This window comes from Micromonospora aridisoli (genome assembly GCF_056150025.1).
On sequence record NZ_JAXCFK010000003.1, the window covers coordinates 228,624 to 286,294 of the forward strand.

50 protein-coding genes and 1 pseudogene (1 of these 51 only partly in view) are annotated in these 57,671 nt (G+C 71.7%); 33 read left to right on the forward strand and 18 right to left on the reverse strand.

The window, feature by feature from the left end; genetic code table 11:
- Positions 1-121 precede the first annotated feature (121 nt).
- Positions 122-1,402, forward strand: a complete 1,281-nt coding sequence (locus SM447_RS08050) for a cation:proton antiporter (RefSeq protein WP_474572103.1) — start codon at positions 122-124, stop codon at positions 1,400-1,402.
- A gap of 27 nt (positions 1,403-1,429) precedes the next feature.
- On the opposite strand, the gene SM447_RS08055 is transcribed toward SM447_RS08050, so the two are convergent.
- Positions 1,430-2,368, reverse strand: a complete 939-nt coding sequence (locus tag SM447_RS08055) for an NAD(P)/FAD-dependent oxidoreductase (protein ID WP_474572370.1) — start codon at positions 2,366-2,368, stop codon at positions 1,430-1,432.
- A 184-nt stretch (positions 2,369-2,552) separates the two neighbouring features.
- On the opposite strand from SM447_RS08055, the gene SM447_RS08060 reads away from it, so the two are divergent.
- Together SM447_RS08060 and SM447_RS08065 are read left to right on the forward strand one after the other, a co-directional pair.
- Complete coding sequence (locus SM447_RS08060) at positions 2,553-3,935, forward strand: glycoside hydrolase family 6 protein (RefSeq protein ID WP_474572104.1); 1,383 nt, start codon at positions 2,553-2,555, stop codon at positions 3,933-3,935.
- A 211-nt stretch (positions 3,936-4,146) separates the two neighbouring features.
- Complete coding sequence (locus tag SM447_RS08065) at positions 4,147-4,734, forward strand: YflT domain-containing protein (protein ID WP_474572105.1); 588 nt, start codon at positions 4,147-4,149, stop codon at positions 4,732-4,734.
- Positions 4,735-4,746: 12 nt separating this feature from the next.
- Here SM447_RS08065 and SM447_RS08070 read toward each other — a convergent pair whose 3' ends face one another.
- Entirely contained in the window at positions 4,747-5,286 is a 540-nt protein-coding gene (locus tag SM447_RS08070; protein ID WP_474572106.1) for a GNAT family N-acetyltransferase, read from the reverse strand.
- Positions 5,287-5,441: 155 nt separating this feature from the next.
- Between SM447_RS08070 and SM447_RS08075 the strand changes: the two genes are divergently transcribed.
- Complete coding sequence (locus tag SM447_RS08075; RefSeq protein WP_474572107.1) at positions 5,442-5,936, forward strand: MarR family winged helix-turn-helix transcriptional regulator; 495 nt, start codon at positions 5,442-5,444, stop codon at positions 5,934-5,936.
- A gap of 10 nt (positions 5,937-5,946) precedes the next feature.
- Complete coding sequence (locus SM447_RS08080) at positions 5,947-6,933, forward strand: pirin family protein (RefSeq protein WP_474572108.1); 987 nt, start codon at positions 5,947-5,949, stop codon at positions 6,931-6,933.
- Positions 6,934-6,983: 50 nt separating this feature from the next.
- On the opposite strand, the gene SM447_RS08085 is transcribed toward SM447_RS08080, so the two are convergent.
- Positions 6,984-7,112 carry a hypothetical protein gene (locus tag SM447_RS08085; RefSeq protein ID WP_474572109.1) on the reverse strand — a complete coding sequence of 43 codons (129 nt, stop codon included), beginning with the start codon at positions 7,110-7,112 and terminating at the stop codon, positions 6,984-6,986.
- Between the two features lie 119 nt (positions 7,113-7,231).
- Between SM447_RS08085 and SM447_RS08090 the strand changes: the two genes are divergently transcribed.
- Positions 7,232-8,821, forward strand: coding sequence for a phospholipase D family protein (locus tag SM447_RS08090; RefSeq protein WP_474572371.1), 1,590 nt, complete (start codon positions 7,232-7,234; stop codon positions 8,819-8,821).
- Here SM447_RS08090 and SM447_RS08095 read toward each other — a convergent pair.
- Positions 8,770-9,504, reverse strand: a complete 735-nt coding sequence (locus tag SM447_RS08095) for an acetoacetate decarboxylase family protein (RefSeq protein ID WP_474572110.1) — start codon at positions 9,502-9,504, stop codon at positions 8,770-8,772. The genes SM447_RS08090 and SM447_RS08095 overlap by 52 nt on opposite strands.
- 394 nt (positions 9,505-9,898) lie before the next feature.
- Here SM447_RS08095 and SM447_RS08100 point away from each other — a divergent pair, with 394 nt between their 5' ends.
- Positions 9,899-10,723 carry a SigB/SigF/SigG family RNA polymerase sigma factor gene (locus tag SM447_RS08100; protein ID WP_474572111.1) on the forward strand — a complete coding sequence of 275 codons (825 nt, stop codon included), beginning with the start codon at positions 9,899-9,901 and terminating at the stop codon, positions 10,721-10,723.
- Between the two features lie 61 nt (positions 10,724-10,784).
- Here SM447_RS08100 and SM447_RS08105 read toward each other — a convergent pair whose 3' ends face one another.
- Genes SM447_RS08105 through SM447_RS08115 form a run of 3 tightly spaced genes read right to left on the reverse strand, consistent with a single transcriptional unit; the run spans position 10,785 to position 13,570 of the window.
- Positions 10,785-11,378: a GNAT family N-acetyltransferase gene (locus tag SM447_RS08105; protein WP_474572112.1), complete on the reverse strand. Its 594-nt coding sequence runs from the start codon at positions 11,376-11,378 to the stop codon at positions 10,785-10,787.
- Positions 11,375-12,901 carry an APC family permease gene (locus SM447_RS08110; protein ID WP_474572113.1) on the reverse strand — a complete coding sequence of 509 codons (1,527 nt, stop codon included), beginning with the start codon at positions 12,899-12,901 and terminating at the stop codon, positions 11,375-11,377. The genes SM447_RS08105 and SM447_RS08110 overlap by 4 nt, the downstream gene beginning before the upstream one ends.
- Before the next feature lie 42 nt (positions 12,902-12,943).
- Positions 12,944-13,570 (reverse strand): GOLPH3/VPS74 family protein, encoded by a 627-nt coding sequence (locus tag SM447_RS08115; RefSeq protein WP_474572114.1) that lies wholly within the window; start codon positions 13,568-13,570, stop codon positions 12,944-12,946.
- A gap of 141 nt (positions 13,571-13,711) precedes the next feature.
- Here SM447_RS08115 and SM447_RS08120 point away from each other — a divergent pair, with 141 nt between their 5' ends.
- The 3 genes from SM447_RS08120 (at position 13,712) to hrpB (ending at position 17,718) form a co-directional block, all read left to right on the forward strand.
- Positions 13,712-14,554, forward strand: a complete 843-nt coding sequence (locus SM447_RS08120; RefSeq protein WP_474572115.1) for a helix-turn-helix domain-containing protein — start codon at positions 13,712-13,714, stop codon at positions 14,552-14,554.
- A 43-nt stretch (positions 14,555-14,597) separates the two neighbouring features.
- Positions 14,598-14,792 (forward strand): DUF397 domain-containing protein, encoded by a 195-nt coding sequence (locus tag SM447_RS08125; RefSeq protein ID WP_474572116.1) that lies wholly within the window; start codon positions 14,598-14,600, stop codon positions 14,790-14,792.
- A 403-nt stretch (positions 14,793-15,195) separates the two neighbouring features.
- Entirely contained in the window at positions 15,196-17,718 is a 2,523-nt protein-coding gene (gene hrpB, locus SM447_RS08130) for an ATP-dependent helicase HrpB (protein ID WP_474572372.1), read from the forward strand.
- Between the two features lie 4 nt (positions 17,719-17,722).
- Here the strand turns inward: hrpB and SM447_RS08135 are convergent, their stop codons facing one another.
- Positions 17,723-18,451: a PP2C family protein-serine/threonine phosphatase gene (locus SM447_RS08135; RefSeq protein ID WP_474572117.1), complete on the reverse strand. Its 729-nt coding sequence runs from the start codon at positions 18,449-18,451 to the stop codon at positions 17,723-17,725.
- A gap of 223 nt (positions 18,452-18,674) precedes the next feature.
- Between SM447_RS08135 and SM447_RS08140 the strand changes: the two genes are divergently transcribed.
- Positions 18,675-21,284, forward strand: a complete 2,610-nt coding sequence (locus SM447_RS08140) for a glycoside hydrolase family 9 protein (RefSeq protein WP_474572118.1) — start codon at positions 18,675-18,677, stop codon at positions 21,282-21,284.
- A 122-nt stretch (positions 21,285-21,406) separates the two neighbouring features.
- Positions 21,407-22,282: an alpha/beta fold hydrolase gene (locus SM447_RS08145; RefSeq protein WP_474572119.1), complete on the forward strand. Its 876-nt coding sequence runs from the start codon at positions 21,407-21,409 to the stop codon at positions 22,280-22,282.
- Between the two features lie 206 nt (positions 22,283-22,488).
- On the opposite strand, the gene SM447_RS08150 is transcribed toward SM447_RS08145, so the two are convergent.
- The 3 genes from SM447_RS08150 to SM447_RS08160 all read right to left on the reverse strand — a co-directional run bounded on the left by SM447_RS08150 (position 22,489) and on the right by SM447_RS08160 (position 25,244).
- Entirely contained in the window at positions 22,489-23,448 is a 960-nt protein-coding gene (locus tag SM447_RS08150; RefSeq protein WP_474572120.1) for a TIGR03885 family FMN-dependent LLM class oxidoreductase, read from the reverse strand.
- 105 nt (positions 23,449-23,553) lie between these two features.
- Positions 23,554-24,966 (reverse strand): NADP-dependent succinic semialdehyde dehydrogenase, encoded by a 1,413-nt coding sequence (locus SM447_RS08155; protein WP_474572121.1) that lies wholly within the window; start codon positions 24,964-24,966, stop codon positions 23,554-23,556.
- 14 nt (positions 24,967-24,980) lie between these two features.
- Positions 24,981-25,244, reverse strand: coding sequence for a DUF6343 family protein (locus SM447_RS08160; protein WP_210935265.1), 264 nt, complete (start codon positions 25,242-25,244; stop codon positions 24,981-24,983).
- A gap of 175 nt (positions 25,245-25,419) precedes the next feature.
- On the opposite strand from SM447_RS08160, the gene SM447_RS08165 reads away from it, so the two are divergent.
- Both SM447_RS08165 and SM447_RS08170 read left to right on the forward strand, forming a co-directional pair.
- Positions 25,420-26,016 carry an antibiotic biosynthesis monooxygenase gene (locus SM447_RS08165; RefSeq protein WP_474572122.1) on the forward strand — a complete coding sequence of 199 codons (597 nt, stop codon included), beginning with the start codon at positions 25,420-25,422 and terminating at the stop codon, positions 26,014-26,016.
- A gap of 56 nt (positions 26,017-26,072) precedes the next feature.
- Entirely contained in the window at positions 26,073-26,924 is an 852-nt protein-coding gene (locus SM447_RS08170) for a GDSL-type esterase/lipase family protein (RefSeq protein WP_474572123.1), read from the forward strand.
- Here the strand turns inward: SM447_RS08170 and SM447_RS08175 are convergent.
- Positions 26,912-27,676 (reverse strand): EcsC family protein, encoded by a 765-nt coding sequence (locus tag SM447_RS08175; RefSeq protein ID WP_474572124.1) that lies wholly within the window; start codon positions 27,674-27,676, stop codon positions 26,912-26,914. The two genes, SM447_RS08170 and SM447_RS08175, sit on opposite strands and share 13 nt — an antisense overlap.
- Positions 27,677-27,868: 192 nt before the next feature.
- Here SM447_RS08175 and SM447_RS08180 point away from each other — a divergent pair, with 192 nt between their 5' ends.
- The 3 genes from SM447_RS08180 (at position 27,869) to SM447_RS08190 (ending at position 30,182) form a co-directional block, all read left to right on the forward strand.
- The gene (locus SM447_RS08180; RefSeq protein ID WP_474572125.1) at positions 27,869-28,786 is read left to right on the forward strand and encodes a proteasome assembly chaperone family protein; all 918 of its coding nucleotides are present in this window, start codon (positions 27,869-27,871) and stop codon (positions 28,784-28,786) included.
- 131 nt (positions 28,787-28,917) lie between these two features.
- On the forward strand, positions 28,918-29,715 hold the full coding sequence (locus SM447_RS08185) for an exodeoxyribonuclease III (RefSeq protein ID WP_474572126.1): 798 nt from the start codon (positions 28,918-28,920) through the stop codon (positions 29,713-29,715).
- A gap of 155 nt (positions 29,716-29,870) precedes the next feature.
- On the forward strand, positions 29,871-30,182 hold the full coding sequence (locus SM447_RS08190) for an antibiotic biosynthesis monooxygenase family protein (protein ID WP_474572127.1): 312 nt from the start codon (positions 29,871-29,873) through the stop codon (positions 30,180-30,182).
- A 12-nt stretch (positions 30,183-30,194) separates the two neighbouring features.
- On the opposite strand, the gene SM447_RS08195 is transcribed toward SM447_RS08190, so the two are convergent.
- Complete coding sequence (locus tag SM447_RS08195) at positions 30,195-30,428, reverse strand: hypothetical protein (protein ID WP_474572128.1); 234 nt, start codon at positions 30,426-30,428, stop codon at positions 30,195-30,197.
- A gap of 198 nt (positions 30,429-30,626) precedes the next feature.
- On the opposite strand from SM447_RS08195, the gene SM447_RS08200 reads away from it, so the two are divergent.
- Positions 30,627-30,869 (forward strand): GntR family transcriptional regulator, encoded by a 243-nt coding sequence (locus tag SM447_RS08200; RefSeq protein ID WP_474572129.1) that lies wholly within the window; start codon positions 30,627-30,629, stop codon positions 30,867-30,869.
- Between the two features lie 35 nt (positions 30,870-30,904).
- Here SM447_RS08200 and SM447_RS08205 read toward each other — a convergent pair whose 3' ends face one another.
- Together SM447_RS08205 and SM447_RS08210 are read right to left on the reverse strand one after the other, a co-directional pair.
- Positions 30,905-31,588 (reverse strand): class F sortase, encoded by a 684-nt coding sequence (locus tag SM447_RS08205; protein WP_474572373.1) that lies wholly within the window; start codon positions 31,586-31,588, stop codon positions 30,905-30,907.
- A gap of 408 nt (positions 31,589-31,996) precedes the next feature.
- On the reverse strand, positions 31,997-32,605 hold the full coding sequence (locus SM447_RS08210; protein WP_474572374.1) for a hypothetical protein: 609 nt from the start codon (positions 32,603-32,605) through the stop codon (positions 31,997-31,999).
- 189 nt (positions 32,606-32,794) lie between these two features.
- On the opposite strand from SM447_RS08210, the gene trmB reads away from it, so the two are divergent.
- The 4 genes from trmB to SM447_RS08230 all read left to right on the forward strand — a co-directional run bounded on the left by trmB (position 32,795) and on the right by SM447_RS08230 (position 38,035).
- Positions 32,795-33,502, forward strand: a complete 708-nt coding sequence (gene trmB, locus SM447_RS08215; RefSeq protein WP_474572130.1) for a tRNA (guanosine(46)-N7)-methyltransferase TrmB — start codon at positions 32,795-32,797, stop codon at positions 33,500-33,502.
- Positions 33,503-33,623: 121 nt separating this feature from the next.
- Complete coding sequence (locus tag SM447_RS08220) at positions 33,624-36,128, forward strand: DEAD/DEAH box helicase (protein ID WP_474572131.1); 2,505 nt, start codon at positions 33,624-33,626, stop codon at positions 36,126-36,128.
- Positions 36,129-36,247: 119 nt separating this feature from the next.
- Entirely contained in the window at positions 36,248-36,892 is a 645-nt protein-coding gene (locus SM447_RS08225; protein WP_474572132.1) for a hypothetical protein, read from the forward strand.
- 312 nt (positions 36,893-37,204) lie between these two features.
- Positions 37,205-38,035 carry an endonuclease domain-containing protein gene (locus tag SM447_RS08230; RefSeq protein ID WP_474572133.1) on the forward strand — a complete coding sequence of 277 codons (831 nt, stop codon included), beginning with the start codon at positions 37,205-37,207 and terminating at the stop codon, positions 38,033-38,035.
- 111 nt (positions 38,036-38,146) lie between these two features.
- On the opposite strand, the gene SM447_RS08235 is transcribed toward SM447_RS08230, so the two are convergent.
- Positions 38,147-38,521 carry a cytidine/deoxycytidylate deaminase family protein gene (locus tag SM447_RS08235; protein ID WP_474572134.1) on the reverse strand — a complete coding sequence of 125 codons (375 nt, stop codon included), beginning with the start codon at positions 38,519-38,521 and terminating at the stop codon, positions 38,147-38,149.
- Between the two features lie 528 nt (positions 38,522-39,049).
- Here SM447_RS08235 and hrpA point away from each other — a divergent pair.
- A complete protein-coding gene (gene hrpA / locus SM447_RS08240) occupies positions 39,050-43,114 on the forward strand; it encodes an ATP-dependent RNA helicase HrpA (RefSeq protein WP_474572135.1) in 4,065 nt (1,354 codons plus the stop codon).
- Positions 43,115-43,139: 25 nt separating this feature from the next.
- Here hrpA and SM447_RS08245 read toward each other — a convergent pair whose 3' ends face one another.
- Positions 43,140-44,072: a LysR family transcriptional regulator gene (locus tag SM447_RS08245; RefSeq protein ID WP_474572136.1), complete on the reverse strand. Its 933-nt coding sequence runs from the start codon at positions 44,070-44,072 to the stop codon at positions 43,140-43,142.
- Between the two features lie 77 nt (positions 44,073-44,149).
- Here SM447_RS08245 and SM447_RS08250 point away from each other — a divergent pair, with 77 nt between their 5' ends.
- From SM447_RS08250 to SM447_RS08275, 6 genes are all read left to right on the forward strand, one after another.
- Complete coding sequence (locus SM447_RS08250; RefSeq protein ID WP_474572137.1) at positions 44,150-44,842, forward strand: succinate dehydrogenase cytochrome b subunit; 693 nt, start codon at positions 44,150-44,152, stop codon at positions 44,840-44,842.
- Between the two features lie 2 nt (positions 44,843-44,844).
- Positions 44,845-46,782: a fumarate reductase/succinate dehydrogenase flavoprotein subunit gene (locus tag SM447_RS08255; RefSeq protein ID WP_474572138.1), complete on the forward strand. Its 1,938-nt coding sequence runs from the start codon at positions 44,845-44,847 to the stop codon at positions 46,780-46,782.
- On the forward strand, positions 46,779-47,540 hold the full coding sequence (locus tag SM447_RS08260) for a succinate dehydrogenase/fumarate reductase iron-sulfur subunit (protein WP_474572139.1): 762 nt from the start codon (positions 46,779-46,781) through the stop codon (positions 47,538-47,540). Before SM447_RS08255 ends, SM447_RS08260 begins: the two co-directional genes overlap by 4 nt.
- Before the next feature lie 205 nt (positions 47,541-47,745).
- Complete coding sequence (locus tag SM447_RS08265) at positions 47,746-48,927, forward strand: zinc-dependent alcohol dehydrogenase (protein WP_474572140.1); 1,182 nt, start codon at positions 47,746-47,748, stop codon at positions 48,925-48,927.
- A complete protein-coding gene (locus SM447_RS08270; RefSeq protein WP_474572141.1) occupies positions 48,924-49,820 on the forward strand; it encodes a serine hydrolase in 897 nt (298 codons plus the stop codon). The genes SM447_RS08265 and SM447_RS08270 overlap by 4 nt, the downstream gene beginning before the upstream one ends.
- A 51-nt stretch (positions 49,821-49,871) precedes the next feature.
- On the forward strand, positions 49,872-51,023 hold the full coding sequence (locus SM447_RS08275) for an MBL fold metallo-hydrolase (RefSeq protein WP_474572142.1): 1,152 nt from the start codon (positions 49,872-49,874) through the stop codon (positions 51,021-51,023).
- Positions 51,024-51,087: 64 nt separating this feature from the next.
- Here the strand turns inward: SM447_RS08275 and SM447_RS08280 are convergent, their stop codons facing one another.
- Positions 51,088-52,599 carry a deoxyguanosinetriphosphate triphosphohydrolase family protein gene (locus SM447_RS08280; protein ID WP_474572143.1) on the reverse strand — a complete coding sequence of 504 codons (1,512 nt, stop codon included), beginning with the start codon at positions 52,597-52,599 and terminating at the stop codon, positions 51,088-51,090.
- On the opposite strand from SM447_RS08280, the pseudogene SM447_RS08285 reads away from it, so the two are divergent.
- The 4 genes and pseudogenes from SM447_RS08285 to SM447_RS08300 all read left to right on the forward strand — a co-directional run.
- Positions 52,598-55,058: pseudogene (locus SM447_RS08285) on the forward strand (Tex family protein). The gene SM447_RS08280 and the pseudogene SM447_RS08285 sit on opposite strands and share 2 nt — an antisense overlap.
- Before the next feature lie 340 nt (positions 55,059-55,398).
- Positions 55,399-55,833, forward strand: a complete 435-nt coding sequence (locus tag SM447_RS08290; RefSeq protein ID WP_474572144.1) for a hypothetical protein — start codon at positions 55,399-55,401, stop codon at positions 55,831-55,833.
- A gap of 183 nt (positions 55,834-56,016) precedes the next feature.
- Entirely contained in the window at positions 56,017-56,670 is a 654-nt protein-coding gene (locus SM447_RS08295) for a sugar transferase (RefSeq protein WP_474572145.1), read from the forward strand.
- A protein-coding gene (locus SM447_RS08300; RefSeq protein WP_474572146.1) for a DegT/DnrJ/EryC1/StrS family aminotransferase crosses the window boundary here: on the forward strand, positions 56,667-57,671 show its 5' portion. 144 nt of this gene lie beyond the right edge of the window; the window shows 1,005 of its 1,149 coding nt (coding positions 1-1,005); its start codon is at positions 56,667-56,669; its stop codon lies off the right edge, out of view. The genes SM447_RS08295 and SM447_RS08300 overlap by 4 nt, the downstream gene beginning before the upstream one ends.

The window sequence follows — 57,671 nt, forward strand, 5'->3', positions numbered from 1 at the left end:
GGGAAGACCCGGCGGCACCGGTCACGGCCGCTGCGAGCTCCGCCGGGATTACCGGAACGTCGGCCGGGGCAAGAAGTGCGCCACCTGTCCGCATGGCGCGGACGTGGCGAGGGGCGGTCCGGTGGAGACGATCGACGTTGCGTTCGCGGTGCTGGGTCTGGCGGCACTGCTCGCCGGCATCCTGCCCCGGTTGCTGGAGCGGCGACCGCTGTCGATGCCGCTGGCCTTCCTGGGTCTCGGGATGCTGGTCTACGCGCTCCCCACCGACCTGCCCGTGCCCGATCCACTGACCCATCGGGCTCTCGCCACCCACCTCACCGAGATCTGCGTGATCGTGGCGTTGATGGGCGCCGGCCTGAAGATCGATCGGCCGTTGAGCTGGGCGCGCTGGTCGTCGACGTGGCGGCTGCTGGCGGTGGCCATGCCGCTGTGCATCGCCGCCGTGGCACTGCTCGGGTGGTGGTGGGCGGGTCTGGTGCCGGCCAGCGCGTTGCTGCTCGCCGCGGCGCTCGCGCCGACCGATCCGGTGCTGGCCTCCGATGTCCAGGTCGGCGAGCCCACCGGCGAGTCGGACTCCGAGGACGAGGTTCGCTTCGCGTTGACCTCGGAGGCGGGCCTGAACGACGGTCTGGCGTTTCCGTTCGTCTACGCGGCGATCGCGATCGCGGGTGCCGGCCTCGCACCCGGTGACTGGTTGGCCCGCTGGATCACCCTCGACCTGCTCTACAAGGTCGCGGTGGGGGTGATCGGTGGGCTCCTGGTCGGTTGGCTCCTCGGCAAGCTCTTCTTCCGGGCGCCCAGCGAGCTGCGGTTGGCACGACACGCGGAGGGTTTCCTGGCGCTGGCCGCCACCTTCCTGGCGTACGGGCTGGTGGAGGTGGCCGGCGGCTACGGTTTCCTGGCCGTCTTCGTGGCCGCCCGGGCGATCCGGGCGGCCGAGCGCAGTCACGAGTACCACCAGGTACTGCATGATTTCGCCGAGCAGGTCGAGCGGCTGCTCACCGTGTTGATGTTGCTGCTGTTGGGCGGCGCGGTGATCGGGGGCCTGCTCGCACCGCTGACCTGGCCCGCCGCGCTGGTCGGCCTGGCGCTGGTGTTCGTGGTCCGGCCGCTGCTCGGCTGGCTGGCACTGCGCGGTGCGCCGGGACGGCCTGCGGAGCACTGGGTGATCGCGGCCTTCGGCATCCGGGGCATCGGGTCGTTCTACTACCTGGCCTACGCGACCACGAAGGCGGATTTCCCTCAGGCGGAACTCGTCTGGGCCACCACCGCGCTGGTGGTGATCGTCTCCGTGGTGGTGCACGGCATCGCGGCGACCCCGGTCATGCGGGTGCTGGACGCCACCGGCCAGCGCACCCCGTCGGCGGTTCCGGCCGCCCGTTCGGCGCCCGTCACCGCCTGAGCGACCGGACGGTGCGGCGCCGTCCGGTCAGGTCAGCCGGCGGGCCAGGACCCGGCCGAGGTCACGGCCGGAGCGCCAGGCGGTCTGGACCCGGGGCTCGCCGAACACGTCCCCGGCCAGCCCGATGCCGTCGGCGTCGAGGTGGAAACCGGCGGCCGGAGCACCGCCGGAAGGCTTGGCGTACGTCCACCGGTGGACGTGCACCTGCGCTGCCCGCTCGGGCAGGGCGAGCAGGTCGCGTACGGCCGCCTCGATGGCCGGCGCGGCGGCGGTGGGTTGGGCCAGGTGACCGGCAGCGAACTCGGCGGTGGTGTGGGCGACCAGGACCGCGGCGCCGTCGCCACGCCGGTCCCCGTCGTCGCAGACCAGACTGAGCAGCGGGTGGTCGTTGACGAAGGCACCCCGGAAGTCGTTCCACCGCCGGCTCGGGAACCGCAGCATCGCCGCCAGGGTGGGCGACCACCGCTGTCGGCCCACCACCTCGGTGGCCACGGCCAGACCCGGGTCGAGCAGCAGCGCGGCCTGTGGCCCGGGCATCGCCAGCACGGCCGCGGCGCACTCCTCGCCGTCCACCGTCGGTCCCGGCTCCACCCCGAGCACCAGCCGGTCCACCGTCACGGGCAGGTCCCGGGCGAGGTCTTCGACCAGCGAGCGCAGTCCGCGCGGCGCGGCCCACCGCATCGGTCCCCGGACCTCGCGGCGACCCCGTCCGTCGTACACCACGAAGGTGTCGGTCCACTCGCGGGCCAGCCCGGCGGCCTGCCAGCCGCGTACCACCTCTGCGAAGTCCGGATCGCTCACGGTGAGGTAGGCCGCGCCCAGGTCGGCGGGGCGACCGTCGAAGCGGCGGCTGGCCATCCGGCCGCCGGCCACCCGCCCCCGTTCCCGGATCTGGACCGGTACGCCGGCCTGCAGCAGTTCCCGGGCGCACGCCACACCGGCGATGCCGGCACCCACCACCACCACACCCGACCAGCCACGACGCATCCGATGATCGTAGGGCCGCTCGGCATCTCGCCGACCGGGATCGACGCCCGCCGTTCGCCGGATAGTTCCGGAAGGTCTTCACAAGCCGGCAATCGGCCCGTACCTTGTCGGACATGTGGGAGCGCTTCCACGCACTTTCTTCGATGGGTACGAGGAGCAGACCATGAGAACCCGAGGCACCTTCGCTCTGGTCGGCGCCGTGGCGACGGCCCTGACCGTGGTCGCCGGCGTCGGCGTGGGCGCGCTGCGCCCCGCGCCCGCCGCGGCCGCCGACTCCGCCTTCTACGTCGACCCGCAGACCAGCGCCGCCCGCTGGGTGGCGGCCAACCCGAACGATTCCCGGGCCGCGGTGATCCGCGACCGGATCGCCAGCGTTCCGCAGGCCCGCTGGTACACCACCACCAACACCTCGACGGTACGCGCCGAGGTGGACTCCTTCGTCGGCGCCGCAGCCGCCGCCGGCAAGATCCCGATCCTGGTGGTCTACAACATCCCCAACCGTGACTGCAGCAACCACAGCGCGGGCGGCGCGCCGAACCACTCGGCCTACCGGCAGTGGGTGGACCAGGTCGCCGCGGGTCTCGGGGGACGTCCGGCCAGCATCATCCTGGAGCCCGACGTGCTCCCCATCATGACCAGTTGCATGAACGACAGCCAGCAGGCCGAGGTGCGGGCCTCGATGGCGTACGCCGGCAAGGCGCTCAAGCGGGGTTCGTCGGCGGCGAAGGTCTACTTCGACATCGGTCACGGTGGCTGGCTCTCCGCCGGGGAGGCTGCCGCGCGGCTGAACGCCGCCGACATCGCCAACAGCGCCGACGGCATCTCGGTGAACGTGTCGAACTACCGGCGTACCGCCGACGAGGTCTCGTACGCCAAGCAGATCATCGCGGCCACCGGCAACTCCCGGCTGAAGGCGATCATCGACACCAGCCGCAACGGCAACGGCCCCGCCGGTTCCGAGTGGTGCGACCCGCCGGGACGGGCGATCGGCACCCCGAGCACCACCGCCACCGGTGACTCCGCGATCGACGCCTTCCTGTGGGTGAAGCTGCCGGGTGAGGCGGACGGTTGCATCGCGGCAGCGGGTCAGTTCGTGCCGCAGCGGGCGTACGACCTGGCCGTCGCGGCCGGCCCGGTGCCGACCACCGCGCCGCCGACGACCACGCCGCCCACCACCACCCCGCCGACGACCACGCCGCCCACCACCGCGCCGCCGACCACCAACCCGCCCGGCGGGGGCTGCTCGGTGACGTTCACCCCGAACACCTGGACCGGCGGCTTCACCGCCGAGATCCGGGTGACCAACCGCGGCGCGGCGTTGAACGGTTGGACGCTCACGTTCACGGTGGGCTCCGGGGTGCGGCTGAGCAACGGCTGGAACGGCGACTGGAGCCAGTCCGGCGACCGGATCACGGTCCGCAACGCCTCCTACAACGGCAACCTGCCCTCCGGCGGCTCGGTGAGCGTCGGCTTCCAGGGCACCTACTCGGGCTCCAGCCTGCCGGCGCCGAGCGGGTTCGCCCTCAACGGCTCGGCCTGCGCCTGACCCGTTGGTCCGAGGCCCCCGTCGTCGCGTACGGCGGGGGCCTCGTCGTGTCCCGGGCCCCGGACGGTCCGGCCGAGGCCTTCTCGGCGGTCGCCGCCGTGCCCCGGGCGTGCCCCGCCGGAGACACCGTCGACCCGGACGCCGCCCGGAGCGCGTTACGGCCACCGCATCGCGGGAAGGCGGGCAACTGCGGTGACGAAGGAGGAGACCAATGACCCCACAGTCGAACCCCTCGGCCTGGCAGCCGGGTGTGACCGGCGGCGGCACCCTCCCGTCGGGGCCTGGTGGCCGTCCCGCCGCGCCCAGTGGCGACGGCCACGGCCCGCAGACCGGGCCGCCGACCGTGACGATCGGGGACTTTCCAGACTATCCGTCCGCCCAGCGCGTGGTGGACCATCTGGCGGACAACCGGTTCCCGGTGGAACGCGCCGCCATCGTCGGTACCGACCTGACCCTGGTGGAGACCGTGCTGGGCCGGATGACCACGGCCCGCGCGGCACTGATCGGGGCGGGCACCGGCGCCTGGTTCGGTCTCTTCATCGGCCTGCTGTTCGGCATCTTCACCGTCGGGAACTGGGTGGCGGTGATCCTCGCCGGTCTGGTCATCGGCGCCGTCTGGGGGGCCGTCTTCGGTGCCGTCGCGCACGCGATGACGGGCGGGCAGCGTGACTTCACCTCGGCCAGTTCCCTGCGGGCCAGCCGGTACGCGGTCACGGTGGAGGCCGACGTGGCCGATCAGGCCCGTCAGTTGCTGGCCCGGCTGAACGTGGGTGGACGCGCGCCGCAGACGGCGGGCTGACACCGCGCCCGGTCAGTCGGTGGCGAGGCGAGCGTGCAGATGCTCGTCGTAGCGGCGGCCGTCGCCGTAGCGGTGTGACTGCCGCAGGGTGCCCTCGGCCAGGTAGCCGGCCCGCTCGGCGACCCGGCAGGACGCCGGGTTGGCCACCGCGTGGCACAACTCGATCCGCTCCAGTCCGAGAGCGGCGAAGGCCCACTCGCTGAGCCGTACGACCGCCGCCGTGGCCACCCCTCGGCCACGGGCGGCGGCCACGGTCCAGTAACCGATCGAGGCGTCGCCGGCATGGATCCGGTGCAGCGACACCGAGCCGAGCAGGATGTCCGGATCTACCGGGTCGACCGCCGCCAGCGCCACACGATCGCCGTTGGACCAGTCGGCCCGCCACCGTAGCCAGCGCAGCGCAGCATCGAGGTCGAACGCGTCACCCTGTGGGTTCCACTGCGCGATGGCCGGATCGCGCCAGGCGTCGAGGACGGCGGGGGCGTCCGCGTCGCGCCAGGGACGCAGCAGCAGGCCGGGGGCGGTCAGTTCCACGGCGGCTGAGTCTGGCACACCCCGCACCACCGCGCACCGGATATGACCCGGGCCAGACACCGGTTCAGTTGTTTCAAAGCTTCAGCATCGTCCCTGACAGTTGCCAGCAGGGCCGAGACCGCCCGAGGCCGGAGCTGATTGTTGAAATTTTGAGTAAGTGCTAACGTGATGACATGACCGAGAGCCTGGACCGCGACCGGCTCACCGCCTGGCGGGCCTACATCGAGGCAAGTCAGCGGTTGCTCACCCGGCTGGAGGACGACCTGCGCGTCACCAGCGGGCTCAGCCTCGCCGACTACCACGTGCTGGTGCTGCTCTCCGAGGTTCCGGGGCAACGACTGCGGATGGGCGAGCTGGCCGACCGCCTCGTCTTCTCACCGAGCCGGCTGACCTATCAGGTCTCCTCCATGCAGCGCCGGGGCCTGGTGGCCCGGCAGCCCTGTCCCCAGGACGGGCGGGGCAGCGAGGCGGTGCTGACCGCCGCGGGACTGCTGGCCCTGCGGGAGGCCGCGCCCCACCACCTGCGCTCCGTACGCACCCATCTCATGGACGACCTCGACGACGCCGAGGTCGCCGTCCTGACCCGGATCTTCACCCGCCTCGACCGACGGCTGCGAGGGGCCGCCGACAGCGACGCCACCCTCGCCACCGCAACCGGCGACAACTAGAGGAGCCCCGATGCCCGCCATCACCGTCGACAACGTCCTCGTCCTGCCCCGGCTGCCGCGGCTCGACGAGTCCACCACCTTCCGGCCGGTCCGCCGACTCACCACCGCGCCCAGCGGCTTCGAGGGCGAGGGTTTCCCGGTGCGCAAGGCATTCGCCGGGGTGCCGATGACCGAGTTGGACCCGTTCATCATGCTCGACCAGATGGGCGAAGTGGACTATGCCCCCGGCGAGCCGAAGGGCACCTCGTGGCACCCGCACCGGGGCTTCGAGACCGTCACCTACATCATCGACGGGATCTTCGACCATCAGGACAGCCACGGCGGTGGCGGCACCATCACCAACGGCGACACCCAGTGGATGACCGCCGGCAGCGGCCTGCTGCACATCGAGGCCCCGCCGGAGCACCTGGTGGTCAGCGGCGGGCTGTTCCACGGCACCCAGCTCTGGGTCAACCTGCCCCGCGCCGCCAAGATGAGCGCACCGAAGTACCAGGACATCCGGGGCAACCAGGCGGCGCTGCTCACCACTCCGGACGGCGGCGCGCTGATCCGGGTGATCGCCGGCGAGATCGCCGGTCACCACGGGCCCGGCTCCACGCACACCCCGATCACCGTCACCCACGTGACGGTGGAGCCCGGGGCGCAGGTGGACCTGCCGTGGCGGCCGGACTTCAACGCGCTGGTGTACGTGCTCGGCGGTCGCGGCACGGTCGGCGCCAACGGGCGCGGCGTACGGACTGGGCAGCTGGCCGTGCACGGGCCCGGCGACGCGCTGCGGTTCAAGGCCAACGCCCGCCAGGACAGCCGCACCTCGACGCTGGACCTCTACATCATGGGCGGCCAGCCGATCCGGGAGCCGGTGGCACACTACGGGCCGTTCGTGATGAACACCCGCGACGAGCTGATCCAGGCGTTCGAGGACTTCCAGGCCGGCCGACTCGGTGTGGTTCCGGCGGAACGGCTGCCGCACACCGGCGGCCAGGGCGAGCGTCCCTGACCGACCACTGGCAGGGGGCGGCTCCGCTTCGTCGGGGCCGCCCGCCCGGCTCAGGAGACGGCGAAGATGCCGGCGACGCCGAGCAGGACCATCACCAGCACGGTCAACAGCGCCCCCCGCTCACCCTCCACCGCCGGCTCGCGGTGCTCGGTCACGGAGTTCGTCGTCTCGCCGGACATGCCTGGGCTCCTCGCTGTTCGGGGGGATCGGTCGCCGTCAACCGGCAGCCCACCGGCGTGCGAACCCGACCCCGCGTTCGTATCGTGAGGTCGTGGACGACCTCTCTGAGGGCGGGAACGTGCCGCTGCGGGACTGGTTCCTCACCGCACCGGAACGCGCCAACCCGGTCTCTGAGTTACCCGTCTGGACCAGTGGAAACCTCGCCGAGCCGCTGATTCACGGTGCCGCGTACTTCGATCGGCTGGTCACCGAGGTCGAGCAGTTGGGCGCCGGCGACCACCTCTTCTTCGCCGACTGGCGGGGCGACCCGGACGAACGCATGCGCCCGGACGGACCGACGGTCTCCCAGTTGTTCGCCCGCGCCGCCCAGCGTGGCGTGGTGGTCAAGGGGTTGATCTGGCGTTCGCATCTCGACGTGCTGTCCTACAGCCACCAGGAGAACCGCAACCTCAGCGAGGCGGTCGCTGCCGCGGGCGGCGAGGTGCTGCTCGACCAGCGGGTCCGGCGCGGTGGATCACACCACCAGAAGCTGGTGGTGCTCCGTCGTCCGGCCGCCCCGGAGAAGGACATCGCCTTCGTCGGCGGCATCGACCTGTGCCACAGTCGCCGCGACGACGACTCGCACCGGGGCGACCCGCAGGCGGTACGGATGGCGAGCGCGTACGGCGACCGTCCGCCCTGGCACGACGTGCAGCTCGCGCTGCGCGGTCCGGTGGTGGGCGCGCTGGACCTCACGTTCCGCGAGCGGTGGACCGACCCGATGCCGTTGGACTCGGAGAACCCGCTGGCCTACCTCCGTGACCGGCTCCGCGGCGCCGACCTCACCCCGGGGACGCTGCCGGAGCGACCGGCCGATCCACCGGCCTGCGGACCGCACCATGTCCAGGTGCTGCGCACCTATCCGGCGGTCCGGCCGCGCTACCCGTTCGCGCCGGACGGCGAGCGCACGGTGGCCCGGGGCTACACCAAGTCCGTGCGCCGCGCCCGTCGCCTGATCTACCTGGAGGACCAGTACCTCTGGTCCACCGAGGTCGCCGAGCTCTTCGCCGCCGCGCTGCGCGAGAACCCGGAGCTGCACCTGGTCGCGGTGGTGCCTCGCCATCCGGATGTGGACGGGCGGCTGGCCCTGCCACCGAACACGGTCGGCCGTGAGCAGGCGCTGGCCCTGTGCGAGCAGGCCGCGGCCGGGCGGGTGCACGTCTTCGACGTGGAGAACCACGCCGGAACCCCGGTGTACGTGCACGCCAAGGTGTGTGTGGTCGACGACGTGTGGGCCAGCGTCGGCAGCGACAACTTCAACCGCCGGTCCTGGACGCACGACAGCGAACTGTCCTGCGCGGTGCTGGACGAGACTCCGGACGGGCGTCATCCGCTCGACCCGGCGGGTCGGGGCGACGGGGCCCGGCGGTTCGCCCGGGAACTGCGGTTGCGCCTGCTGCGCGAGCACCTGGACCGCGATCCGGCCGGCGGCGACGACGCCGACCTGATCGACCCGGACGACGCGGTCGCCGCGATCACCGCCGCCGCCGAGGCGTTGCAGAGTTGGTACGACGGTGGCCAGGTGGGCCCACGTCCGCCCGGTCGGCTCAGGCCGCACCGCTCCGGCCGTCTGCCGTGGTGGGTCCGGGCCTGGGCGCTGCCCGCGTACCGCCTGGTCTACGACCCCGACGGCAGGCCACTGCGCGCCCGCCGGTCCGGTACCTGGTAGCCCGGCTCCAGCTCGCCGAGGACCGTCAGCCCGCCGGGGTACGCGAATGACGAGCGCGGCGAGTAGTAGCCCCAGGCGATGGTGAGCGGGTTCTCCGGGCGTAGCGCGTACACCGGATGGTCCGGATCCAGGAACTCCACCGACTCGATCTCGAAGGAGGTGGACGGTTCGGCGACCACCGGGTAGATGCTGCTCACCAGTTGGCCGTGCAACTGGGTCAGGTAGCGGTGGTGGCCGTTGTGCACGGTGTGCCCGGTGTCGCCCACGCGTACCTGTGCCCGGATCACCGGCACGCCCTCGATGTCGGTCTCGGTGACGATGGTGTCGCCCTGCTCGGTGATGGCGGTGCTGCCGGCCAGGGCCGGGGCGCCCCGGGCCAGGGCGTAGCCGCGCACCCGTTCGCTGGAGGTGACGTAGTGGGTCCACCAGCCGCCCGGGGTCACCCCGTCCGGGGCGTCCATCCCGTCCAGCGTGACGCCGATGTAGGTCAGGGAATAGGAGCCGAAGCCGGAGGTCTGGCTCTCGTCGTCCACCACGTACTGGTTCATGAAGACCTCCCGGTCCGGGTGGGGCCGCAGCCCCTCGGGGACCAGTGCCGCCACCGCGTCCGGGTCCGCCGGCAGCCAGCTGAAGTACAGCGTCCGGCTGTTCACGACGAGGTGGGGTACGGCGGGATCGAGCACGGCACCTCCGGATCAGGAATGTACCCGCGTACGCTAAGCCCGGTCCCGTCCACGGGACAACGACGGATTGCCGACACTCTCCTTGCCATCGTCGCGGGCATCCTCCGTTCGACCGCCCGCCGCCCCCGTCCGGCTCCACGGCGCGGGGCGCACGGACATCCGCAACCCGCCCGAACCGGCCGTCTTGGCCCTGCGAACCGGGCGATCTTGCTGTCGTTCGACACGTCTACTAAGCCCTTATGCGGCTTTCATGCCCTGAAATCACTTAAGTACATCGTCCGTTCGGCTAGATTTTTGGAGCACGATCGGGCTAAGGTGGCTCCCGAACGTACTAACAGCACCCAACCAAAGCGTCACGTCTTATATCCGCGGACGAGGTGCAGGGAGGACCACCATGACCGCGTCAACGATCACTGAATCGGCGACCGCCCCGGCAGCCACGCCCCCGAAGCTCGACCCGCGGGCGCTCACCGACAGCGCCACCGAGTTGCTGAACGCCATGGCCGCGCTGCCGGCCGGGCACCCGTCCCGGGCGGCGCTGCGCGACCGGGCGATCGAGGCCTGGCTGCCGTTGGCCAACCACCTCGCCCACCGCTACAGCGGTCGCGGCGAGCCCACCGACGACCTCGCGCAGACCGCCGCCGTCGGCCTCATCAAGGCAATCGACAAGTTCGACCCGTCCCGCGGGGTCGACTTCGCCGGCTACGCCATCCCCACCATCATCGGTGAGCTGAAGCGGCACTTCCGCGACCGGACCTGGGACATCCGCGTACCCCGCCGGTTGCAGGAGCTGCGGCTGGCCATCTCCGACGCCAACAGCTCCCTGTTGCAGACGCTGGGCCGCTCCCCGACGGTGGCCGACATCGCCGCCCACCTCAAGCTCACCGAGGAAGAGGTGCTGGAGGGCCTGGAGGGCGCCCGCGCGTACAACGCCGTCTCACTGTCCACGCCGACCGGTGACGGTGACCGGGCGACCGAGCTGGGCGACATGCTCGGCGGCGAGGACAGCGAGTTCGAGCTGGCCGAGCTGCGGGTGGCGCTGGGTCCGGCACTGGCCACGCTGGACGAGCGTGAGCAGAAGATCCTGACGCTGCGGTTCTACGGCAACCTCACGCAGTCGCAGATCGCCGAGCAGATCGGCGTCTCGCAGATGCACGTGTCCCGGCTGCTGGCCCGGGCGCTCACGAAGCTGCGGGGGCAGCTCGACGGAACGTACTAGGAGGGGGTGGCGCCGGTGGCCGGGTCCCTCGGGACCCGGCCACCGGCGTGTCCACACCACCTCAGCCGGCGGCGGGCTCCCGCCACATCGGCCAGAACGGCGTGCCGTCGGGTAGCCGGAACGGCTCGGCGACCCGATAGCCGTGCTGGGCGTACAGGTCACGGCTGGTTTCGCTGCTCGCCTCGAGGTACGCCGGCATCCCGTTCGCGTCCAGCCAGGCGTGGTGGTGACGCAGCAGCGACGTGCCGACGCCCTGACCCTGACGGTCCGGCCGCACGGCCAGCAGCGCCAGATGGTGATGGTCGGCGTGCGGATGGTTGGCCGCGAACAACTCGTCCAGATGCACGAAGTTCGGGGTCCACTCCCCGCACGCCGCGGCCAGCCGGGCGTCGTAGTTCTCCGGCGGTGGCAGCGGTTCGCCGACCGACGGCAGCCAGACCGCCACCCCGGCGCGGTCCTCGGTGCCGAACACCAGTCCGTGCCGGGTGGCGTGGTCGACGATGATCTCGAAGTTCCCGGCCAGCACCGACTCCCGCTTGGCCTCGTCCGGCACCAGCCAGCGGGGCTGGTCCAGCACCATGAACGACTCGGCGATCCGGGCGGCGACCCAGCGGGCGTCGTCCGCACCGAGCCGGGCGATCTGCGGCCCGGTCACCGTCGCACCTCCGCCGCCGGCACCGGCTCGGTGACCGAGGACGGCGGGACCACGACCGCGGCGGCGCTCTCCGCACCCAGGCCGATGCGGGCGTACGTGTCGGGACGCCGCCGCCGCAACGACAGCCCCCACAGCGCGCCCAGCAGCGCCGCCACCGGGTACGCCGCCGGGATCGCCCAGCGCAGCGGCGAGTCCGGCTCCACCCCGAGCAGGTTGGCGAAGTTCTGCACGGCCAGAACGATGATGGCGACCAGCGCGATCGCGGCGATGCCGGGCGCGATCAGTCGCCGCCACAGCGTCTCCTGCTCACCGCTGCGCGCGAAGTACGCAATGATCGCCACGGCGGTGGTCGCGATCAGCAGCAGCACGCCGAAGCCGCCGCTGGTGCCCAGCCAGAAGAACAGCTGCAGAACCGGGTCCCAGCCGTTGACCGCGTACAGGAGGATCACGACCAGGCCGAGCGTGCTCTGGGCCAGCGACGCCGCCCGGGGTGCGCCGGTGGTCGGCGAGGTTCGCCCGAACACCGCCGGCAGCACGCGCTCCCGGCCCAGCGCGAAGGCGTAGCGCGCGGTGGTGTTGTGGAACGAGATCATGGCGGCCAGCACCGAGGTGAGGAAGAGCGCCTGCCCGATGGTCAGGACGGTGTCCCCCAGGTGCGCCCCGGCCAGATTGAAGATCAGGTCGACGCTCTGCGTACCGGCCTCCTCGACGATCCGGTCCGGCCCCACCGCCACCGTCATGCTCCACGAGGAGAGCGCGTAGACCACCGCGATGATCGCCACGGAGAGGTAGGTGGCCATCGGCACGGTGCGCTTCGGGTCCTTGCTCTCCTCGCTGAAGACCACCGACGCCTCGAAGCCGACGAAACCGAGAATCGCCAGCACCAGCACCGCGCCGAGCCCCGGCACGAAGAAGTTCTCCGGCGAGAACGCGGCGAAGCTGACGCTGCCGCCGGCCGGGTTGCCCAGCTGGCCCAGGTCGAACACCACGATGATGGCGATCTCGGCGCAGAGCAGCGCCGCCAGCACCATGCCGTTGATGTCCACCCGGAGCAGGCCGAGCATCGCCACCAGCGCCCAGGCCACCAGCGCCACGATCCACCACTGCGGCGTGATCCCGAACAGCCGGTCCAGCACGGGGGCGGCTGCCGCACCGATGGCACCGTAGAGGCCCACCTGGAGGGCGTTGTAGGCGATCAGGGCGACCCAGGCCGTACCCACGCCGGCCGGGCGACCCAGGCCACGGGTCACGTACGCGTAGAAGGCCCCGGCGTTGGCCATCCGTCGGGCCATCGCCACGTAGCCGGCGCTGAACAGGGCCAGCACCGCAGCCACCGCCAGGAAGGCCAGCGGGATGCCGAGCACCCCGATGACCCCGTAGCCGGTGGTGACCACACCGGCGACGACGGTCAGCGGCGCCGCCGCGGAGAGGACGAAGAAGACCACCGAGGGTACGCCGAGGCGGCCACGGGCCAACGCATCGGAGACGTTGCTCGGTCGTTCGGTTGTCGCTGTCGAGGACATGGACTGCTCCGGTCTGAGGGAGGGGAAGGGGTGTGTACCGGGTCAGGGGGCGCCGCGCAGCACCGCCGCGCCGACGGCGGCCTCGGTGTGCGCCACGAGTTCCTTCAGCGGGGCCGGCAGGGCCGGGATGATCAGGTTGAGCCGGTGGTGCGCCCGCGGACCGGCGCTCCACAGCACCTCGCGCGTCAGGCCGGCGGCGGCGACCAGTCCGAGCAGCGTCGCGTCGGGAACGCTCGGCGGCTCGGCACGCTCCAGCAGGGTGCGCAGCCGGGTGGCCGGCCAGGCCGCGACGTTGAGATCGATCGGCTGGTACGTCACGACGGTCCGGAGCAGCCGCCGACTCTCCTGCCGCCGCAGCACACCGGCGCGGGCCAGCCGCTCCCCCACCGAGGTGACCGAGGTCTGGGCCAGAAAGCTGAGCCAGGTACGCACCGACTGGTGCTGGGCCTCCCCGATCAACTGGTCCAGCACGGTGTGCGCCAACGCGTCGGCCGGTGGCCGGCGGTCGATCACGCTGACCTGGCCGGCGGTGACCGTCACATGTCCATAGAGGACCAGCTCGCCGAGCAGCCCGCCGGCCAGCCCGAGGCCGGTCGCCGCCGGGTGCAGCTTCGCCTTGCCTCGGGTGTCGTTGTGCGCGATCAAAAAGAACTCGTCGGCGGTGAGCACACGTCCTCCCGAGCCGGCCGTCCAAAGTGATCGCTAACCGGGAAAGGATGCACCGAGCGCTACTGCAACGCAACTCCCGTTTTCGGCAGTTGCACTCCGTGGTGATGCGACCTGCGCCTTTTCCCGTGACAGACTCGGAGGGTGACCGCAAGCCCCACCGTCCGCCGCCGCCGTATCGCCCGGGAACTGCGCCAGTTGCGCGAGCGCGCCGGAATGACCCTGGATGTCGCCGCCCGACAGCTGGACATGTCGAAGAGCAACCTGTCGCGCATCGAGAACGCCCAGATCGGCATCAAGCCCCGGGACGTCCGGGCCGCCCTGGCCCTGTACCAGGTGACCGGCAACGACGCCGAGGCGCTCATCGAGATCGCCCGGGGTGCCCAGCAGCGCGGCTGGTGGCAGCACTACAGCGACGTGCTCCCGGAGTGGTTCGAGTTCTATGTGGGGCTGGAGGCCGAGGCCGCCACCCTGCGCACGTACGAGGCCGAGGCGGTGCCCGGCCTGTTGCAGACCGAGGCGTACGCCCGGGAGGTCTACCGGCTGACCGCCGGCGAGGAGGATCTGGATCGTAAGGTGGCCGCCCGGTTACGGCGGCAGGACGTGCTGCGCGGCGACGACCCGGCCGAGTTGTCGGTGGTGCTGAACGAGGCGGTACTGCTACGTCCCGTAATCGATCGGTCCGTCATGGCGCAGCAGATGACCCACCTTGAGACCATCGCTCAGCTACCCAATGTAACCATTCAGGTGCTCCCCTTCGACGCGGGTGGACACCCGGCGATGAACTCGCCCTACGTGCTGCTCACGTTCGCCGACGCGGCCGACGCGGCCGTCGTCTACCTGGAAAATCTCTCCACGGGCCTGGCACTGGAAGAGGCCGCGCAGGTGCGCTCGTATAGCCTGGTACACGAGAGGCTGCGCCGGCTGGCCCTTGATCCAGCGGCGTCCCTGATCCGCCTGAAGGAAGCTTCTCGCTACTTTACGTGATCGCTGCGTCGCGATCACTCTCGGTATCGACGAAGGGATCGCGATGACCGCGCTCGACCTGTCCCGGGCGAAGTGGCGCACCAGCACGCGCAGTGTGGGCAACGGCAACTGCGTCGAGGTGGCCACCATCGACGGTCGGGTCGCGGTGCGCGACAGCAAGGATCGCCAGGGACCCGTGCTGACCTTCGCGGCACCGGCCTGGAACGCCTTCGTCGCCGACGTCCGGCCTTGGCGATGATCCGACGATGACCCGACGATGATCCGACGCTGGGCCCGACCAGCCTGCTGAACAGGCTGACCGGAGCAGTTCGCCTGTCACCAGCTGTGACCGAGGCAGCCGACAGCCACGGGTTGCGTTCCGTGACGGCACCTCTCACCCCTCGACATCCCCGAATCCATCCTTTGCTCTGCTTCAACCGACGCAAAGGTCCCCTGCCTGCTCTTTCTTGGCACGCGGCCAACCGTCTCAGCAGAACCGACCACTGCGGACAGTAGTCATTGCGTGGGTTGAGGCAGAGCAAAGGGAGGAGAGAGGTAGGTAGTCGGCCGCGGGTACGGCTACTAACTGCAACCAAGAGGGCCCCGGTACATCGAGGGCCCCGGTACCTCGGGGGCGCGGGGGTGCGGTGCGAGACTGGGCCGTGCTCTCCGACGTGCGTATCGACCTGCCGGTCCGGCCGGTGCTGCCGGCGCTGGTGACGGCGCTGCGTTCGGCGGGCAGCGCCGTCCTGGTTGCCCCGCCGGGCACCGGTAAGACCACCCTCGCCCCGCTCGCCGTGGCCGACGCGGTGGCCGGGCGGGTGATCGTCGCCCAGCCCCGCCGGGTGGCCGCCCGCGCCGCCGCCCGACGGATGGCGACCCTGCTCGGCGAGCCGGTCGGCGGCCGGGTCGGCTACGCGGTGCGGGGTGAGCGGCGGGCCGGACCGCGTACCCGGGTCGAGGTGGTCACCACCGGGCTGCTGGTTCGCCGGCTGCACCACGACCCCGAGCTGGCGGGCGTCGACGCGGTGCTGCTCGACGAGATCCATGAGCGACACCTCGACGCGGACCTCGCGCTCGCCTTCAGCGTGGAGTCGCGGGCGGCGCTGCGGCCGGAGCTGTGGCTGCTGGCCATGTCGGCGACCCCGGAGGCTGATCGCTTCGCCGCCCTGCTGGGCGGCGCGGCACCGGCGCCGGTGGTGCGGGCGTCGTCGGCGTTGCATCCGGTGGCCCGCATCTGGGCGCCGCCGTCCCGACCGGTGCCACCGCCCGGCCCGGGGCCGGTGGACCGGGGACTGCTCGACCACGTCGCGGCCACCGTTCGGCGGGCCCTGCGTGAACAGGATGGCGACCTGCTGGTCTTCCTTCCCGGAGTGGGTGAGATCGCCGCCGTCGCCGGCCGCCTGGCCGAGTTGCGCGACAGTGTCGACGTGCTCCGCCTGCACGGCCGGCAGAGCGGCGCCGAACAGGATGCCGCCCTGCGGGTGGGAGACCGACGGCGGGTGGTGCTGGCCACGGCGGTAGCGGAGAGCAGCCTGACCGTGCCGGGCGTGCGGACGGTGGTGGACGCGGGACTGTCCCGGGTGGCCCGGTTGGACCTGGCCCGAGGGCTGGGCGCGCTGGTCACGGTGCCGGTGTCCCGGGCGGCGGCGACCCAGCGCGCCGGTCGGGCCGGTCGGGAGGCTCCCGGCCAGGTCTACCGCTGCTGGTCGGCGGCGGTGCACGAGCGGCTGCCCGCGCAGCCGGAACCGGAGATCGCCACCGCCGACCTGACCGGGTTCGCCCTCGAACTGGCCGCCTGGGGTGCCCCGGGTGGGACCGGGCTCGCGCTGCCTGATCCGCCTCCGGCGGGGGCGATGACGGTGGCGTCCGAGACGCTTACCGCTCTCGGCGCGATCGACGCGGACGGACGGATCACCGAGCGGGGCCGGGCCGTGGTCGCCGCCGGCGCGCATCCCCGGCTCGCCCGCGCCCTGCTCGACGGGGCCGAACGGGTGGGCGCCGACCGTGCCGCGGAGGTGGTGGGGCTGCTGGCGGAGCAGACCGTCTCCGGTTCCGGCGACGACCTCGGCGCCGTCTGGCGGCGGTTGCGCGCCGGCACCGACCCGGCCGCCACCGCCCGCTGGCGCACGGAGGTACGCCGGCTGCGCGCCGCCCTGCCACCCACCGAACCGCACCGGCCAACTGACGACCGGGCGGCGGCGTTGCCCGACGACCTCGCCGCCGGGTTGCTGGTCGGGTTGGCGTACCCGGAACGGCTGGCCCGGGTGCGGCGGCCGGGCGGCTCGGCGTACCTGATGAGTGGCGGGACCGCCGCGGAGCTGACGCCCGGGTCGGCGCTGGCGGGCGTCGACTGGCTGGCCGTGGCGGTGGCCGACCGGACCCCCGGCGCACCGGCCGCCCGGATCCGCCTCGCCGCCGTCCTGGACGAGGCGACCGCCCGCGAGGCGGCCGGCTCGCTGCTGGGCACCGACCGGGAGATCGGCTGGTCGGGTGGGGACGTGGTGGCCCGGGAGGTGGTCCGGTTGGGCGCCATCGAGTTGGCCGACCGCCCCCTGACCCGACCGAACCGGGACGAGGTGGTCGCGGCCCTGTTGACCGGGCTGCGCAGCATCGGGCTCGACCTGTTGACCTGGACCCCAGCGGCCAGGACGCTGCGCGAGCGGCTGGCGTTCTGCCGGCACGCGCTCGGTGACGAGTGGCCCGACGTCTCCGACGAGGCGTTGCTGGAGGGTGCCACGCACTGGCTCGGGCCGGAGCTGGCCGGTGCCCGCCGCCGCGCCGACCTGGCCCGCGTCGATGTGGTCGGTGCGCTACGCCGGTTGTTGCCGTGGCCGCTCGCCGGGCGGCTGGACGAGCTGGCGCCGGAACGGATCATGGTGCCCAGTGGTTCCCGGATCCGGGTCGACTACGCGGACCCGGCCGCGCCGGTTCTCGCGGTACGGCTCCAGGAGACCTTCGGGTGGCCGGAGGCCCCCCGCGTCGGCGGCGGCCGGGTGCCGGTGCTGCTGCACCTGCTCTCCCCCGCCGGCCGGCCGGTGGCGGTGACCGCCGATCTCTCCTCGTTCTGGCGCTCCGGCTACCGACAGGTCCGCGCCGAGCTGCGCGGACGCTACCCACGCCACCCCTGGCCGGAGGACCCGACCACGGCCACGCCGACCCGGCGGGCCGGGCGGCGCTCCTGACAGGTCACGGCTCGTCGACCACGTCGGCGACGACGACGGTGATGTTGTCCGGTCCACCGGCGTGCAACGCCAGGTCGATGAGCCGGCGTGCGCAGGCTTCCCGGTCCGGTTGACCGGCCAGCACCTCGGCCAGGGTCTCGGCGCGTACGACGTTGGACAGCCCGTCGCTGCACAGCAGCCAGCGGTCCCCGGCCCGGGGCACCATCGTCGCGTACGTCGGGGAGACCTCGTCGCCCTGCAACGCCTGCGTGACCACGGCCCGGCGGGGATGGCTGCCGGCCTGGTCCGGGGTGATCAGCCCCTGGTCGACGAGCATCTGCACGAAGGTGTCGTCCCGGGTGATCTGCTTGAGCACGCCGTCGCGGAACAGGTAGGCCCGGGAGTCGCCCACGTGGGCCAGTGCCAGGCAGCTACCGGTACGCGCGAAGAGCAGCGCGGTCAGCGTCGTCCCCATCCCCTGCCGTTGCGGATCCTCGGCGACCGCCTGGCGGATCCGCTCGGTGGCCAGCTGGATGCCGCTCTGCAACGCGGCGACCAGCACGTCCTCGGGCGTCTCGACGTCCAGCGGGGCCACCGCCCCGATGGCGATGGCGCTGGCCAGATCCCCGGCGGCCATGCCGCCCATGCCGTCGGCGACGGCGACCAGCCAGGTGCCGGAGTGCAACGCGTCCTGGTTTCCGCTGCGGATCAGCCCACGGTCGCTCGTCCCGGCGGAACGCAGCTTCAGGGTCATGGCACGCAGCCTGCCAGGAGAAGGGCTCGGTTGTCTCTAGGAGATCAGGACCGCCCGGCGTGGCGCGGCGAATCTCACTGACGGTGAGCACGGACCGCCATCGGATGCGATCGATTGACACGGCCTGCCTGGCCTGGAAACATGCCCGATACCTGGGAGCGCTCCCAGGTATCTACCTCCCACCACGCCTATATTCCGTCCCGCTCGTCGGAAGGACTCCCCCGTGACGCCATCCCGACGTCGCCTCGCGGTGCTCGCCGCAGCGACCGCCGTGGCGCTGGTCGGCGTTAGCGCCGGCACCGCTTTCGCCGATCCACCCGCCGACGCACCCGAACAGATCCGCAACGGTGATTTCAGCGAGGGCTCGTCGCCCTGGTTTTCCTACGGCACCAACTCCCTCGGCGTAGTCGACGGCCAGCTCTGCGCCAGCGTGGCCGGTGGCCTGGCCAACCCCTGGGACGCCGGTATCGGCCACGACGCGCTGCCGCTGATCGCCGGCGCCGAGTACACCCTCGGCTTCGACGTCACCTCCACCCCCGGTGGCCCGGTGGCCGCCGTGCTGCAACTCGGCAGCGAGCCCTACACCGGCTACTACTCGGTCACCGCCGCCGCGACACCGACCCAGCAGCGCGTCGAGCGCACCTTCGTCGCCCCTACCGACGACAGTCGCGCTCAGCTGATCTTCCAGATCGGCGGTAGCGCCGAGCCGCGGACCGTCTGCCTGGACAACATCTCGCTGCGCGGCGGCAACCCGCCCGAGCCGTACGTGCCGGACACCGGCCCACGGGTCCGGGTGAACCAGGTCGGCTACCTGCCGGGTGGGCCGAAGAACGCCACCGTGGTCACCGACGCGACCAAGGCCCTGCCCTGGCAGCTGCGGTCCGCCTCCGGGGCCGTGCTGGCCCGGGGCACCACCACGCCGCGCGGCGTGGACGAGGCGTCGGCGCAGAATGTGCACACGGTCGACTTCTCGTCGTACCGCACCCCGGGTCGGGGGTTGACGCTGGCCGTGGACGGCGAGGTCAGCCACCCGTTCGACATCTCCGGCACGCTCTACGACCAGCTTCGTTCGGATGCGCTCCAGTTCTTCTACATCCAGCGCAGCGGCATCGAGATCGATGGTGACCTGGTCGGCGAGGAGTACGCCCGCCCGGCCGGACACGTGGGTGTTCCGCCGAACCAGGGCGACACCGACGTGCCGTGCGTCGCCGGGACCTGCGACTACCGGCTCGACGTGCGCGGCGGTTGGTACGACGCGGGTGACCACGGCAAGTACGTGGTCAACGGCGGTATCGCCACCTACCAGTTGCTGAGCACCTTCGAGCGGACCAAGAACGCCGCCACGGCCGGCTTCGGCGCCGCCCTCGGCGACGGCACGCTGCGGCTGCCCGAGCGCGACAACGGGGTGCCGGACATCCTCGACGAGGCCCGCTGGGAGCTGGAGTTCCTGATGCGGATGCAGGTGCCGGCCGGCAAGCCGCTGGCCGGGATGGCCCACCACAAGATCCACGATCGGAACTGGACCGGTCTGCCGATGCAGCCCGAGGACGACCCGGAGCCCCGGGAGCTGCACCCGCCGTCCACCGCCGCCACCCTGAACCTGGCCGCCGTCGCCGCCCAGTGCGCCCGGCTGTTCGCCCCGTACGACGCGGCGTTCGCCCGGCAGTGCGGCGCCTCGGCGAAGACCGCGTACGCGGCGGCCAAGGCCAACCCGGCCCGGTACGCCCCGTCGACCGGCAACGGCGGCGGCCCGTACGACGACACCAACGTCACCGACGAGTTCTACTGGGCGGCCGTCGAGCTGTACCTGACCACCGGCGAACGCACCTACCTGGCGGACCTGACCGCCTCGCCGCACCACACCGGCGACGTCTTCGACCCCCGTGGCTTCGGCTGGCAGAGCGTGGCCGCGCTGGGCCGCCTCGACCTGGCGACCGTGCCCAACGGGCTGCCGGCCGCCGAGGTGTCCCGGATCCGGGCGTCGGTCACCGCCGCCGCCGACCGCTACCTCGCCGAGATCCGCCGCCAGGCGTACGGACTGCCGATGCCCGGGGACCCGGACAGCTACTTCTGGGGCGGCAACGGCGCCATCATCAACAACGCGGTCGTGCTGGCCACCGCGTTCGACCTGACCGGGCAGGCGAAGTACCGCGACGGCGCGGTGCAGACGATGGACTACATCCTCGGCCGCAACGCGCTGAACATCTCGTACGTCACCGGGTGGGGTGAGCACGCGGCGGAGAACCAGCACAGCCGCATCTTCGGCAACCAGCTCGACCCGAGCATGCCGAAGCCGCCCGCCGGCTCGATCGCCGGTGGCCCCAACGCCGCCCTCCAGGACCCGTTCGTGGAGCAGTTGCTGGAGGGCTGCGCACCGATGTTCTGCTTCGTCGACGACATCGCCTCGTACTCGACCAACGAGGTGGCGATCAACTGGAACTCGGCGCTGGCCTGGATCGCCTCGTTCCTGGCCGACCAGGGCGACGCCCGGGCGGTGCCGGCGCCCACCTGCGCCGTGTCGTACACCAACTACGGCTCGTGGCAGGGCGGCACCGGCTTCACCGCCCAGGTGACCATCCGCAACACCGGCACCACCGCGGTGAACGGCTGGACCGCCCGGTTCGCCTTCACCGGTGACGCCAAGGTCCGCGAGGCGTGGATGGCCAACGTGACCCAGTCCGGGGCCACGGTGACCGCGAAGAGCGAGTCGTACAACTCCCGGATCAACCCGGGCGGCTCGGTGATGTTCGGCTTCAACGCCACCACCGGTGCTCTCGCCAACCCGTCCCCCAATCTGATCACGGTCAACGGCGCGCCCTGCGCCGCGTCCTGATCCCCGGGTGGGGTGCCGTCGGCGACCGGCGCCCCACCCGGCCCCTCCTCGACGGAACGGCACGTCGGCTCCCCAGCCCGCTGATAGCGTCAAAGGCGGACCGGAAAAGGGGGCCATCAGGCGTGTTCGACGGATTCGAGGAATTCGACATTCTCACCTCGGGTGCGACGATTCACGGACGCCGCGGCGGCAGCGGACCGCCGGTGCTTCTCCTTCACGGCATTCCGGAAACACACCTCATGTGGCACCGGGTGGCACCCGACCTTGCCGAGCGGTACACGGTCGTCGCTACCGACCTGCGCGGCTACGGCGACAGCGGCAAGCCACCCAGCACCGTCGACCACGAGCCCTACAGCATGCGGGCGACGGCTCGCGACCAGATCGAACTCATGCGGACGCTCGGCCACGACCAGTTCATGGTCGTCGGCCACGACCGCGGGGCACGTTGCGCCTACCGGCTCGCGCTCGACGAACCCGACGCCGTCAGCCGCCTGGCGGTGATGGACGTCATTCCGACCGGCGACGCCTGGCGGCGCGCCGACAGCAGATTCACCCTCGCGTACTGGGTCTGGTCTTTCCTGGCCGCGCCGGAGCCGGTGCCGGAGCAGTTCATCGGCGCCGCGCCGGAAGTCCTGGTCAACTTCATGCTGGACACGTGGCCAGAGGTGAAGAACACCTTTCCGGCCGAGGTGCGGGCCGCCTACCTCGAGAAGTTCCGCGACCCGGCCACCGTCCATGCGATCTGCGAGGAATTCCGGGCGGCCGCGACGGTGGACTTTCAGCATGACGAAGCGGACCGCGGCAAGCGGAAGATCACCTGCCCCGTGCTCTTCCTCTGGAGCCAGCGGGGTCCCGTCGGCCAGCTCTACGACGATCCCCTGACGATCTGGCGAGAGTGGGCTGACGACGTTCGCGGCGGCCCGGTGCCGGTCGGGCACTTCATTCCGGAAGAGGCCCCCGAGGAGACCGCCCGACAACTGCTGGACTTCCTGAGGTAGACGAGGCCCAGGTCGACGGTGACCGCGGGATCGCCGGCATGCTGGCCGGAACCCTTCCCGCAGCGCCGGCGGGCCCCGTGTAGCAGCATGCCGGCCATGACCGACCAACCCGCTCGCCCTCGTCACGTTGATCATGAGGTTGACGGGAGTTGTCGATCTTCAAAGTGCCGCTGACCTCATGATCAACCGGGTCGGTCGGTGGAGGGTCAGGCGCGGAGCTTCGGGAGGACCTGGTCGGCGAAGGTGTCGAGGAAGGGGAGTTGGTTCTGGCCGACGTGGTGGAGGGCGATCTGGTCGAAGCCTAGGTCGACGTACTCCTCCAGCCAGCCCACGTGCCGGCCCAGGTCGGCGGAGATGTTGACCACCTCGGCGAGCCGGCTCATCGGCACCTCGGCGGAGACGACGTCGAAGTGCTCCGGGGTGGTCAGGTCCCAGCAGACCGGCGGGGCGAAGACGTTGCTGCGCCACTGGTCGTACGCGATCGCCTCGGCCTCGGCCTGCGCCGGGGCCCAGCTCAGGTGCACCTGCAGGTGCACCGGCCCGCGCCCCCCGGCCTCCCGGTAGGCGTCGATCATCCGACGTAGATGGTCGGTGGGTGCGTTGACGGTGATCAGGCCGTCCGCCCACTCGGCGCACCAGCGGGCCGTGGCGACGCTGACCGCGGCACCGACCAGCGCCGGCGGCTGCTCCGGCCGACTCCACAGCTTCGCCCGGTCGACCCGGACCAGGCCGTCGTGGCTGACCTCCTCGCCGGCCAGCAGCGCCCGGATGACGTCCACGCACTCGCGCAGCCGGGCGTTGCGTACGTCCTTGCGCGGCCACACGTCGCCGGTGATGTGTTCGTTGGCGGCCTCACCGGAGCCCAGCGCGGCCCAGAACCGGCCCGGGTACATCGCGGCGAGGGTGCCGATCGCCTGCGCGATGATCGCCGGGTGGTAGCGCTGCCCGGGGGCGTTGACCACCCCGAACGACAGCCCGGTGGCCTGCAACGCCGACCCCAGCCAGGACCAGGCGAACCCGGAGTGGCCCTGACGCTCGCTCCAGGGCGCGAAGTGGTCGGAGCACATGGCCGCGTCGAAGCCGACGCGCTCGGCGTGGACCACCGCCTCCAGCAGCTCACGCGGGTGGATCTGCTCGTGGGAAGCGTGAAACGCGATCGCCGTCATGCCGCGCTTCACTACCCACACCAGGACGGATGTAAGCAGGGGCCCCCTGTTAACGCCTCGTGTATAGGAAGGGCCCCTTCCTAACGCCCTGGATCACACCGCGAGCTACTCGGAATGGGCGCCCGCACCGGCCGTGGCGGCGCCCTCCCCCACCCAGACCGTCTTGACGTTGCAGAACTCGTGCATGCCCTGGGCGGAGAGTTCCCGCCCGTAGCCGGAGTTCTTCACACCGCCGAAGGGCAGCTCCGGATAGGACGTGGTCATGCCGTTGATGAAGACGGCACCGGCCTCCAGGTCGATGGCGAACCGCTGCTGCTCCTGCGGGTCACGGGTCCAGGCGTTCGAGCCGAGCCCGAAGCTGGTGCCGTTGGCCAGCTCGATCGCCTCCTCGTACGACGAGGCCCGGTACAACCCGGCGACTGGCCCGAACACCTCCTCCGCCCACATCCGCATGCCCGGGTTCAGATCCGTGACCACGGTCGGTGGGTAGAACCAGCCCTCCCCGGTCGGCTTCTCCCCGCCGCAGAGCACCGTGGCTCCCTTGTCGACCGCGTCACGTACCTGCGCGTCGACCTCGTCGCGACCCCGCTCGGAGGCCAACGGCCCGACGTCGGTGCCGTCGTCCATGGGATCACCCACCCGCAGCGCCGACATGCGGTGCGCGAACGCCTCGGCGAAGGCGTCGTAGACGTCGGTGTGCACGATGAACCGCTTGGCCGCGATGCAGGACTGACCGTTGTTCTGGCAGCGCGCGGTGGTGGCCACCTGGGCGGCCAGTTCCACGTCGGCGGAGGGCATCACCACGAACGGGTCGCTGCCGCCCAGTTCCAGCACCGTCTTCTTGAGCTCCCGGCCGGCGATCTGAGCGATCGACCGGCCGGCGACCTCGCTGCCGGTCAGCGTGGCGGCACGGACCCGGGAATCGCTCAGGATCCGGTCCACCGCCTCGGAGCCGACCAGCAGGGTGGTGAACGCGCCCTCGGGGAAGCCCGCCCGCCGGAACAGGTTCTCCAGCAGCAGTGCTGTCTGCGGCACGTTGGAGGCGTGCTTGAGCAGGCCGGTGTTGCCCGCCATCAGGGCCGGCGCGGCGAAGCGCAGGACCTGCCAGAGCGGGAAGTTCCACGGCATCACCGCCAGGACCGGTCCGATCGGCTGATAGCGGACAAACGCCCGGGTGGCCGAGACCGCCTCGGCGTCGGCCGGTTGGTCGGCGAGGAACTCGGCGGCGTGCGCGGCGTAGAAACGGCAGGCGGTGGCGCACTTGGTGACCTCGGCCCTGGACGCGGCGAACGTCTTGCCCATCTCAGTGGTCATCAGCCGGGCGATCTCGTCCCGCTCCGCCTCCAGCAGGTCGGCCGCCGCGGTCAGCCACCGACCGCGCTGCTCGATCGTGGTGCCCCGCAGCTGCCGGTACGCCAGGTCGGTGCGTTCGATCGCATCGTCGATCTGCTCGTCGGACATCGCCTCGTACGTCTTGAGCACCTGGCCGTTGACCGGATTGGTGGTGGCGATGGTCATCAGGGTTACTCCCGTCACTCGAAGAGCGAGTGCCGCGCACCGGGCTCCTCCCGGCGGCGGGCGGCGCGACGACGTTGAATGATGATCAGGTCGACGACGGCAACCACCGCGAAGACGGCGCAGACGACCCCCAACCAGGCCACGTCGGCCCGGAAGGCCAGCACCGCGAAGACGGTCATGGTGACGAGCCCGAAGCTGGCCAGCGCGAGGCGCAGGTTCAACGCGCTGTACGCGTGGCCGACCGTGCCACGGGCACGCCGGGGCTGTGATCTCGTCATCACCTCCACCTACCCCGCGCCGGCAGAGCTAACCGTCGCCGGCGCCCGCTTTCCCCGCGACGATCCGGGGCCCGGGCGGCACGGGTCCTTCGCGGGGCGTGGAGCGGCCGTGCGTTGCGTTACACCGGCCCGGTGTGACCCGGCCTTTCCGGGTATCGGCGGGGACCATGGACGCATGACCGTGAGCCACGCGGAGCCGGTGACCGTCGCCGTCGCCCGACGCGCCGACCCCGCCCGTACCGACGAGATGGTGGCGTGGATGCGGGCCGGCACCGCGCTGGCCGAGGCGTTTCCGGGTTTTCTGGGCGCGGGCTGGGTACGCACCGCCCCCGGATCGGGCGAATGGCACATGCTCTACCGTTTCGCCGACCCGGACACGCTGCGCCGCTGGGAGGAGTCGCCGCAGCGACTCTGGTGGCTCACGTCGGCGCAGGGCATCGTCGAGCACACCCGGGTCGAGCGGCGCAGTGGCATCGAGGGCTGGTTCGACCCGCCGCGCGAGGCGGCCGTCGAGCGGCTCGACGCCGCACCCACAGTGGTGCCGTCGCCGCCACGCTGGAAGCAGGCGGTGACGATCTGGCTGGCGTTCTTCCCGCTCAGCCTCACCGCCACGCTGCTGACCGGCCAGTTCCTGCCGGACCTGCCGACGGCGGCGCGGGTGCTGGTCATGACGCTCACCCTGACCCCGCTGATGACCTACCTGGTGCTGCCCCGGATCACCCGGGCGCTGCACTGGTGGCTGCACGGGCAGCGGGCCCCCTGGCGCGGGTAGCCGCACACGCGTAGAGTCACCGTGCTGTCGCTCTGCGCTGTGAGGCTGGGGAAGTCATGCCTGGACGCTGGACCACCGCCGCCGTCTGTCTGCTCGCTCTGATCGCGTTGGCCTGCGAGTCGGGTGGAGGCGCGTCGCCCCGACCGTCGGGCGGAACGGCCCAGCCCGGCTCCCCCCGCGTCGTCGCCGCCCTCGGCGACTCGATCACCACCGGCTTCGGGTCCTGCCTGGTCCTCACGTCGTGCGAGCGCAACTCCTGGTCCACCGGGGACGGACTGCGGGTCGACAGCCACTACCGGCGGCTGCTCGACCGCAACCCCGGGCTGCGCGGCAAGGCCTACAACCACGCCCGGCCGGGGGCGCGTGCCGCGGCGCTGGCCGGCCAGGCGGAGGCGGCGGTCCGTGACCGCGCCGACTACGTGACGGTGCTGGTCGGCGCCAACGACGCCTGCCGCGCCACGGTCGACGCGATGACGCCGGTGGCCGAGTTCCGGGCCGAGATCGACCGAGGGCTGCGGGTGCTGCGCGAGGGGCGTCCGAAGGCCCGGGTCCTGGTCGTCAGCATCCCGAACCTGTACCGGCTCTGGGAGGTCGGCCACGACGAGCCCCGGGCGGTACGGGCCTGGCGGCGCGGCGTGTGTCCGGCGCTGCTCGCCGAGGCGACGTCGACCGCGCCCGCTGATCGCAACCGCCGGGTGGCGTTCCGGGAGCGGGTCGCCGCGTACAACGGCCAACTGGCGGCGGCGTGCCGGGCGTACGGATCCCGGTGCCGCTACGACGGCGGCGCGGCGCACCGGGTCCGGTTCGACCTGGACCTGGTCAACCCGTTGGACTACTTCCATCCCAACGCGGCCGGCCAGTCCCGCCTCGCCCAGGTGACCTGGCGTTCCTCCGGCTACGCCGACTGACCATCGTCGTCGGCGGGCCGGCGTGGCGACGGAACCCGAGGGCCGGCGTGCTGCCGGTAGTGCGCCCGGGACCGCTCGGCGAGGTTCTTGGTGGCCGACGAGTTCGCCCACGTACCGAGGATGATCGCCGCCCCGGGCACCACCTTGGCGAAACCCCGCCGCACCGCGCGCAGGCCCGCCATCCGGGCCAACCGGATGCCGAGGTGCACCATCACCCGGCCGAGCGGGGCCTGCCCACCACCGCCGAACAGCGCGCCCGCCCGCTCCCGCCCGGCCGCCACGCCCAGCGCCAGGCGGGCACTCTCGGCGACCTTGTGCACCTTCTGCAGGACGAGCAGGTCGGCCGCGCGGTCGGAATGCGTCGGATCCACGCCGTACGCGGCGGCGACGTGCAACACCATCCGGGCCTGGGTCCAGGCCAGCACACCCACGTCGATCACCGCGCCAGGCAGCCCGGCCGCGCCGGAGACGGCCCCGGAGAGCCGGGCCTGGTTGACGAACCGGCGCACCGCCTGCTCCGCGAGGGCCTCGGTGCTGGTTTCCGGCTGCGCCGCCCGGGTCCGCTGTGCCCATCGGGCGGCCTCCGGCCCGAGCCGGCGCACCGCCTCCAGCGCGAGGTGCTCCGGACCGTACTGCGGATCCTGGCGCATCCGGTCCCAGAGGGTGACCGGCGGTGCCTCGATGGCCGGGCCGTCGGACACGGCCGCGGCCGGGGTGACGGGCTGCCCCTCGGCGGGGACCGGATCGCTCATCACCTCTCCTTTCGATGGCGCCCATCCATGTGTACCCCGCCACGGCAACCGCGTACCGTCGGCCGATCGCACGACGACACCGGGCCGGGCGGACCGCCGCAGCCGGAATGCACGAGGATGGCAGGTACGTTCTGGCGATCGGGATGCCGTCGATTCGGTGACCCGTTACGCACACGCAGGGAGGCCGCACCGGTGCTCGACCCACACGAGCTCTACGAACTCACCGACGATCTGCCCGACCTCGGTCAACCGGTCCTGATCCAGGCGCTCACCGGTTTCGTCGACGCCGGTAACGCGAGCCGGCTCGCCCGCGAGCAACTGCTCACATCGCTGGAGTCCCGCGCGATCGCGCGGTTCGATCTGGACCAGCTCTTCGACTACCGCTCCCGCCGCCCGATCATGACCTTCGTCGAGGACCACTGGGAGAGCTACGACGCCCCGGAGCTGGAGCTGCACCTGCTCCACGACGACGACGAGACCCCCTTCCTGCTGCTCACCGGGCCTGAGCCCGACCTGCAGTGGGAACGGTTCACCGCCGCCGTCGCCGGGCTCGCCGCCCAGTTGGACGTACGGCTCACCGTCGGGCTCAACGCGATCCCGATGGCGGTGCCACACACCCGGCCGACCGGCGTGACCGCGCACGCCACCCGCCGGGAGCTGATCGCCGGCTACGAGCCGTGGCTGCAACGGGTCCAGGTTCCCGGCAGCGTGGGCCACCTGCTGGAGTTCCGCCTCGGCGAGGCGGGCCGCGACGCGCTGGGCTTCGCCGCGCACGTGCCGCACTATGTGGCGCAGGCCGAGTACCCGGCCGCCGCCGAGGTGCTGCTGGCGTCGGTGTCGCGCAGCACCGGGCTGCTGCTGCCCAGCGACGGGCTGCGCTCGGCCGCCGAGGTGGTGCGGGTGGAGATCGATCGACAGGTCGCGCAGAGCGACGAGGCCACCACCCTGGTCCATGCGTTGGAGGAGCAGTACGACGCGTACGCCCGGGGTCGTGGCGAGAAGAATCTGCTCGCCACGGAGAACGGCCCCCTGCCCACCGCGGAGGAACTCGGCGCGGAGCTGGAGCGTTTCCTCGCCGAACAGACCCGCCCGAACAACGACACCCCCTGAGATGCAAGGAAGGGCCCCTTTTTAACGCCTGGTGTATAGGAAGGGCCCCCTGCTAACACCGCGCCGCCTGTACCGCCGCCACTCCCGTGCCGCGGCGGGCGGGCCGGGCCGGGATACGGCAGGCTGACACCATGCGCCTGGCGACCTGGAACGTGAACTCGGTGAAGGCCCGGCTGCCCCGGCTGCTCGACTGGCTGGCGGGCACCGGGCCGGACGTGGTCTGCCTCCAGGAGACCAAGTGCCCGGACGGTGCCTTCCCGGCGACCGAGGTGGGCGAACTGGGGTACACCGTGGCCAGCCACAGTGACGGTCGGTGGAACGGGGTCGCCATCCTGTCCCGGGTCGGCCTGGCCGACGTCACCGTCGGGTTCTCCGGCGAGCCCGGCTTTCCCGAGCCGGAGGCGCGGGCCATCTCGGCCACCTGCGGCGGGCTGCGGGTCTGGTCGGTGTACGTGCCGAACGGCCGTGCCCCCGACGACCCGCACTACGCGTACAAGTTGGCCTGGTTGGCGGCGCTGCGGGACGCGCTCGACGTCGAACTGACCACGGGGGTGCCGCTGGCCGTCTGCGGTGATTTCAACGTGGCCCCCACCGACGACGACGTCTGGGATCCGGCGCTGTTCGTCAACTCCACCCACGTCACCCCGCCCGAGCGGGCCGCGCTGGCGGCGCTGCGCGATCTCGGGCTCACCGACGTGGTGCCGACCCCGATGAAGGGGCCGCACCCCTTCACCTACTGGGACTACCGCGCCGGCATGTTCCACCAGAACAAGGGCATGCGCATCGACCTGGTGTACGCCTCGACCCCGCTGGCCCGCGCGGTCCGCTCGGCGTACGTCGACCGGGAGGCCCGCAAGGGCAAGGGTCCCTCCGACCACGCCCCCATCGTCGTCGACGCCGACCTGATCCCCACCGTCGAGTCCTTCTGAGGGCCCCGCCACTGCTGACCCCGCGATTCAAGATCCGTGCAACTTCGGGGATGTTGCTGGCTCAACGTCGACCGAGGCAGCACTATCGGGGAAGTTGCACCGACCATGGACGTCGGGCGGGACGGTGTCGCGGGGAGGGTGGTTAGGGTGGCGTCATGGCTGTTGTGAAGATCAACGCGATCGAGGTCCCGCCGGGTGCCGGCGAGGAGTTGGAGAAGCGGTTCGCCGCCCGGGCCCGCGCGGTGGAGAACTCCCCCGGCTTCCTCGGCTTCGAACTGTTGCGCCCGGTCGCCGGCGAGGACCGTTACTTCGTCTACACCAGGTGGGAGACCGAAGAGGCCTACCAGGAGTGGGCCGCCGGCCCGGCGCGGGCCGCGCACGCCACCCCGCCCGGCGCCGAGCAGCGCCCACCCGTCGCCTCCGGCGCCACCCTCCTCGAATTCGAGGTCGTCCAGCAGGTCCCCTGACCGGCCGGCCCGTCACCGCTTCTGGAACATCACGGCCGCGATCTCGACCGTGACGCCGATCGCCCAGTCCAGCTGAGGGCATTCGGTACGCCCACGACACTCCAGGCATCCGCCCACCTCGAACGGGTCAGCGAGCGCACGGGTCCAGTGGAGCTCCAGCACCCGGTTGGCCTCGAAGAGTCGGCGGATGGGCGAGTCTTCGTCAGGATCGTCGAGCGGCACGGCGAAGACCTCCGGCGTGATCACGATTGGCCCCGCCCAAGGGGGCAGAGACCCTGCGTCGCGCTCCCCTTGGACGGCTTCGTGATGGGGTCCAGCGTTTGCCGAACGAAGAACCCAACCACGACCATCACCTTAGAGACCTTTGGTACCTAAGGCAATGTTGGTCTTGAAGGTGGATGCCACTCATGATCCGATGGAAGGTGCCGAACGAAGGACCTTCCCATGCCGATACCAACCGGCGGCTACCGCGAGGTGGCCGAAGACCTGGCAACCCGAATCAAGAGCGGCGAGTATCCGCGAGGTGAGCGGTTGCCGACCTACAAGGAACTGGCCGACCTCTACAGCGTGAGCGTCACGACGGTTCAGCGAGCGATCATCATTCTTCAAGATCGCGGAATGGTCGTCGGTTTACAGGGCCGCGGCCTGTGGGTCGCCGAGGAGCTACCGGGCCGATCTCAGGGCTGACGGCCATCCTCCTGCACGTCCGTCAACGGCATCTGTCAGGCGGGGCGGGTGGTGGTGAGGGTGGCGAAGGCGATGACGTTGTCGGCGTAGCCGGTGCCACCGCCTACCCACTCGCCGCCGCAGGTGATGAGCCGCAGGCCGGCCGGGCCCTCGTGGCCGTAGACCCGGTCGGCCGGTAACCGGTCCTTGGGGAAGTGCTCCACCGACTCGACGGTGAACACGGCCACCGAGTCGTCCTCCCGGACCACCTCGACGGTGTCCCCCACCTTCAGCTTGCCCAGGTTGTAGAAGACCGACGGGCCGCTCTTGGTGTCCACGTGCCCGACGATGACCGCCGGACCCGGCTCCCCCGGCACAGGCCCGCGGTCGTACCACCCGGTCTCCTCGTGCCGGCTCAGCGGCGGCACGTCGATCGACCCGTCCGGCGCGTCCCCGACCGGCTTCACCGGTGCCGAGACGTCGATCGACGGGATGGACAGGCTCACCGGCCGCGCCGCCGTGCGCGCGGCGGGTGCCACCGGTGCCGTGCTGGAATCACGCTGGCCGCCGGTGGCGGCCCAGTCCAGTCCGACGCTGTGCCCGAGGCCGGCACCGGTGGCGAAGACGCCGGCCAGCACGAGCACCGCCGCGAGCGGCAGCGACCAGGGACTACGCCCGGACCGCGCCGCGCGGTCGGATTTTGCCGCGTTCCGGGGTGCGCGACGCCGGTCGGTGGACAGCGGCAGCAGGCCGGAGCGGCGGGCAGCGGGATCGGGGACAGCCGCCCGGCCGTGCGCGCGCGGCTCCAGGCCGGAACCCGACCTCCGGCCGTCGAGGCCCGGCACAGGACCGGGTCGAGGCTTCCGACCGTGCGGAGGCGGTACCCGGCCGGCGGGTGGGGGCGCGATCATTTCCCGGCGAGGCGTGGACCCTGGCGGAGGGGGCGGGCTGGCCGGCGGCACGAACAGGTCGGCCCGGTGGGTCGGACGGGGTGGGCCACCGCCGAGGCGGGCCGCCCGACCGGAGCCGGCGGGAGGAGCCGCACGACCGGAGCCGGCGGGAGGGGCCGTACGACCGGAGCCGGCGGGAGGGGCCGTACGGCCGGTGGAGCCGGTGGGGCGGGGTGCGCGGGCGGCGGCCACGGCGGCTCACCGCCGGGTGCCACGACGGCGCGTCGCGGTGACCCAGAGGACCATGCCGGTGACGGTCAACGCCAGGCCGCCGGGGAGCAGCAGATTCGAGGTGACTGCGCCGGCACCGCCGCCGAATCCGGTCGCCGGCCCCCGGCTGGGCTTCACCTGGCGTACGACCTGGATCATGGTGGAGGCGGTCTCGCCACCCCGGCACTCCAGCTTGACCCGGTAGTTGCCGGGGAGCACCCGGTCCTTCACCATGGCCGTGCCGGTCAGCAGCCCACGCTGCGGCTGCACCGCGACCCGGCCGAACGCGTCCGAGACGACGATGGCCCCGACCGAGTTGTCGTGGCAGCTGGCCCGGATGCCGACCAGGTGGCCCGGCTCCACCATGCTCGGCGAAACCTCCACGAACACACTCGGGCCGGGCTGCGACGTGGGGGCCGACCCGCCGGGCTGCCCGGCGGCGATCGGTGCGCCGCCGGCCAGGGCTGCTGCCTGCGGCGACAACGACACGGCCCGCGTCGCCAGCGGTGCCGCCACGGCGGGCGTCATCGACAGCAACGGTGCGGCCAACGCGGCCGCGAGCAGCGGCACGACGGCCGTCAGGGTGCGCCGCGGCAAGAGGGGCGGGACGGCCGGCCGCGCCGGACGAGTGCGGGTCACTGCTGACACGAGGCCCCCTCCCGGTGCGCCGGGGCGTTCGCCGGGCTCCCCCGGGACACCCGGTACTGCCTTACCCCGATGATGGTCTCATCACCGGTCGTACATCACATCCGGTCCGGCGCGGTACTCGCGTACGCTCGTCTGGTTGTGACCACCACCGACCCGACTCCCGCCGTCGTCGCGCCGCACGCGGCGCGGGCGATCCGCACCTACCACCCGCGTCGCGGCCGGATGAGCGGCCGGCAGGTGGCGGCGTTGGAACAGCTCTGGCCGCGGTACGGCCTGCGCGTCGCCGACGTCGACCCGTTCGATCCGGTCGGCCTGTTCGGCCGCCGCGCTCCGCTGGTGGTCGAGATCGGTTCCGGCATGGGCGACACGACCGTCGAGATGGCCGCCGCCGACCCGGATCGAGATTATCTGGCGGTCGAGGTGCACACCCCGGGAATCGCGAACCTGCTGGACCTCGTCCACCGGCGTGACCTGGGCAATGTCCGGATCGTCGAGGGCGATGCGGTGGAGTTGCTCGATCTGCTGCCGTCCGGCTCGCTGGACGCGGTGCACGTCTTCTTTCCGGACCCGTGGCCGAAGTCCCGGCACCACAAGCGGCGGCTGATCCAGCCGGCCCACGTGGCCCGGCTGCGTTCCCGGCTGGCCGTCGGCGGCACGCTGCACTGCGCGACCGACTGGGCGGAGTACGCCGAGTCCATGCGGGCGACCCTCGACGCCGACCCGGGCCTGGTCAACGCCTACGACGGGTACGCTCCCCGGCCCGAGCACCGGCCGGTGACCCGGTTCGAGCGGCGGGCGTTGCGCGCCGGCCGCCCGATCGCCGACCTGATCTACCGCCGCCGCTGAGCGTGCAAGGAAGGGCACCTTCTTAACGCCTGGTGGATAGGAAGGGCCCCCTGCCAACACCACCGCCCGCCCGGAGGCCGGTTGGCGTCCCGGCACCCGATCCAGGCACCATGGACCGGCCATGACTCTCACCGCCGCGCTGCCGAAGACCGCCGACCCCGACACCCTCTACGACGCGTTCGCCAGTTGGGCGTCCGAGCGCGGCCTGGACCTCTACCCCCACCAGGAGGAGGCGGTCATCGAGATCGTCTCCGGGGCCAACGTGATCATGAATACGCCGACCGGCTCCGGCAAGAGCCTGGTCGCGGTCGCCGCGCACTTCGCCGCCCTGGCCGACAACCGGACGACCTTCTACACCGCGCCGATCAAGGCGCTGGTGTCGGAGAAGTTCTTCGCGCTCTGCGAGGTCTTCGGCGCCGAGAACGTGGGCATGCTCACCGGCGACGCCAGCGTCAACGCCGATGCCCCGGTCATCTGCTGCACCGCGGAGATCCTGGCCAACCTGGCGCTGCGCGAGGGCGGCCGGGCCGACGTCGGTCAGGTGATCATGGATGAGTTCCACTTCTACGCCGAGCCGGACCGGGGCTGGGCCTGGCAGGTGCCGCTGATCGAGCTGCCGCAGGCGCAGTTCGTGCTGATGTCGGCCACGCTGGGCGACACCACCCGGTTCGTCGACGACCTGACCCGGCGTACCGGCCGGCCGACCGCCGTCGTCCGCTCGGCCGAGCGGCCGGTTCCGCTGCTCTTCTCGTACGCGATGACGCCGCTGCACGAAACCCTCGAGGAACTGCTGGAGACCAAGCAGGCCCCGGTGTACGTGGTGCACTTCACCCAGGCCGCCGCCCTGGAACGCGCCCAGGCGCTGATGAGCGTCAACGTCTGCACCCGGGCCGAGAAGGACATGATCGCGCAGGCGATCGGTGGGTTCCGGTTCACCTCCGGCTTTGGCAAGACGCTGTCCCGGCTGGTCCGGCACGGCATCGGGGTGCACCATGCCGGGATGCTGCCGAAGTACCGCCGCCTGGTGGAGACCCTGGCCCAGGCGGGCCTGCTCAAGGTCATCTGCGGTACGGACACCCTCGGCGTCGGCATCAACGTGCCGATCCGCACCGTGCTGTTCACCGGCCTGTCCAAGTACGACGGGGTGCGTACCCGGTTGCTCAAGGCCCGGGAGTTCCACCAGATCGCCGGGCGGGCCGGGCGGGCCGGCTTCGACACCCTCGGCCGGGTCGTGGTGCAGGCGCCCGAGCACGTGATCGAGAACGAGAAGGCCCTGGCGAAGGCCGGTGACGACCCGAAGAAGCGGCGCAAGGTGGTGCGCAAGAAGCCGCCGGAGGGTTCGATCGGCTGGGGCAAGCCCACCTTCGAGCGCCTGGTGGAGGCCGAACCGGAACCACTGACCTCCAGCTTCCAGGTCAGCCACTCGATGCTGCTCAACGTCATCGGCCGCCCCGGCGACGCGTTCGCGGCCATGCGGCACCTGCTCACCGACAACCACGAGGACGCGGCGGCCCAGCGCCGGCACATCCGCCGGGCCATCGCGATCTACCGGGCGTTGAAGGCCGGCGGGGTGGTCGAGGAACTGCCCGAGCCGGACGAGACCGGTCGGCGGGTCCGGCTCACCGTGGACCTCCAGCTCGACTTCGCGCTCAACCAGCCGCTGTCGCCCCTGGCCCTGGCCACCATCGAACTGCTGGACACCGAGTCCCCGTCGTACGCCCTCGACGTGCTCAGCGTGATCGAGTCGATCCTCGACGACCCGCGTCAGGTGCTCTCCGCGCAGCAGTTCAAGGCCCGTGGCGAGGCGGTCGCCGCGATGAAGGCCGAGGGCATCGAGTACGAGGCCCGTCTCGAACTGCTCGACGAGGTGACCTGGCCCAAGCCCCTCGCCGAGCTGCTGGAGAACGCCTACGAGATGTACCGGCGGGGGCACCCCTGGGTGGCGGACCACCAGCTCTCCCCCAAGTCCGTCGTGCGGGACATGTACGAGCGGGCGATGACCTTCACCGAGTACGTGCAGTTCTACGGGCTGTCCCGCTCCGAGGGTCTGGTGCTGCGCTACCTCGCCGACGCGTACAAGACGCTGCGGCAGACGGTGCCGGAGGAGGCCAAGACCGAGGAACTGGTCGACCTGATCGAGTGGCTCGGCGAGTTGGTCCGCCAGGTCGACTCCAGCCTCATCGACGAGTGGGAGCGGCTGCGCAACCCGACCGACCTGCCCGACGTCGCCGCCGCCCTGGACGACCGGCCGGCGGCGGTGACCCGCAACCTCCGGGCGTTCCGGGTGCTGGTGCGCAACGCCCTGTTCCGACGGGTCGAGCTGGCCGCGCTACGGCACTGGGACGCGCTCGGCGACCTGGACGCCGACGCGGGGTGGCACGCCGACGCCTGGGCGGACGCGCTGGAGCCGTACTTCGAGTCGTACGACTCCATCGGAACCGGACCGAACGCCCGTGGCCCCGCGCTGCTCATGATCGAACAGGGCCGCTCGACCTGGACGGTGCGGCAGATCCTGGACGACCCGGAGGGCGACCACGACTGGGGCATCAGCGCCGATGTCGACCTGGCCGCCTCCGACGAGGCGGGCGCCGCCGTCGTGCGGATCACCGACGTCGGCCAGCTCTGAAATTTTTCGTACGGGGGCCGTCCGGGATGCCCGGGCGGCCCCTTTCGTGCCCTGGGCGATGTCAGGCCCGTCGATTAGAATGTATGTACTAATCGAGTTCCTGACCTGGGAGGATGCTCGTGACCGCGCCCACCTCCACCCCCCTCACGCCGTACGCCACCCTCCTCGGTTTCACCCGGTACGTGGACCGCACCGGCCCGACCAAGGCCAGCTTCGTCGGCGGCCTGCGTCGACAGCGGGCCAGCCGCTCCGGCTTCAACCCGCACGGCCAGTTCGTCAAGGCACTCAAGGCCGACATCGCCTTCCACACCGGCGGCACCCACCTGGCGCAGGTGGTCGACGTGGTCAAGCCCCGGTGGCGGCCGCTCTACCAGACGCTCGTGCCCGGCGCGACGGCCTGGCTGCACTCGCTCGGCGAGCCGGCGAGCGTCGACCTGGCCCAGACCCGCGACGCCCTCGCCATGCTCGGCGACCTACCCATCAAGATCAACCCGCACTTCGGTCTCCGCTACGCCGACGGTCGCGCCGAAGCCGTCCGGCTGCACTTCGACGAGGCCCCGCCCAGCGAGGAGGCGATGCTGGCGGCGCTGCACCTGACCGCCCGCCACATGGACGCCGTTCTCCCGCACGCCGAGCCGGTCCTGGTCGACGTACGCCGAGGCACCGCCCACCGGATGCCCGACGGCGCCAAACCCGACGAGATCGAACGCTGGCTCGCCGGCGAGGCCGCCGCCTTCCGCGCCATCTGGTCCGCCGCCGCCTGAGTCCGCCCCTCACCCCAACCACCAGCCTCTTCAAGATCCGTTCCAAGTCGGGGAAGGTGCTGCCTTCGGTCAGGTGTTACGCCGAGGCGACATCTTCCCCGACGTTGCTTCCAGCCACGCCTCATCGGGGTGACCCAGATCCCGGTCCACCTGCCGCAGGCCTTCGGGCGGCAGGCGGAGCGGCGGAGCGGCGGAGCGAGTTATCCACAAGGGTGACGCGGGAGGCTTGCGTTCGTCCACGCTGGACGCATGCCGACTTCCGCTCGACGGCCACCGCAGCTTCGCGGGCGCGTGTTCCGAGGTTCCCACGCTGTGGCGCGCGGACTGCTGACCAAGGGCGAGCTGCGCAGCAGGGCATGGCGCCCGGTCTTCCGGGACGTGTACGCCGACGCCCAGCTCACGATCTCCCACCGCACCCGGTGCCAGGCCGCGGCACGGTGGGTGCTTCCGTCCGGTGCGGCGATCGCCGGGCGCAGCGCCGCGGCGCTGTTCGGTGCCGGGCTCGTCGGGGACGCCGAGCCGCTCGACGTTCTGGTGCCGGCCGGGCTTCGGTTCGGGCCGGTCGCTGGTCTCGCGGTACACACCGCCGAGGTCGCCGAGGCCGATCTGCTGTCGCACGCCGGGATACCGGTCACCACGCCGTTGCGGACCTGCTGGGATCTGGCTCAGTGGCTCGACACCGAAGCGGCCGTGGTCGCGGTCGATCGTCTGCTCAATCGGCGGCTGGTGAGCGCCGACCAGCTGCGGGAGCTGGTGAACCGCCGTCGTGGTGCCCGAGGCTGGAAACGCCTGCTCCGCGTGGCTCACCTCGCCGAGCCCGGCGCGGAGTCGCCTCAGGAATCCCGGCTGCGGGTGCGGATCGTCCTGGCCGGTCTCCCCCGGCCGGTCACCCAGTTCGTCGTGCAGCGGAACGGCAGGTTCATCGCGCGGGTGGACCTCGCCTGGCCGGACCTCAAGATCGCGGTCGAGTACGACGGCCGCTGGCACGACGACCCGCAGCAACTCCACCGCGACCGGCGACGCCTCAACCGCCTGCTCGGCGAGGACTGGATGGTCCTGCACGTGACCGCCCAACGGCTCCGCGAAGACTTCGACGGCTTCCTCGCCGAACTCCGTCAAGCAATCCGCACCCGTACCCGCTGACTGCGCCCTCACGGAAGCCCCAGCGTGCAACTTCGGGGAAAGTGTCGTCTCAACCCTGCTTGAGGCGACACTTTCCCCGAAGTTGCACACCGCCGTGACGGCGCGGCGGGGTTATTGAGGGGCGGGCGGGGTCAGGTCGGTGACGGGTACGACCTTCGGGGCCTCGGTCGGGCCGACGATGACGCGTAACGCTGGGAAATGGTCGGCCAGGAGCTGGCGGCAGGTGTCGCAGGGGGCGACCAGGGACCGGCCGCGGTCGCCGACCGTGACAATGGTTTCCAGCTCCCCCACGCCCTGGGTGGCGGCGGTGCCGAGCGCGATCGTCTCGGGGCAGGCCCCGCCGGTCGCGTGCACCACGTTCACGGCGGAGATGACCCGACCATCGGCGGTACGGGCCGCCGAAGCGAGGGTGTGGGCGGCACTGCGGCAACGCAGCTTCGCCACCGCGCTGGCGGCCTGCACCAGCGCCCGATCGGTGTCGCGCATCGTCATCGAATCCCCGGTTCCCCGCTCCCAGCCAGCGCTAAGACGATAGACCGCCCCGTCAGGGTGCGACCGCCACGCCCCTGCTCTGCTTCACCGGACGCACCGATCGAGGGTTACGACCGTTGCGTCGGGTGAAGCAGAGCAAAGCGCACGCAAGGGGCGCTCGCATGCGGCCACCGCACGCCACGTCGCGTGGCATGGCGACGCCGGGCGACCCGGGCTTGGCGAGGCGGGCGACCCGGGGCAGGCGGGGCGAGCGAGGGCAGGGCGCGGCCGGGGTCGGGGCGGGGCGGCCCGCGGAAAGGCGGAACGGGGGCGAGGGCGGGGCGGCCCCCGGAAAGGCGGAACGGGGGCGAGGGCGGGGCGGCCCCCGGAAAGGCGGAACGGGGGCGAGGGCGGGGCGGCCCGCGGAAAGGCGGAACGGGGGCGAGGGCGGGGCGGCCCGCGGAAAGGCGGAACGGGGGCGAGGGCGGGGGGCGGGTAACCAGGAGGCGGAGCGGCGGGCGGCTGCCTATCCTTGGCCACGACATGCAGAATTCAGCCTCACCCGCCGCGGCCGATCCCGTCCGGGAGTTGCAGCGCCGTCTGTCGCCGCTGATGTTCCGCGACCAGCGTCACCTGCGTCGTCGACTCGACGGGCTGCGGAAGCTACGCGACCCGCAGCGCCGGGAATCGGTGCTGGCGGAGATCGTCGCCGAGACGGTGGCGGCGGAGGGCCGGTTGGAGCGGCGCAAGGCCGCGGTACCGAAGATCACCTATCCGGCCAGTCTGCCGGTGAGCGAGCGCAAGGACGACATCGCCGCGGCGATCCGCGACCACCAGGTGGTGATCGTGGCGGGCGAGACCGGTTCGGGGAAGACCACCCAGTTGCCGAAGATCTGCCTGGAGCTGGGGCGCGGGGTGCACGGGCTGATCGGTCACACCCAGCCCCGGCGGCTGGCCGCGCGTACGGTGGCCGACCGGATCGCCGAGGAGTTGGGCACCGAGCTGGGCGACGTGGTCGGCTACAAGGTGCGCTTCACCGATCAGGTGGGCGAGAACAGCCTGGTCAAGCTGATGACCGACGGCATCTTGCTGGCCGAGTTGCAGACCGACCGGATGCTGCGCCAGTACGACACGTTGATCATCGACGAGGCGCACGAGCGCAGCCTCAACATCGACTTCATTCTCGGCTACCTGAAGCAGCTTCTCCCCCGCCGACCCGATCTGAAGGTGGTCATCACCTCGGCGACCATCGAGACCGACCGGTTCGCCCGGCACTTCGCCGGCCCGCCGACCGCCGAGCATCCCGAGGGCGCGCCGGCACCGGTGGTGGAGGTTTCCGGCCGGACCTACCCGGTGGAGGTGCGTTACCGGCCGCTGGTGGAGGTCGCCGACGGTGACGAGGAGGAGGACGCGGACGAGGAGAACGTCCGCGACCAGATCCAGGCCATCGGCGACGCGGTGGAGGAACTGGCCGCCGAGGGGCCGGGCGACATCCTGGTCTTCCTCAGCGGTGAGCGGGAGATCCGGGACACCGCCGACGCGCTCGGCAAGCTGGTGCAGAACCGGCGGCCCTTGCACAACACCGAGATCCTGCCGCTGTACGCCCGGCTCAGCGTCGCCGAGCAGCACCGGGTCTTCGCGCCCCACGGCGGACGGCGGGTGGTGCTGGCCACCAACGTCGCGGAGACCTCGCTGACCGTGCCCGGCATCAAGTACGTGGTCGATCCCGGTACCGCCCGGATCTCCCGCTACTCGCAGCGGCTGAAGGTGCAGCGGCTGCCGATCGAGCCGGTCTCCCAGGCCAGCGCCAACCAGCGCAAGGGGCGCTGCGGGCGTACCTCGGACGGCATCTGCATCCGGCTCTACGACGAGCAGGACTTCGACTCGCGGCCGGAGTTCACCGACCCGGAGATCCTGCGGACCAACCTGGCCTCGGTCATCCTTCAGATGACCGCCATCGGCCTCGGCGACATCGCCGCCTTCCCGTTCATCGACCCGCCGGACCGGCGCAACATCACCGACGGCGTCAACCTGCTGCACGAGCTGGGCGCGATCGATCCCACCGAGGACGACCCGGCGAGACGGCTCACCTCCCTCGGCCGGCGGCTGGCCCAACTGCCGGTCGACCCGAGGTTGGCCCGGATGGTGCTGGAGGGCGAGCGCAACGGCTGCGCCACCGAGGTGATGGTGATCGCCGCGGCCCTGTCGATCCAGGATCCGCGCGAGCGGCCGGCGGACAAGCAGGCCCAGGCCGACCAGGCACACGCCCGGTTCGCCGACAAGGAGTCGGACTTCGTCGCGTACCTCAATCTCTGGCGCTACCTGCGCGAGCAGCAGCGGGCGCTCTCCTCGAGCGCGTTCCGCCGGATGTGCCGGGCCGAATACCTCAACTACCTGCGGGTCCGGGAGTGGCAGGACATCGTCAGCCAGTTGCGGCAGGTCCTACGTACGCCCGAGGGGGACGGCCGGGGACGGGGCCGGCGGGGCGCCGCGGACGCCGGGCCCGACGGCGGTGGCGGACGGCGGCAGACCGGCGCGGACCTGCCGGAGGAGATCGACACACCGAAGGTGCACCAGTCACTGCTGCCCGGCCTGCTGTCGCACATCGGCCTCAAGGAATCGCAGAAGCACGAGTATCTGGGGGCGCGCGGGGCGAAGTTCGCGCTGTTTCCGGGCTCGGCGTTGTTCCGTAAGCCGCCCCGGTGGGTGATGTCCGCCGAGTTGGTGGAGACCTCCCGGCTCTGGGGGCGGGTGAACGGGCGGATCGAACCGGAGTGGGTCGAGCCGCTCGCCCAGCACCTGGTCAAGCGCAGCTACAGCGAGCCGCACTGGGAGAAGAAGCAGGCGGCGGTGATGGCGTACGAGAAGGTCACCCTCTTCGGCGTACCGCTGGTCACCTCCCGCAAGGTGAACTTCGGCCGGATCGATCCGACGCTGAGCCGGGAGCTGTTCATCCGGCACGCGCTGGTCGAGGGCGACTGGTCCACCCACCACCAGTTCTGGCGGGACAACCAACGGCTGCTGACCGAGGTGGAGGAGCTGGAGAACCGCGCCCGGCGGCGCGACATCCTGGTCGACGACGAGACGATCTTCCAGTTCTACGACGAGCGCATCCCGGCCGAGGTGGTGTCCGGGCGGCACTTCGACAGCTGGTGGAAGAAGACCCGGCGGGAGCGGCCCGACCTGCTCACCTTCACCCGGGAGCTGCTGGTCAACGCGGGCCGGGGCGGGGTGGACGAGGCCGACTATCCCGACGAGTGGCGGGCCGACGGGGTGGCGCTGCCGCTGACGTACACGTTCGACCCGGGTGTCCCGACCGACGGCGTGACGGTGGACATCCCGCTGCCGCTGCTCAACCAGGTGCCCGCCGAGAGCTTCGACTGGCAGGTGCCGGGGCTGCGCGAGGAGTTGGTGGTCGCGCTGATCCGGTCGCTGCCGAAGCCGATCCGGCGCAACTTCGTGCCGGTGCCCGACTACGCCCGCGCCGCGCTGGCCGCGATCACTCCCGGCGAGGAGCCGCTGTTGGACGCGCTGACCCGGCAGTTGCGGCGGATGACCGGGGTGACCGTACCCCGGGACGCCTGGGACCTGGGCAGGCTGCCGGCGCACCTGCGGGTCACCTTCCGGGTGCTCGGCGACGACGACAAACCGGTCGCCGAGGGCAAGGACCTGCCGGCCCTGCAACGCCAGCTCAAGGCGGAGGTACGCCAGGTGGTCGCCGCCGCCGCGCCGGACGTGGCCCGCACCGGGCTGACCGAGTGGTCGATCGGCACGCTGCCGCGCACCATCGAGCAGGTACGGGCCGGATACGCGGTGACCGCCTACCCGGCGCTGGTCGACGAGGGCACCACCGTCGGGGTGAAGGTCTTCGACTCACCGGCGGAGCAGGAGGCCGCCCACTGGGCGGGCACCCGGCGGCTGCTGCGGCTCACCGTGCCGTCGCCGGCGAGGTTCCTCCAGGGGCGGCTGAGCAACGAGGCGAAGCTGGCGTTGTCGCGCAACCCGCACGGCGGGGTGCAGGCGTTGATCGAGGACGCGGCCGGGGCGGCGATCGACAAGCTGATCGCCGAGGCCGGCGGGCCGGCCTGGGACGAGACGGGCTTCGCCGCGCTGCGGGAGCGGGTCCGGGCCGAGCTGGTGGACACGGTGGTGGAGGTGATGGACCGGGTCCGGGCGGTGCTCGCCGCCGCGTACGCGGTGCAGCAGCGGCTCGGCGCGACCCGGAACCTGGCCGTGGTGGCCGCCCTGGCCGACATCCGCAATCAGCTCACCGGGCTGGTGCACGCCGGTTTCATCACCGAGGCCGGGTACGCCCGGCTGCCCGACCTGCTGCGCTACCTGACGGCGATCGAACGGCGGCTGGACCGGCTGCCCGGCAACCCGGCGCGGGACAAGTCCCAGCAGGACCGGGTCGCGGTGGTGCAGCGGGAGTACGACGAGATGCTGGCCGCGCTGCCCCCGGCTAAGCGCTCGTCGGAGGCGGTGCGCCAGATCCGCTGGATGATCGAGGAACTGCGGGTCAGCATCTTCGCCCAGGCCCTCGGCACCCCCTACCCCGTCAGCGAGCAACGCATCTACCGCGCCATGGACGACGCCGAAGCCCGCTGACCCCTGCCCCGCGAGGGTTGCGGGGTCAGGGCAGGGGTTCGACGCCGGGTGGGAGCTGGGCGGTCGCGGTGGCGGTGTGGACGTAGTCGAGCAGGATGCGGCGGAGTTCGCGGCCGGCGTGGGTGGGTACGACGTCGCGGCGGCGGGCCACGGCGATGGTGCGGCGTACGCCGGGTGGGGCGAGCCGGGTGACCCGGATGTTGGGGCGGTGGGCCACCACGATGCCGGGGACCAGGGCGATGCCCAGCCCGGCCTCGACGAAGCTGAGCACGGCGTCCATCTCCCCGCCGTCGACCGACAGGGTCGGCTCGAAGCCGGCGTCCCGGCACGCCTGGAGGGTGGCGTCGCGCAGGTCGTAGCCCTCACGGAACATCACCAGGGGCTGGTCGCGCAGGTCGGTGATGCGCAGGTCGGCACCGGGTGAGGCGGTCGGCACCGGGTCGACCGAGGCGACCACGAGACTCTCGGTGAGGATCGGGTCGGCCCGCAGCCCGGGGTCGGTGCCCTGGGCGGGCATGATGATCAGCGCCAGGTCGAGGTCGCCGCGGAGCAGGTCACGGACGAGGTCCTGGGAGCCGCCCTCCTCCACCCGCAGGTCGACGGTGGGGTGCGCGTCGCGGAACCGGCGCAGCACCGGCGGGGCGAGCGAGGTGGCGAGGCTCGGGGTGGCGCCGAGGCGTACCCGGCCGCGCCGCAGCCCGACCAGTTCCTGCACCTCGCGGGTGGCGGTCTCGACGTCGGCCAGGATCCGTTTGGCCAACGGCAGCAGCACCTCGCCCGCGGCGGTGAGCGTGATGTTGCCCCTTACCCGCTCGAAGAGCGGGGCGCCGAGAGTGTCCTCCAGCGCGTGAATTTGCTTACTCAACGAGGGCTGGGTGATGCCCACGAGATCGGCCGCCTGGGTGAAATGTCGTACTTCGGCCACCGCGACGAAGTACTTCAGCTGATGTAGCTGCATCTACATAGCTTATGGCTATCAAGACTGCGGTGTCGATGCATTGGACGACTGATCGAAGTCCTCCTAGCGTCGGTCGAGTGGTAGTCACGACGAGAACGCGGTCGCCCATCCGATCCAATGTCGGCCTCAAGGCCGTCATGGCGGTGACGGGCATCCTGCTGGTGCTGTTCCTCATCGCGCACATGCTCGGCAACCTGAAGATCTTCACCGGGGCCACGGCGTTCAACCACTACGCCGAGTGGTTGCGGGAACTCGGCGCCCCGCTGCTGCCCGCCGCCGGGTTCCTGTGGCTCCAGCGGATCGGCCTGCTGGCCGCGGTGCTGCTGCACATCTGGGCCGCCACCGTGCTCGCGCTGCGCGCCCGCGCCGCCCGGCCGGTGCGCTACGCCCACCGCAAGAAGGTCCGGGGCAGCTATGCGGCCCGCACCATGCGGTGGGGTGGCGTCATCATCCTGCTCTTCGTGGTCTACCACATCCTCGACCTGACCACCGGCACGCTGAACCCGGTCGGCGACCCGTCCCGCCCGTACGCCAACGTGGTCGCCGACTTCGCCCCGGAACGCTGGTACGTCACGCTCTTCTACACCCTGGCCGTCGTCGCTCTCGGCTTCCACCTGCGGCACGGCGTGTTCAGCGCGCTGCGCAGCCTGGGTCAGCAGACCCCGCGCGGCGAGCAGCGGGCCAGGGCGGTGGCGCTGGTCTTCGCCGTCGCCCTCTGCGTCGGCTACCTCGTGGTCCCGTTCGCCGTACTCACCGGATTGGTGTCCTGACCATGGATCTGTTCACCGAGGGCGACCCGATCGCCGACACCAGGGCCCCCGACGGCCCGATCGAGACCCGTTGGGAGCGCCGCCGGTTCGAGGCCAAGCTGGTCAACCCGGCCAACCGGCGCAAGATGACCGTGATCGTGGTCGGCACCGGCCTGGCCGGTGGCTCCGCGGCCGCCACGCTCGCCGAACAGGGTTACCGGGTCAAGTCGTACTGCTACCAGGACAGCCCCCGCCGGGCCCACTCCATCGCCGCGCAGGGCGGGATCAACGCCGCCAAGAACTACCGCAACGACGGCGACTCGGTGCACCGGCTCTTCTACGACACCGTCAAGGGCGGCGACTTCCGCTCCCGCGAGTCGAACGTGCACCGGCTGGCCGAGGTCTCGGCCAACATCATCGACCAGTGCGTGGCCCAGGGCGTGCCCTTCGCCCGCGAGTACGGCGGCCTGCTGGACACCCGTTCCTTCGGCGGGGCGCAGGTGCAGCGCACCTTCTACGCCCGGGGCCAGACGGGCCAGCAGCTGCTGCTCGGCGCGTACCAGGCGTTGGAGCGGCAGATCGGCCTGGGCAACGTGGAGATGAACGCCCGGCACGAGATGCTGGAGCTGATCGTCGTCGACGGCAAGGCCCGGGGCATCGTGGTCCGCGACATGGTCACCGGCGAGATCACCACGGAGTTCGCCGACGCGGTGGTGCTCGCCTCCGGCGGTTACGGCAACGTCTTCTACCTCTCCACCAACGCCAAGGGCTGCAACGTCACCGCCACCTGGCGGGCGCACCGCAAGGGCGCGTACTTCGCCAACCCCTGCTACACGCAGATCCACCCGACCTGCATCCCGGTCTCCGGCGACCACCAGTCGAAGCTGACCCTGATGAGCGAGTCGCTGCGCAACGACGGCCGGGTCTGGGTGCCGAAGGCCAAGGGCGACGACCGGGCTCCCCGCGACATCCCCGAGGACGAGCGGGACTACTACCTGGAGCGGATCTACCCGTCCTTCGGCAACCTGGTGCCCCGGGACATCGCCTCCCGCGCCGCGAAGAACGTCTGCGACGAGGGACGGGGCGTGGGCCCGACGAAGCTCGGGGTCTACCTCGACTTCGCCGACGCCATCGACCGGCTCGGCCGCAAGGCCATCGAGGCCAAGTACGGCAACCTCTTCGAGATGTACGAGCGGATCACCGGCGAGGACCCGTACGAGGTTCCGATGCGGATCTACCCCGCCGTGCACTACACGATGGGCGGCCTCTGGGTCGACTACGACCTCCAGTCGACCATCCCCGGCCTGTTCGTCATCGGCGAGGCGAACTTCTCCGACCACGGCGCGAACCGGCTCGGCGCCTCGGCGCTGATGCAGGGCCTGGCCGACGGGTACTTCGTGCTGCCCAACACGATCGCCAACTACCTCGCCGCCGGCCCGTTCGAGAAGGTCGACGCGAGCCACCCGGCGGCCGTGCAGGCACGCCGCGACGTGGAGGACCGCATCCAGCGGCTGCTCGCGATCGACGGCGACCGGACGGTGGACTCGTTCCACCGTGAGCTGGGCCAGATCATGTGGGAGCACTGCGGCATGGAGCGCTCCGAGGCCGGACTACGCAAGGCCATCGACGAGATCCGCGCCCTGCGCGAGCAGTTCTGGCAGCGGGTACGGGTGCCGGGCAACGGCGAGGGGCTCAACCAGTCGCTGGAGAAGGCCGGCCGGGTCGCCGACTTCTTCGAGCTGGCCGAGCTGATGTGCGTCGACGCCCTGCACCGGGAGGAGTCCTGCGGCGGCCACTTCCGCGCCGAGCACCAGACTCCCGAGGGCGAGGCCCAGCGCGACGACGACCGGTTCGCGTACGTCGCGGCCTGGGAGTTCACCGCCACGGGCGAGCCGGCGGTGCTGCACAAGGAAGACCTGAACTTCGAATACGTCCACCCCACGCAGCGGAGCTACAAGTGAACCTGACCCTGCGCATCTGGCGCCAGTCCGGCCCCGAGGACAAGGGCCGGATGGTGACGTACCAGGTCGACGACGTCTCCCCGGACATGTCGTTCCTGGAGATGCTCGACGTGCTCAACGAGCGGCTCATCCTCTCCGGCGAGGAGCCGATCGCCTTCGACCACGACTGCCGCGAGGGCATCTGCGGCATGTGCGGCCTGATGATCAATGGGGACGCGCACGGTCCGCAGCGCGGCACCACCGCCTGCCAGCTGCACATGCGGCAGTTCAAAGACGGCGACACCATCGACATCGAGCCGTGGCGGGCACGCGCCTTCCCGGTCATCAAGGACCTGGTGGTCAACCGCAACGCCTTCGACAAGATCATCGCCGCTGGCGGGTACATCACCGCACCCACCGGCAGCGCGCCCGAGGCACACTCCGTGCCGGTTGCCAAGGCCGACGCGGACTCCGCCTTCGAGTCCGCCGCCTGCATCGGGTGCGGCGCCTGCGTGGCGGCCTGCCCGAACGGCTCCGGCATGCTGTTCACCGCCGCCAAGGTCACCCAGCTCTCGCTGCTGCCGCAGGGCCAGCCGGAGCGCTACACGCGGGTGATCGGGATGGTCGACGCCCACGACGAGGCCGGCTTCGGTGGCTGCACCAACGCCGGGGAGTGCACCGTGGTCTGCCCGAAGGGCATCCCGCTGACCACCATCGGCCGCCTCAACCGCGACTACCTGGCAGCCACCACCCGCCACGCCGACACCCCCGGCACCTGACCACCCCTCCTCCTCCCTCGCCCTCCCCCTTCCCTCCCCGCCTCCGTTGATCATGAGGTTGGCGGCACTTTGAAGATCAACCACTGCCGCCAACCTCATGATCAACCCTGTGGGAGGTGCTGGCCGGCAGCGCGGCGGTCGGTTGAAGGCCGTTGGTGCGGGTAGCAGTCCAGCTACCGGACAGCGGCGAGGAGGAGGGGTCGACATGCGGGCACTGACCTGGCAGGGGAAGCGGGACGTACGGGTCGAGGAGGTGCCCGACCCGCGGATCGAGGAGCCGACCGACGCGATCGTACGGATCACCTCCACCGCCATCTGCGGCTCCGACCTGCACCTGTACGAGGTGCTCGGGCCGTACCTGAAGCCCGGTGACGTCCTCGGCCATGAGCCGATGGGCATCGTCGAGGAGGTCGGGCCGGGCGTCACCCGGCTCAAGCCCGGCGACCGGGTGGTGGTGCCGTTCAACATCTCCTGCGGGTCCTGCTGGATGTGCCAGCGGCAGCTCTACGCGCAGTGCGAGACCAGCCAGGTCACCGCCGAGGGCAAGGGCGCCTCGCTGTTCGGCTACACCTCGCTCTACGGCTCGGTGCCCGGTGGGCAGGCGGAGTTCCTCCGCGTCCCGTACGCCGAGTTCGGTCCGATCAAGGTGCCGACCGACGGCCCGGACGAGCGGTGGCTCTACCTCTCCGACATCCTTCCGACCGCCTGGCAGGCGGTGAAGTACGCCGACACCCCGCGCGGCGGCACCCTCGCCGTCTTCGGGCTGGGGCCGGTGGGCCAGTTCTGCGCCCGCATCGGCCGGCACCTCGGCGCGGACCGCGTGATCGGTCTGGACCTGGTGCCGGAGCGGCTGGAGATGGCCCGCCGGCACGGTGTGGAGGTGTTGGACGTCTCCCAGCTCGACGACGTGCCGGGCACGTTGATCGACCTGGTGGACGGGCGCGGGCCGGACGCGGTGATCGACGCGGTCGGCATGGAGGCGCACGGCGCACCGCTGGGCAAGCTCGGCCAGGCCGCCGCCGGCCTGCTGCCGGACAAGCTCGCCCAACCTATGATCGACAAGGTCGGGGTGGACCGGCTGGTGGTGCTCAAGGCGGCGATCAAGGCCGTCCGGCGGGGCGGCACCGTCTCCATCTCCGGGGTGTACGGCGGCGAGGTCGACCCGATGCCGCTGATGGAGATGTTCGACCGGGGCATCCAGCTGCGGATGGGCCAGTGCCACGTACGCCGCTGGACCGACGAGATCATCCCCCTGCTCACCGACGCCGACCCGCTCGGCGTGGCCGACCTGCTCACCCACCGGCTGCCGCTGGAGCAGGCGCCGCAGGCGTACGAGATGTTCCAGAAGAAGCAGGACGGCTGCATCAAGGTCGTCCTGGCTCCGTGACGGCAGATGCGGGATCCGTCGCGTCCCGCATCGCCGCCGTCTTTCGACGCGAGCGCCGCCGGGCCGGCGGCAACTGGCAGGTGTACGTCAGCCTGGCCGGCCCGGACGGGCCGCTGATCTCGGCGAGCGAGTCGGCGGACCGGCGGATCGAGGCGTACAGCGTCAACAAGATCGCCGTGGCGGTCGCGGTGCTGGACAAGGTCGACCGGGGCCTGCTCACCCTCGACCAGCGGGTGGAGGTGACCGCCGCGATCGTCGTACCCGGCGGTGACGGCATTTTCGGCCTGGACGGCGCCTACCCCAGCCTGGTCACCATCGGCCACGCCCTGGCGAACCTGCTGACCGTCTCCGACGACACCGCGGTGCGGCTCTGCGGGCTGGTCTGTCCGGCCGCCGAGGTCAACCAGATCCTGGCCGGGAAGGGCTTCCCGAACACCCAGGTACAGCCCGTGGCCGACCCGAACCGGTTCCTCCTGGGCACCAGCACGGCACGGGAGACCCACGATCTGCTGCGCGAGCTGGTCGGTGGCACCCTGCTCGCCCCCGAGTCGACCGGGTTCGTGCTGCGGCTGCTGCGCGCGCCGGTGGCGTTCACCGACGGGGTACGGCGCGAGATGTCCTCCGCCGAGCGGGCCCGCGTCGCCACCAAGGCCGGCTGGTTCACCGACGCGCGGCACGAGGCCGGCGTGATGTTCGACACGTTCGGTGTTCCTTTGGTGACGTACGCCTTCTTCGCCGACGGTCAGGCTGGGGCGGACGACTTCGGCGCCACCCACCCCGCCGTGCAGGCCCGGGCCCGGTGGGGCCGGCGGGTGCTGGACCTGACCGCCGGTCTCGGCGGCAGCGGCACCGCCCACCGCGCACCCACCCACCGCCCCAACAACGGCAACTGAAGCGGGCCGGCGACGGCTACCGTGTTCTCGGCATCAACCAGAGGGGGGACCATGCGGGCGCCGAACGAGCCGACCGGACGTACGTCGCGTCGACGGATCACCGGATCGGTGGCGGGACTGGCCGCGCTGGCCGGGCTCGCCGGCCTGGCCTGGGCGGCCCGGAACGTGCCGGCCGCTCTCGGCGGCCGGTTGCGCGGTGCCCGCGCCGAACGGGCGGCCCGGTCACCGCAGTTCCGGAACGGCACGTTCCAAAATCCGACCGAAACCCGGACGATGGTGCCCTCCTCGGACCGCAACCTGTTCCGGGAGCTGCTCTTCGGCAAGCAGAAGCGGCGGCCGAGCGCACCCGTGCCGCTGTTGCGGCCGTCCGCCGAGACCGGGATCGACCCGGAACGCGAGCTGAACATCGTCTGGTACGGCCACGCCTCCACCCTGATCGAGATCGAGGGACGGCGGGTACTGCTGGATCCGGTGTGGAGCGACCGGTGCTCCCCGTCGACGGCGGTCGGGCCGCGCCGGCTGCACGAACCGCCGGTACGCCTCGACGAGCTGCCCCAGGTCGACGCGATCCTGATTTCGCACGACCACTACGACCACCTCGACATGGGCACGGTCCGGGAACTGACCGCCCGGCAGTCGGCGCCCTTCCTGGTCCCGCTCGGGGTGGGTGCCCACCTCGACCGCTGGGGCGTCCCGCCGGAGCGCATCGTCGAGCTGGACTGGTCGCAGACCCACCGGGTCGCCGGCTTGGAGATCACCTGCACCGCCGCCCAGCACTTCTCCGGACGGGGCCTGCGCCGCAACGACACGCTGTGGAGTTCCTGGGCGGTGGCCGGCCGCCATCGGCGCGTCTACTACACCGGGGACTCCGGCTACTTCGCCGGGTACGCCGAGATCGGCGCGGCGCACGGGCCGTTCGACGTCACGCTGATGCAGATCGGCGCGTACGACCAGGCCTGGCCGGGCATCCACATGTTCCCGGAGGAGGCGGTGACGGCCCACCTGGATCTGCGCGGCGGGCTGTTCGTGCCGGTGCACTGGGCGACGTTCAACCTCGCCATCCACGACTGGTCCGAGCCGGTGGACCGGCTCTGGGCCGAGGCCAAGGCCCGCGACGTGCGGCTGGCCGTGCCGCGCCCCGGCGAGCGGGTGGTGGTCGACGACCCGCCACCGGTCGACGGCTGGTGGCAGGCCGTCGCCTGACCTCGCATCGATGTTAGGAAGGGCCCCTTCCTATACACCAGGCGTTAACAAGGGCCCCTTCCTTTCACAGCACGAACGCGTCGGTCCAGAGGGCACCGGAGCGGCCGGAGAGGGAGTCGAGCATCGCCACCGCCTGGCTGTCGGTGAGCTGGGCGACGAAGTCCACGATGGCCCGGCCGCGCGCCTTGCCGATCCGGTCCGGGGTGCGCGGATGCAGCTCCGCCTCGGCCAGCTCCACCAGGTCGTGCAGCCGGCGGGGCAGCCGGGACTCCTCCTCCGGGTCGAGCAGCCACTCCCGCAGCGCCTCGACCAGGGTGTCGAGCAGCCGGGCCTGACCACGCTGGTGCAGCGCCAGGTCGGGACGGGCCAGCACGAACCGGTGGTGGACGAACTTGAGCACCTGCACCTCGTGCCACTGGGCCGGGGCCAGCAGCACGTGCCCGGAACGCACGGCGGGCTGCTCGACGACGGTGATCGCGTCCACGAAGCGGGTGGTCCACCGGGCGGAGAAGCGGGCCACGTACTGCTCCGCCTCGATCGAGCCGTCGAACGGCAACGCGAGCAGCCCCTCGACCAGTTCCTCCCGGACGTGCTCGACGGCGGCGGCGAACGCCTCGTCGTCGGCGATCCAGGCGTCCTTGTGGTGCAGCTGGCGGCGGAGCCGTTCGATCGAGGAGCCGGGCCGGCGGGCCGAGGTGGCCAGCGCGGAGTCGGTGATCGCCCGCAGGTGACCACCCTCGCGCTGCCAGGCCATCAGCTCGGCGGCCACCGCTCCCTGCTGGAGCACACCGACCCGGTAGAAGTCCTCCACGTCGTGGATGGCGTACGCGATGTCGTCGGCGGTGTCCATCACCGACGCCTCGACGGTCTGCTGCCAGTCCGCGATCCGGCCGGCGAACGGTGCCCGGGCCTGCCGCAGGTCCTCCAACTCCGTGCGGTACGCCCCGAACTTCGCCGAGCCGCTGTCCGGGTCGTCCGGCGGCGGGGTCGCACCGCGCGGCGGCGGGTCCATCAGCCGCGGGTGCGGGTCGGGGTGGTCGAACCGGGTCCACGGGTACTTCAGCATCGCCGCCCGCACCGCGGCGGTCAGGTCCAGGCCGGTGGTGGCCGCGCCGCGGATCTCGGTGGAGGTGACGATGCGGTACGACTGGGCGTTGCCCTCGAACCCGTCGGTCAGGCCGAGCCGGTGTCGGGCCAGCCGGTCCAGCACCCGCTCCCCCAGGTGCCCGAAGGGCGGGTGACCGAGGTCGTGGGCGAGTGCGGCCGCCTCCACCACGTCCGGGTCGCAGCCGCCCAGCTTCTCCACCAGGTCACGCTGGTGTCCGTCGGCGGCGAGCCGTTCGGCGATCGCCCGGGCCACCTGGGCGACCTTGAGACTGTGGGTGAGCCGGTTGTGCACCAGCAGCCCGGACCCGCCCGGGCTGACCACCTGGGTGACGCCGCCGAGCCGGGTGAAGAACGGCGAGCCGACGATGCGGTCCCGGTCGGCCCGGAACGGGCTGGTCGCGAGGTCGCCGAGGGCCCGCGCGCTGCCGCCGAAGAGGCGGCGCGCCCGGGGCTCCACAGGTGGTTCCATGATCGCCACGGTAGCCCGGCAGAATGCACCACGGAACCCACACCCGAAGGCGGAGCGACATCGTGACCCTCTCTGTTCATCAGCGGATCGCCGAGGAACTCGGCGTCGCCGAGCGTCAGGTACGCGCGGCCGTGGAGCTGCTCGACGGCGGCGCCACGGTGCCGTTCATCGCGCGCTACCGCAAGGAGGCCACCGGCCTGCTCGACGACACCCAGCTGCGCACCCTGGAGGAGCGCCTGCGGTACCTGCGCGAGCTGGACGAGCGGCGCGCGGCGGTGCTGGAGTCCATCCGTTCCCAGGGCAAGCTCGACGAGGCCCTGGAAGCACAGATCATGGCGGCCGACTCGAAGTCCCGCCTGGAGGACATCTACCTGCCGTACAAGCCGAAGCGGCGGACCCGGGCGCAGATCGCCCGCGAGGCCGGGCTGGAGCCCCTGGCCGACACCCTGCTCGGCGACCCCACCCAGGATCCGCGCTCGGTGGCGGCGGCGTACGTCGACGCCGACAAGGGGGTGGCCGACGCCGCCGCCGCGCTGGACGGGGCGCGGGCCATCCTGATCGAGCGGTTCGCCGAGGACGCCGACCTGATCGGCACGCTGCGCGAGCAGATGTGGTCGCGGGGCCGGCTGGTGTCCCGGGTACGCGAGGGACAGGAGAGCGCCGGGGCGAAGTTCGCCGACTACTTCGACTTCGCCGAGCCGTACCCGAAGCTGCCCTCGCACCGCATCCTGGCCATGTTCCGGGGTGAGAAGGAGGGCGTGCTCGACCTGACCATGGACCCGGAGGCCGAGGGGGACGTCGACGCGGTGGTGACCGGACCGACCCGCTACGAGGCCGCGATCGCCGGCCGGTTCGGGGTCAGCGATCAGGGCCGGCCCGCCGACCGCTGGCTCGCCGACACGGTGCGCTGGGCGTGGCGTACCCGGATCCTCATCCACCTCGGCGCGGACCTGCGGATGCGGCTGTGGCAGGCGGCCGAGGAGGAGGCCGTGCGGGTCTTCGCCACCAACCTGCGCGACCTGCTGCTGGCCGCGCCGGCCGGTGCCCGGCCCACGATGGGGCTGGACCCGGGCCTGCGTACCGGCGTGAAGGTGGCCGTCGTGGACGCCACCGGCAAGGTGGTCGCCACCGACACGATCTACCCGCACGAGCCGCGCCGGCAGTGGGACGCCTCCCTGCACACCCTCGCCACGCTGGCCGCCGCCCACGGGGTCGAGCTGGTCGCCATCGGCAACGGCACCGCCAGCCGGGAGACCGACAAACTGGCCGGTGACCTGATCAAGCGGCACCCTGAGCTGAAACTGACCAAGGTGGTGGTCTCCGAGGCGGGTGCGTCGGTCTACTCCGCCTCCGCGTACGCCGCACAGGAACTGCCCGGGCTGGACGTGTCGTTGCGCGGCGCGGTCTCCATCGCCCGCCGGTTGCAGGACCCGCTCGCCGAGCTGGTGAAGATCGACCCGCGCTCCATCGGGGTCGGGCAGTACCAGCACGACCTGTCCGAGGTGAAGCTCTCCCGATCGCTGGACGCCGTGGTGGAGGACTGCGTCAACGGCGTCGGCGTCGACGTCAACACCGCCTCCGCGCCGCTGCTGACCCGGGTCTCCGGCATCGGCGCCGGGCTGGCCGAGAACATCGTGCTGCACCGGGACGCCAACGGCCCGTTCCGCAGCCGGGCCGACCTGAAGAAGGTGCCCCGGCTCGGCCCGAAGGCGTTCGAGCAGTGCGCGGGCTTCCTGCGCATCCCCGACGGCGACGACCCGCTGGACTCCTCCAGCGTGCACCCCGAGGCGTACCCGGTGGTGCGCCGGATCCTCGCCAGCACCGGCCAGGACCTGCGGTCGTTGATCGGCAAGTCGACCATCCTGCGTGGCCTGCGCGCGACCGACTTCGTCGACGACACGTTCGGCCTGCCCACCGTCACCGACATCATCGCCGAACTGGAGAAGCCGGGCCGCGACCCGCGCCCGGAGTTCAAGACGGCGACCTTCGTCGAGGGTGTCGAGAAGATCAGCGACCTGACGCCCGGGATGATCCTGGAGGGTGTCGTCACCAACGTCGCCGCGTTCGGCGCGTTCGTCGACGTCGGGGTGCACCAGGACGGTCTGGTGCACGTGTCGGCGATGTCCCGCACCTTCGTGAAGGACCCGCGCGACGTGGTCAAGTCCGGCGACGTGGTCAAGGTCAAGGTGCTGGACGTCGACGTGCCGCGCAAACGCATCTCGCTGACCCTGCGCCTGGAGGACGAGGCGGAGCCGGGTGCCGGCCGGGGCGCTCGGGGCGACGGCGGTGCGGACCAGCAGGGACGTGGCCGGCAGAGCGGCCAGGGCCGCGGCGGCCAGGGCAGGCAGGGACGCGGCGGCCAGGGACGTGACGGGCAGGTGCGCCAGGGACGCGGCGGCTCGGCCGCGCCCGCGGACGGCGCGATGGCCGATGCGCTGCGCCGTGCCGGCCTGCTCTGAAGCGACCCTCCGCCACCACCACCAGCGGCCCAGGCAGGCGAGACAGTGCGCGCGTCCCGCCTGTCCGGCCGCTGGCATCGCACCGGCACACACCGCCCTCGCACCCTTTGCTCTGCTTCAACCCACGCACAGGAGCTGGCCGCCCGGGCCGATGCGCCCGTTGAAGCAGAGCAAAGGGCCTCAACCCACACACCGGCGGGTTCAACACATCGGACAACTTCGGGGATGTTGCTGCCTCAACCCGCCGGGAGAGCGCAGTATCCCTGAAGTTGCTCACCGCGCCCGTGGTAGCGGGTGGGGCATGGGAGGGGCGGCGGGCGGATGGGCGTACCGTCGGGTCGTGGTGAGTGACGGCGGGCCGGACTGGCGGGAGGTGCGGCAGCAGGCGGTGCTGGCGCACGCGGCCGCCGCGCAGCGGCGCCGGGAGGCCGAGCAGGCGGAGGCGGCGGCGCTGGTCAGCGACTTCGTCGTCGAGGCGCGGCGGCGCGGCCTGGCGACCACCCGGCTCGTCGCCCGGTCACACGACGGTCGCGCCCGCTACCGGACCCGCCTGTACGGCTGGTACATCGACCGGGCGCGCAGCCGGGCGGTCGACGTGGACGGTCGCTTCCACCTGCTGACCGTGCCGCGCTCGCTGCGCGCCCGGCTGCTCGGCGCCGATCCGCAGCCCGATCCGGCCCCGCTGATCGTCGGCGAGGGTGCCCGCGACGGAGAGTCGCTCCCACTGCGGATCATGTTGCAACGGCGGCTCGACGCGGGCGACGCGGAGCTCTGACCAGCGACTACGCGACACACCCGGGGTGACGCGGCACGCCGGGGAGCGTGTCCTTCACCCACCTTCGCGGGTTGACGTGTCGGGATCCGTGTCGACTGTCGCTATTTTCCGGTACCGCGCGTGAACAGTCTGATACAACCCGTTTGTCTGCTATGACCCGGTTGACTAACGGAGGTCAGAACGGTGCCCGCATCCTCGGTGACCGCGCCGGTACGCCCGCCCCGGCCCACCCGGCCGGACGATCCGGTCAAGCGACTGCTCGACGTGGTCCTCGCGACCGCGCTGCTGCTGCTGACCGCGCCGCTGATGGCGGTGGTCGCGGCAGTGGTCGCGATGGGCCTGGGCCGACCGGTGCTGTTCCGCCAGCGCCGCATCGGACGCGACGGCCGACCGTTCGAGTTGATCAAGTTTCGCACCATGCGCAGCCCCGACCCGGCACGCGGGCTGCTGACCGACGCCGACCGACTCACCCCGCTGGGCCGTTGGCTGCGGGCCACAAGTCTGGACGAGCTTCCCACGCTCTGGTGCGTGCTGCGGGGCGACATGAGCATCGTCGGCCCCCGACCGCTGCTGCCCGAGTACCTGAGCCGGTACTCCCCCACCCAGGCGCGACGGCACGAGGTCCGCCCGGGCATCACCGGACTGGCCCAGGTACGCGGACGCAACAGCCTCGACTGGGACGCCAAGCTCTCGCTCGACGTGGAGTACGTGACCAGCCGCAACCTCCGCCTCGACCTGTCGATCCTGGCCGCCACCGTCGGTACCGTGCTGCGCCGGGACGGCATCTCGGCCGACGGCAACGCCACCATGCCCGAGTTCCTCGGGAGTCGGCGATGACCGACACCATCCGCCTGTCCTCGCCGGACATCGGGCCGCTGGAGGAGTCGTACCTGATCGCGGCGCTGCGCTCCGGCTGGGTCGCGCCGGTCGGCCCGGATCTCGACGCCTTCGAGCGGGAGGTCGCCGCCCGGGTGGGCACCCGGGGTGCGGTGGCGGTCAGCTCGGGCACCGCCGCGCTGCACCTGGCCCTGCTGGGCCTGGGCGTCGGTCCGGGGGATGTGGTGCTGGTGCCCACGCTGACCTTCGTCGCCACCGCCAACGCGGTCCGCTACACCGGTGCCCGGCCGATCTTCGTCGACTGTGACCTGCGGACCGGCAACATCGACGTCGCCCTGGTCGCCGAGCTGGTCCAGGAACTCCGCTCGCGTGGGGAGCGGTTGGGGGCGGTGATCCCGGTCGACATGTTCGGCAGTTGCGCCGACTACACGGCACTGCTGCCGATCTGCGCTGCCGCCGACGTACCGGTGGTCGAGGACGCCGCGGAGGCGCTCGGTGCGACGCACCTCGGCCGGCCGGCCGGCTCGTTCGGCCGGGTGGGAGCCCTCTCCTTCAACGGAAACAAGATCATGACCACCTCCGGCGGCGGGATGCTCGTCGGTGACGACGTGACGCTGCTCGACCGGGCCCGGCACCTGTCCACCCAGGCGCGCGAGCCGGTACCCCACTACGAGCACCGGGAGACCGGATACAACTACCGGTTGAGCAACCTGCTCGCGGCGCTGGGCCGCGCACAGCTGGTCCGACTCGACGGGATGATCGACCGTCGGCGGCGGCTGCGCGACCGGTACGCCAAGCTCTTCGCCCCGGTACCGGGAGCCGAGCTGATCGGTGCCGAGGACGCCGGCTCGAACTGCTGGCTCACCAGCGTCCGGGTGGATCCGCGACGCTCCGGCTGGACCGCGCCGGACCTGGCCGCCCACCTGGCGGCCCGGAACATCGAGACCCGTCCCGTGTGGAAACCGATGCACCTGCAACCGGCGTACGTCGGCGCGGAGAGC

Excerpts from the sequence above, each read along its gene's own strand:
- SM447_RS08060 (WP_474572104.1), top strand. The coding sequence starts at position 2,553 with ATGAGAACCCGAGGCACCTTCGCTCTGGTCGGCGCCGTGGCGACGGCC.
- SM447_RS08065 (WP_474572105.1), top strand. The coding sequence starts at position 4,147 with ATGACCCCACAGTCGAACCCCTCGGCCTGGCAGCCGGGTGTGACCGGC.
- SM447_RS08075 (WP_474572107.1), top strand. The coding sequence starts at position 5,442 with ATGACCGAGAGCCTGGACCGCGACCGGCTCACCGCCTGGCGGGCCTAC.
- SM447_RS08080 (WP_474572108.1), top strand. The coding sequence starts at position 5,947 with ATGCCCGCCATCACCGTCGACAACGTCCTCGTCCTGCCCCGGCTGCCG.
- SM447_RS08085 (WP_474572109.1), bottom strand. The coding sequence starts at position 7,112 with ATGTCCGGCGAGACGACGAACTCCGTGACCGAGCACCGCGAGCCGGCG.
- SM447_RS08100 (WP_474572111.1), top strand. The coding sequence starts at position 9,899 with ATGACCGCGTCAACGATCACTGAATCGGCGACCGCCCCGGCAGCCACG.
- SM447_RS08110 (WP_474572113.1), bottom strand. The coding sequence starts at position 12,901 with ATGTCCTCGACAGCGACAACCGAACGACCGAGCAACGTCTCCGATGCG.
- SM447_RS08125 (WP_474572116.1), top strand. The coding sequence starts at position 14,598 with ATGACCGCGCTCGACCTGTCCCGGGCGAAGTGGCGCACCAGCACGCGC.
- SM447_RS08135 (WP_474572117.1), bottom strand. The coding sequence starts at position 18,451 with ATGACCCTGAAGCTGCGTTCCGCCGGGACGAGCGACCGTGGGCTGATC.
- SM447_RS08150 (WP_474572120.1), bottom strand. The coding sequence starts at position 23,448 with ATGACGGCGATCGCGTTTCACGCTTCCCACGAGCAGATCCACCCGCGT.
- SM447_RS08155 (WP_474572121.1), bottom strand. The coding sequence starts at position 24,966 with ATGACCATCGCCACCACCAATCCGGTCAACGGCCAGGTGCTCAAGACG.
- SM447_RS08160 (WP_210935265.1), bottom strand. The coding sequence starts at position 25,244 with ATGACGAGATCACAGCCCCGGCGTGCCCGTGGCACGGTCGGCCACGCG.
- SM447_RS08165 (WP_474572122.1), top strand. The coding sequence starts at position 25,420 with ATGACCGTGAGCCACGCGGAGCCGGTGACCGTCGCCGTCGCCCGACGC.
- SM447_RS08170 (WP_474572123.1), top strand. The coding sequence starts at position 26,073 with ATGCCTGGACGCTGGACCACCGCCGCCGTCTGTCTGCTCGCTCTGATC.
- SM447_RS08175 (WP_474572124.1), bottom strand. The coding sequence starts at position 27,676 with ATGAGCGATCCGGTCCCCGCCGAGGGGCAGCCCGTCACCCCGGCCGCG.
- SM447_RS08185 (WP_474572126.1), top strand. The coding sequence starts at position 28,918 with ATGCGCCTGGCGACCTGGAACGTGAACTCGGTGAAGGCCCGGCTGCCC.
- SM447_RS08190 (WP_474572127.1), top strand. The coding sequence starts at position 29,871 with ATGGCTGTTGTGAAGATCAACGCGATCGAGGTCCCGCCGGGTGCCGGC.
- SM447_RS08200 (WP_474572129.1), top strand. The coding sequence starts at position 30,627 with ATGCCGATACCAACCGGCGGCTACCGCGAGGTGGCCGAAGACCTGGCA.
- SM447_RS08220 (WP_474572131.1), top strand. The coding sequence starts at position 33,624 with ATGACTCTCACCGCCGCGCTGCCGAAGACCGCCGACCCCGACACCCTC.
- SM447_RS08235 (WP_474572134.1), bottom strand. The coding sequence starts at position 38,521 with ATGCGCGACACCGATCGGGCGCTGGTGCAGGCCGCCAGCGCGGTGGCG.
- hrpA (WP_474572135.1), top strand. The coding sequence starts at position 39,050 with ATGCAGAATTCAGCCTCACCCGCCGCGGCCGATCCCGTCCGGGAGTTG.
- SM447_RS08245 (WP_474572136.1), bottom strand. The coding sequence starts at position 44,072 with ATGCAGCTACATCAGCTGAAGTACTTCGTCGCGGTGGCCGAAGTACGA.
- SM447_RS08255 (WP_474572138.1), top strand. The coding sequence starts at position 44,845 with ATGGATCTGTTCACCGAGGGCGACCCGATCGCCGACACCAGGGCCCCC.
- SM447_RS08265 (WP_474572140.1), top strand. The coding sequence starts at position 47,746 with ATGCGGGCACTGACCTGGCAGGGGAAGCGGGACGTACGGGTCGAGGAG.
- SM447_RS08275 (WP_474572142.1), top strand. The coding sequence starts at position 49,872 with ATGCGGGCGCCGAACGAGCCGACCGGACGTACGTCGCGTCGACGGATC.
- SM447_RS08280 (WP_474572143.1), bottom strand. The coding sequence starts at position 52,599 with ATGGAACCACCTGTGGAGCCCCGGGCGCGCCGCCTCTTCGGCGGCAGC.